Source organism: Streptomyces sp. NBC_01267, assembly GCF_036241575.1.
Classification (GTDB): domain Bacteria; phylum Actinomycetota; class Actinomycetes; order Streptomycetales; family Streptomycetaceae; genus Streptomyces.
In genome coordinates this window covers 6566957-6624413 of sequence record NZ_CP108455.1, presented here as the reverse complement: position 1 = coordinate 6624413, position 57457 = coordinate 6566957, and the positions used below count along the sequence as shown (strand labels likewise).

The window sequence follows — 57457 nt, the reverse complement described above, 5'->3', positions numbered from 1 at the left end:
CGCCCCGGACGTACGGAGTTTCCTCGGCGATCACGGGCTGAAGCCGAAGGACGTGGCCGCCTGGGTCTGCCATCCCGGCGGCCCCAAGGTCCTGGAAGCCGTCAGTGACGCGCTCGAACTGCGGGACGGGGCGCTCGACATCACCTGGCGCCACCTCGCCGACGTGGGCAACCTGTCCTCGTCCTCGGTGCTCCACGTGCTGCGCGACACCCTCGCCGGGGACCGTCCGGCACCGGGCACCCCCGGGCTGCTGCTGGCGATGGGCCCCGGGTTCTCGTGCGAAATGGTTCTGCTGCGCTGGTAGTCCGGAGGACCCCATGATCTGGTACGTGCTGCTGGTGGCCGCGGTCGCCGCCGAACGCGTCGCCGAACTCGCCGTCGCCCGACGCAACGAGCGCTGGAGCACGGCGCGCGGTGCGACCGTCGCGGGGCGCGGCCACTATCCGGCGATGGTCGCCCTGCACACCGGCCTGCTGGCGGGCTGCGTGGCCGAGACCTGGCTCGGCGCCCGGCCGTTCCTGCCCGCGCTGGGCCTGCCGATGCTGGCCGTGCTGGTGGCCGCGCAGGGCCTGCGCTGGTGGTGCATCGGGACGCTGGGGCCGCGCTGGAACACCAAGGTGATCGTCGTTCCGGGACTGCCACTGGTACGGGGCGGGCCCTACCGGTGGATGCGGCACCCGAACTACGTGGCCGTCGTCGCCGAGGGCATCGCGCTGCCGCTGGTACACACCGCGTGGGTGACCGCGCTGGCCTTCACCGCGCTCGACGCCGTACTGCTGTCCGTCCGCATCCGCTGCGAGAACGGGGCGCTGACCGCCGCGGAGGCACCACGGCCCGGTACGGGACAGGACGTCACGGCGTGATCGATGTGCTGGTGGCGGGCGGCGGTCCGGCCGGTCTGGCCACCGCGGTGCGGGCCGCGCTGGCCGGTATGGAGGCGGTCGTCGTGGAGCCGCGGACCACTCCCGTGGACAAGGCCTGCGGGGAAGGCGTCATGCCCGGCGGGGTCGCCGCACTGCGCGACCTGGGCGTCGAGGTGACGGGGCGTGAGCTGCGCGGCATCCGCTATCTGGACGGGGCCTCCCGCGCCGAGGCACCGTTCCGGGGCGCCGCCGGGCTGGGCATCCGCCGGACCGTGCTGCACACCGCGCTCCACCGGCGCGCCCGCGAACTGGGCGTACGGATGGTCACGGGCCGGATCGGCGCGGTCACCCAGACCGGGGACTCCGTCGGCGCGGCCGGTCTCACCGCGCGTTGGCTGGTCGCCGCCGACGGGCTGCACTCGCCGGTGCGCCGCGGCCTCGGCCTGGAGCTGCCCGACCGCTCCCCGGCCAGGTACGGGCTGCGCCGTCACTACCACTGCGCGCCGTGGACCGACTTCGTCGAGGTCCACTGGTCCCCGTACGGCGAGGCCTATGTGACTCCGGTCGGTGAGGACCTGGTGGGGGTCGCCGTACTGAGCCGGATCCGCCGGGGGTACGACGACCATCTGACCCGATTCCCCGCCCTGGCCGCCGCCTTGAGCGGTCCGCACGCGAGCACGGTCCGCGGCGCGGGCCCGCTGCGGCAGCGGGCGAAGCGCCGGTCAGCCGGGCGGGTGCTGCTCGTCGGTGACGCCGCGGGGTACGTCGATGCCCTCACCGGCGAGGGCATCGCCCTGGCGCTGGCCACCGCGGAAGCGGCCGTCCGGTGCCTGGCCGCGGGCCGCCCGGAGGCGTACGAGAGCGCCTGGGCCCGGCTGACCCGGCGCCACCGGCTGCTGACCGGAGCCCTCCTGGCCGCGAGCAGCCGCCCCCGGACCGCGCGCCTCGTCGTGCCCGCGGCAGCCCGCGTACCGGCCGTCTTCGCGGCTGCCGTCCGGGCACTCCAGTAGCCCGCCCCCGACATTCTTTTACGAGTAAAACACCTGTTAAGCTTTTTGCATGCCGAAACACGCCAGCAGCCCGCACGCGGGCGCGCCGCCCCGCCCCCAGCGGGTCCGTCCGCTGCCCCTGCGGACCACCGTGCAGCTGCGACGGCCCGTCGACGGCTGGCACAAGCCCGCCCTGAGCGCGGCGGCGGCGCTCGCCGTGCCCGATGTGACGCTCCTGGCGCTGGGCCGGATGGACCTCGTCCTGTACACCTCGGCCGGTGCGATGTGCGCGCTGTACGCACACGGCCTGCCCTACGCCGCGCGGGCCCGCACCCTGGTGCGGGTGGTGCTGTGCATGGTGGCGAGCCTCGGTGCCGCCCTGCTGGCCGGCTCGCTGATCAGCTCGCCCGCGCTGCTGGTCCTGCTGGCCTCGCTGCTCGCCGCCGTTCACAAGATGGTCTGCGACGCGACGCGTATCGGTCCGCCGGGCAGCCTCATCCTCACCTTCATCGCGGCCTCCGCCTTCTTCGTACCCCAGCACCTGAGCCAGCTGCCCCTGCATCTGGCCCTCGCCGTCGGCGGCGGGGCGGTGGCCTGGCTCGTCTGCATGGCGCCCGCGCTGGTCCGGCCGCAGGGGCCGGAGCGGATCGCGGTCGCCCGCGCCCTGGAAGCGGCGGCCGGACTGTGGCGGGCGGAACGGACGGGCGCGCTCCCCGGCCGGCGGGCCACCGCCACCGCGGTCAACGCCGCCTGGCACACACTCTTCCTCGTTCCCTCCGGCAGCACGGACCGGGCCGGTCTGGAACGGCTGCTCGTCCACGCGGAATCCGCGCTGGCCGCGCCCGCGGCGGAACCGGCCGCCGGCCGTCCGGCCGCAGATCCGGCCGCGGAGGCCCAGCGGTGCGCGGAGCTGGCCCGCTCCCTGCGACGCGACCGGTCCCTGCCTGCGATTTCCCGGACCGCGGCCGGGAGCAACGGGGTCAGCCACCTGCCCAGGCTTCCGGTGCCGGACCGGGCCGGTGGCGTGCGGGCCATCCTGGCGCGGCTGCGGCCCGGATCTCCGCTGCTGCCGATCGGAGCCCGGGTGGCCGTCGGCTGCACGCTCGCGGGATGGGCCTCGCTGGCGGTCGGCGTCGGGCACCCGTACTGGGCCGTCGTCACGGCGGCCTCGGTCTTCCAGGCGAACACCACGCTCACCTGGCAGCGGGCCGTCCAACGGCTCATCGGCAACCTGCTCGGGCTCGCCCTCTTCTTCGCCCTGCTGCCGCTGATCCACACCGGTCACCTGGCGATGGTGCTGCTCGCCCTGACCTTCCAGATCGGCGCGGAGGCGCTGATCACGCGCAACTACTGGCTGGGGTCGATCTGTGTCACCCCGATGGCGCTGCTGCTCACCGAGTTCGGCACCACCGTGCCGGCCCGCACCCTGATCTCCGACCGCGCCCTGGACACCCTGGCGGGGACGCTGGTGGGGCTGGCCTGCTGCCTGCTGGTCACCAACCGCCGGGCCACCGACCGTATCCACCAGGCCCTGGACCGGGTCACCGCAGCGGAGACCACGGCCCGCGGCGTACTCGCCCCGGACGCGGCTCCCGACCACACCGCGGGATGGGCCCGCGACCGCCTGGCGCTGGCGCTCGTGGAGCTGCGCGAGGCCGTCGACGTGGCGTCGGGCGAGTGGTGGCAGCGGGCCCTGCCCTCGGAGCACGTCGCCTCGGCCGAGCTGCACGGTCACCACACGCTGTCGCTCCTGGTCCGCCACACCGCCCCGCCGGTACTGGCTTAGGCCGCCCGGCGAACGGGAGGCAGAATCGTCCCGGACCGAGAGCGAGGAGGGGTACATGGCCGAGGACATCGTCGCGGGGGTGATCCGGCAGTGGGGACAGGTGCTGCCCGGTCTCGACACCGGCCCGATGGCCGTGATCGGACGGCTCAACCGCTGCTCCGCACTGCTGCAGCAGGCCGCCGACGCCCCGCTCCGGCGGGAGGGGCTCTCCCGCCCGGAGTTCGACGTCCTGGGCACCCTGCGCCGCGTCGACCACGAGTTGACGCCCGGCCGGATCGCCCGCGAGACCTTCGCCTCCGGCGCCGCGGTGACCAAGCGCGTACGGCAGCTGGAGGAGCGGGGGCTCGTCGCCCGGCGGCCCGACGACCGCGACCGCCGGGTCTCGCACCTGTCGCTCACCGAGGAGGGACGCACCCTCCTGGACCGGCTGCTCCCCGAACAACTGCGGTACGAGGCGGCCCTGCTGGACGGAATCGACGAGCAGCGCCGGGAGGAGCTGTCCGAGTCGCTGGGCGAACTGCTCGTGCTGCTCGAAGGGCGGCTGGGCAGCCTGCTGGGCTGACCCCGCCATCGGCCGGGCCCGCTCGCGCATGGTCCGTCGCTTTCCGGGCACCAGCGGCTGGAAGGGACCGCCCAAGAGCGAAGGAACGTACGACTGTGGACTCTCTCCCCACCCCCGGTTCGCCGATATACGACCAGTTGGTCCGGGAACACGGCGACGTGCTCGCCGAGGCCCGGAAACTGGCCGACCAGGCGCTGCTGGAGGCGGACCCGGCACAGTTCTGGGGTCGCACGCCGATGCGCCACCGCGTCCCCGAGGAGGTCCGCGCGGGCTGATCGCGGTGCCCGCACCCGGCACCGGACCGTACTGCCACAGGTAGGTTTTCGGCCACGAAGTCCGGCTCACGCCGTTCGGAGCCTTTTCGAGTGGCATGGCCCATTGGTGCAAAGTCTGAATCGGTTTGGTCACGACAGGCAACCACTCCGTCGTCTCACCGTTCTTCATGAGTAGCGATTCCCGAAGAGGGATCGCCGTTCGCACACAGACACGGAGTGAATGACGATGGTGCACCTTTCGGTTGTCGTACCGTGCTTCAACGAAGCGGAGGTGATCGACGCGTTCCACACCGCGTTGGTCGCCGCTCTCGAACCGACCCGGGAGACCTTCGAGATCTGCTACGTCGACGACGGCAGCAGTGACCAGACCCTGCGTCAGCTGCGTCGACTCGCGGCCGACGACCCCCGGGTGCGCTTCACCTCCTTCAGCCGCAACTTCGGCAAGGAGTCGGCCATGCTCGCCGGCCTGCGGATGGCGGGCGGCGACGCGGCCGTTCTGATGGACGCCGACCTCCAGCACCCGCCGGAGTTGCTTCCGCGCATGCTGGATCTGCACCGCCACGGCTACGACCAGGTCGTCGCCCAGCGCGACCGTGCGGGCGAGGGAAAGCTGCGGACCGCGCTCAGCCGTACGTATTACCGGATCGTCCGGCGCTGCATGGACGTCGAGGTCATCGACGGGGCCGGGGACTTCAGGCTGCTCTCGCGCCGGGCGGTGGACAGCGTGCTCTCGCTCCCCGAGAGCAACCGGTTCTCGAAGGGGATCTTCTCCTGGATCGGTTTCGACACGGTCAGCTTCACCTACCGCAATGTCGAGCGGGCGGCGGGCGAGTCGAAGTGGGGTGGCCGCCGACTGCTCAACTACGGCATCGACGGGCTGCTCTCCTTCAACAGCAAGCCCTTGCGGCTGGCCATCCACACCGGGCTCTGCCTCTTCCTCTCCGCTCTCGCCTACGCCCTGTGGATCATCGGGAACGTCGCGTTCGACGGCGTCGACACCCCCGGCTACACGACCCTGCTCACCGCGATCGTCGCGCTCAGCGGCATCCAGCTCGCCACCCTCGGTGTCATCGGTGAGTACGTGGGACGGATCTACCACGAGTCGAAGCGCCGGCCGCACTACGTGGTCCGCGAGACGGACACCGCCCCGAAGGAGTTCTCGCCCCGCTCCGCCCTGGAGTCCGCGGTCCCGGCGCGGCCGGCTTCATGAACCCGCAGCAGTCGCAGGACACCCGGGCGCAGGCCCCGCAGGCCCCGCCCACGAAGACCCGTACGCTCGGGCAGTTCCTCACCTTCGCGGCCATCGGGGTCGCCAACACCGCGGTCTACTACGCCGTCTACGCCACGCTGAACCGCTGGATCCCCTACCTGGAGGCCCATGTACTGGGGTGGGCGGTGAGCATCACGTTCTCGTTCCTGCTGAACTCGTACATCACCTGCCGCACCCGGCCCACCTGGCGCGCCTTCGCGCGGTATCCGCTGTCCGGCGCGGTGAACGTCGTGGGCAGCGGAATCCTGCTCTATCTGGCCGTGAGCCTGCTCGGGATGAACAAGGACATCGCCGCTCTCGCCGCGGGTGTCCTTGTCACTCCGTTCTCGTTCCTGCTGGCCAGGTGGGCCATCGACTCCGGGACGTCCGGCCCGAAGGAACCGGTCAGGGCAACCGCTTCCCGTGGGTGACACGGTCGAGGTGGTAGTACTGGGCGACGCAACTGGCGGGCCAGCCGTTCGGTTTGTGGCTGAACGGCTCCAGCATCTTCCCCACGTGCGTCGGCTTGTACGGGAGGACCTTGGCCCCGCCCGCCGCCTGCTGCCGCAGCCACTCGTCCTGACGGTCCCACTGCTTCGCCCTCACGTGCATCTGGTGCCCGAGGGTGTGCAGCGGACCGGCCAGTGAGAAGCAGACACCGGCGCAGAGCACGGCCGCGGCGGCCGCCACCGTCACCGTCCCGAGCGGTCGCCGCCGCATCGCCCGCCCCAGCAGGGCGCCGATCCCGGCGAGCAGCAGCACGTAGAGCAGCAGGTAGTCGTTCCACGTCCGCTCGGTGAGCTCCACCTTCGCGCCGAACACCGGGTACGTGATGACCGTGCAGAGGTACCCGGAGACGAGGAATGCCAGCACGCCCACCCCGGCCAGCAGGAACGGCCGGACGGGCAGCAGCGGTCCGGACGACCTCTCCCGTACGAGCAGCCCGAGCAGCAGTCCCGCGGCGACCGCGCCCAGGTACTGCCAGGTCGAGAAGACCGTCCCCAGGATGTCCAGGTAGTGCGCCATGGAGGCGGACAGCGAGTGGGGGTCGAGCATCGAGGTGCCCGCGCCGTACCGCTGGCGGCGGTTGCGTGAGCCGGGGGAGGTCACCAGCAGGACGATCCCGATGGCGACCCCGGCCATGGTGGCCAGGGACCAGCGGCGGGCGTAGCCCCGTACCTGCTCGGTGAAGACCTGGCCGGCGAAGAGCACGACGGCGGAGAGGACCACCAGCAGGACGACCGAGGTCTCCTCGGACAGCGTCCCCAGGAAGGTCCCGGCGATCACCGCGAACGCGAGGGCGGCGATCCGGCCGCGCGGCCCGCGCACCAGCAGGACCGGGATGAGCGCCGCGCAGGCGAGCACCGGCGCCAGGGTGTGCGACACGGAGGCGGCGGGCCAGTAGAAGGTCTTGTACGTGTTGGTGGAGGCGAGGAAGAAGACCACCGACACCATGGACGCCACCAGCAGCGGCACTCCGCGGGGCGCCGTACGGCCGGACCTGCGCACCACGAGGGCGATCACCACCCACAGCAGGCCCACCATGACGACGGCGCTGACCGGTGCGTACCACTGGTGGCCCGCGACGCCCGGCTTGGCGTAGAGCCCGACGAGCCAGCCGTTGGCGATGCGGCCGTTGTCCTTGAAGTAGAACTTGCCGGTGAGTCCGGAGATGCCGTGGTCCCGTACGTACGGCAGGAAGCACCACTCGTCCGCGCTGGGGCGCACGTACTGCCCGAACCAGCACGCCACGGCGAGCAGTCCGAGGGGCACCAGGGACAGTACCGCCGCCCAGGAGTTCACCAGTTCCCGGACCAGACCGCGGGGACCCCGCTCTCTCGTCGGCCGGGCTCCGTCGCCCGGTTGTCTGGGGACGGTGACGCTCGATGCGTCGACGGCCATGTGCACCACTGCCTCTCGGGGATTCTTCCGGTCGGTCCCCAAGACGTGATTCTTCGGGTCGGCGTTCCACCACGTGGCGCAACAGGACCGATATGACCCCCGATCGGGTGAACTCAGGTCGATTCCACACACACGCGTCAGGCGACGGACCCTATCCGGCCGACCGGGCCCTGCGAGCCGTTGTGGTGGATCGGGGTGTGCGCGCCGGTGAGCGGGACGCCGGTGCCGCCGCGGCGGTGGGCGACGATCTCCGCGCCGATCGACAGGGCGGTCTCCTCGGGCGTACGGGCACCGAGGTCCAGGCCGATGGGCGAGCGGAGACGGGCCAGTTCCAGCTCGGTGACGCCGACCTCACGGAGACGGGCGTTCCGGTCGAGATGCGTGCGTCTCGACCCCATGGCGCCGACGTAGGCGACCGGCAGGGTCAGCGCCAGTTCGAGCAGCGGGACGTCGAACTTGGCGTCGTGGGTGAGGACGCACAGCACGGTACGGCTGTCGACCTCGGTGGACTTCAGGTAGCGGTGCGGCCAGTCGATGACGATCTCGTCGGCCTCCGGGAAGCGGACGGCGGTCGCGAAGACGGGCCGGGCGTCGCAGACGGTGACCTGGTAGCCGAGCAGCTTTCCCACCCGGACGAGGGCCGAGGCGAAGTCGATCGCCCCGAAGACGATCATCCGGGGTGGCGGGACGCTCGATTCGACCAGCAGGGTGAGCGGCCGGCCGCAGAGTGAGCCGTCCTCGCCGATCTCGACGGTGCCGGTCCGGCCCGCGTCCAGCATGGCGGACGCGTTGCCCACCGCGGTGCGGTCCAGTTCCGGGTGGCCGCCCAGCGTTCCTTCGTACGAGCCGTCGGCCCGGACGAGGAGTGCGCGGCCGAGCAGTTCGTCCGGGCCGTCGGTGATACGGGCCACGGCCGCCGACACCCCCCGTGCGGCGGCGGCCAGCGCGGCCACGTACACCTCCCGCGACGGTGCGTCCGCGCGGAGCGGGGTGACCAGGATGTCGATGACTCCGCCGCAGGTGAGACCCACGGCGAAGGCGTCCTCGTCGCTGTAGCCGAAGCGTTCGAGAACGGTGGAACCCGTTTCGAGCGCCTGCTGGCACAGTTCGTACACCGCCCCCTCCACACACCCGCCGGAGACCGACCCGATCGCCGTGCCCGCACTGTCGACAGCGAGGGCGGCGCCCGGTTGCCGGGGCGCGCTCCCGCCGACCGCCACGACGGTGGCGACGGCGAATTCGCGGCCCTGCTCGACCCACCGGTTGAGTTCCTCGGCGATGTCCAGCATGTCGGTCTCCTTAACGGGTGTGTGAACGGGACAGGGCTACTTGACGCCCAGCCAGCTCTCGATGGGATGAAGCCCGAAGTAGGCCAGGAACAGGGCGGCGAGCACCCACATCAGCCAGCCGATCTCGCGGACCTTGCCCTGCGCCAGCTTGATGACGACGTGGGAGATGACACCGGCCGCGATGCCCACCGTGATGGAGTAGGCGAACGGCATCAGGACGGTGGTCAAGAACACCGGGATGGAGGTGGCCTGGTCGTTCCAGTCGATGTGCTTGGCGTTGGTCAGCATCATCGAGCCGATGACGACGAGGGCCGCCGCCGCGACCTGGGTCGGGATGAGCTGGGCGAGCGGGGTGAACACCAGACAGAGCGCGAAGCCGAGGCCGGTGACGACACTGGCCAGGCCGGTGCGCGCGCCGTCGCCGACGCCCGCGGTGGACTCGACGAAGACGGTCTGGCCCGAGGCCCCGGCGAGACCGCCGACGATGCCGCCGGCCCCGTCGATGGTGAGGGCCTTGTTGAGGCCCGGCATCTTGCCGTCCTGGTCGACCAGGTCGGCCTGCTGGCCCACGCCGATGATGGTGCCGATGGCGTCGAAGAATCCGGCGAGGACCAGGGTGAAGACGATGACACCGACCGTGATGCCGCCGACGTTGCCGAGGCCGTGGAAGGAGACGCTGCCGAGGAGGCCGAAGTCGGGTGCGCTGACGACGGAGCCCTTGAGTGCGGGGGCGTTGAGACCCCAGTCCTTCTGGCTGAGACCCGCGACCTGGTGGACGATCGCTGCGAAGACCGTGCCGCCGACGATGCCGATGAGGATCGCGCCGGGGACCTTGCGGACCTGCAGCACGAAGATCAGCAGGACGGTGACGGCGAAGCAGACCACCGGCCAGCCGGTGAGCATGTCGGCCGTGCCGAGCTGGAGCGGCTTCGCGCCGGTGACACCGCCGGGGCCCTTCATACCGGTGACGAATCCGGCCTGGACGAGGCCGATGAGGCAGACGAAGAGGCCGATTCCCATGGTGATGGCGTGCTTCAGCGCCAGGGGGATGGCGTTCATGATGAGTTCCCGCAGGCCGGTGACGACCAACAGGACGATGATGGCCCCGTAGATGAGGCACATCGCCATCGCGTTGCCCCAGGTCATCTCCGGGGCGACCTGGTAGGCCATGACGGCGGAGACACCGAGTCCGGCGGCGAGGGCCAGCGGCACGTTGCCGACGAAGCCCATCACGATGGTGGTGACGGCCGCCGCGAGCACGGTGGCGGTGGTGATCTGGCCGCCGTTGAGATGGTGGCCCGTGACATCGGCCCCCGAAAGGATCACCGGGTTCAGCAGGACGATGTACGCCATCGCCATGAAGGTGGTGATGCCGCCGCGCACCTCCGTCCCTACGGTCGAACCGCGCTGCGATATATGGAAGTACCGGTCGAGCCACGATCTGCCGGCGGGCTGGCGCGCGCCCTCGCCCGCGTCTTCCGGCACCGTTTCCGGGTCAATCGACTGCTGGGTCATGGTGCTTACTCCCAAGGTTCAAAGGGGCACCCGCGAGAAGGCCGGCTCTGCGGGTTTTGGGATGTGCTGCACGACCCGGGGGACGGCCCGAGACGAACTGGGTACTGCCGTGTGCGTACTGCGTCGTGCGTACTGCGTCGTGCGTACTGCCGTGTGCGTACTGCGATGTTGCGTACTGCGATGTGGGGGCAAGGACCGCGAGCGGGGCGGTACTGCGGTGCTCCGGGCGGCGCGCGCTGGGAAGTGTGACGTTCCCAGGAGGCACACGCCGCCCGGAGAGTTCGGGAATCAGACGCCGGTCAGGTGCTCGGGTCGCACCGGCGTCCTGTCGAGTTCCAGACCGGTCGCGTTGCGGATCGCCGCGAGGACGGCCGGGGTGGAGGAGAGTGTCGGCGCCTCGCCGATGCCGCGCAGCCCGTACGGGGCGTGCTCGTCGGCGAGTTCGAGCACGTCGACCGGGACGGTCGGTGTGTCGAGGATCGTCGGGAGCAGGTAGTCCGTGAAGGACGGGTTGCGTACCTTCGCGGTCTTCGGGTCGACGATGATCTCTTCCATGACCGCGATGCCCAGGCCCTGGATCGTGCCGCCCTGGATCTGGCCCACCACGGAGAGCGGGTTGAGCGCCTTGCCGACGTCCTGGGCCACGGCGAGTTCGATGACCTTGACCAGGCCGAGTTCGGTGTCGACCTCGACGACGGCGCGGTGCGCGGCGAACGAGTACTGGACGTGGCCGTCGCCCTGACCGGTCTTCAGGTCGAAGGCGACCGTGGGCCGGTGGCGCCACTCCAGCTCCAGGTCCACCGCCTCGTCCTCCAGTACGTCGACCAGGTCCGCCAGGATCTCGCCGCCGTCGGTGACGACCTTGCCGCCCTCCAGGAGGAGTTCGGCCGTCGCCCAGGCCGGGTGGTACGTGCCGAGCTTGGCCCGGCCGATCTCCAGTACCTTCTCGCGGACCGCCTCGGCGGCGTTCTTCACCGCGCCGCCGGTCATGTACGTCTGCCGGGAGGCGGACGTCGAACCGGCCGAGCCGACCCTGGTGTCGGCCGGGTGGATGGTGACCTGGTTGACGCCGAGTTCGGTGCGGACGATCTGCGCGTGGACGGTGACGCCGCCCTGGCCGACCTCGGCCATCGCGGTGTGCACGGTCGCGACCGGCTCACCGTTGATGATCTCCATCCGCACCCGTGCGGTGGAGTAGTCGTCGAAGCCCTCGGAGAAGCCGACGTTCTTGATGCCGACCGCGTAGCCGACACCGCGTACGACGCCCTCGCCGTGCGTGGTGTTGGAGAGTCCGCCAGGCAGGGCGCGGACGTCCGCGGCCTCGCCGGCGGCGAGCCACTGCTGCTCGGGCGGCAGCGGACGCGCCTTGACCAGACGCAGCAGTTCGGCGACGGGTGCGGGCGAGTCACAGGCCTGGCCGGTCGGCAGCAGCGTGCCCTGCTCCATGGCGTTGATCTGGCGGAACTCCACCGGGTCCATGTCCAGCTTCGCCGCGAGTTTGTCCATCTGCGCCTCGTACGCGAAGCACGCCTGGACCGCGCCGAAGCCGCGCATGGCGCCGCAGGGCGGGTTGTTGGTGTAGAGCGCGATGGCCTCGATGTCGACGTCCTCGATGACGTACGGGCCCGCGGAGAGGGAGGAGGCGTTCCCGACGACGGCCGGGGAGGCGGAGGCGTAGGCCCCGCCGTCCAGCACGATCCGGCACTTCATGTGGGTGAGCTTGCCGTCCTTGGTGGCCCCGTGCTCGTAGTGCAGCTTCGCCGGGTGGCGGTGGACGTGGCCGAAGAAGGACTCGAACCGGTTGTAGACGATCTTGACCGGCTTGCCGGTGCGGAGCGCCAGGAGACAGGCGTGGATCTGCATCGACAGGTCCTCGCGCCCGCCGAAGGCGCCGCCGACGCCCGACAGCGTCATCCGCACCTTGTCCTCGGGCAGGCCGAGCACCGGGGCGATCTGGCGGAGGTCGGAGTGCAGCCACTGGGTGGCGACGTACAGGTCGACGCCGCCGTCCTCGGCCGGTACGGCGAGACCGGACTCCGGGCCGAGGAACGCCTGGTCCTGCATGCCGAACGTGTAGTCCCCGGAGACGATGACGTCGGCGCGCTTCGCGGCCTCGTCCGCGTTGCCGCGGATGATCGGCTGGCGGTGCACGATGTTCGGGTGCGGGACGTGGCCGATGTGGTGGTCGTCGCGGCCCTCGTGCACGAGCAGCGCGTCCGGCCCGGTGGCCGACGCCTCGTCGGTGATGACGGGCAGCTCGACGTACTCGATCTTGATCTTGGCAGCGGCCCGGCGCGCGGTCTCCGGGTGGTCGGCGGCGACGACGGCCACCGGCTCACCGTGGTGGCGGACCTTTCCGTGGGCGAGAACCGGGGTGTCCTGGATCTCCAGGCCGTAGTTCTTCACGTCGGTGGGCAGGTCGTCGTAGGTGAGCACGGCGTAGACACCGGAGGTGGCGAGCGCCTCCGAGGTGTCGATCGACCTGATCTCGGCGTGCGCGGTGGTGGAGCGGAGCGTGAAGCCCCAGAGCATGTCCTCGTGCCACATGTCCGAGGAGTACGCGAACTCGCCGGTGACCTTGAGGGTCCCGTCGGGGCGGAGTGTGGACTCGCCGATACCGCCCTTGGTCTTCGACCCCTGCTGGATGTTGGTGGGGGAACCAGTGACGCCCATGATCAGACCGTCTCTTCCTGGCGAGCGGCCGCGAGGCGGACCGCGTCGAGGATCTTCTCGTAACCGGTGCAGCGGCAGAGGTTGCCGGAGAGCGCCTCACGGATGTCCGCGTCGGACGGGGAGCTGTTCTGCTCCAGCAGTTCGTCCGCCGCGACCAGCAGACCGGGGGTGCAGAAACCGCACTGCACGGCGCCCGCGTCGATGAACGCCTGCTGGATCGGGGAGAGTTCGTCCGCTTCGCCGGTGCGGCCGTCGGTCGGCTTGGACTGCCAGCGCTTGGCGGCGTCCAGGCCGGTGCCACAGGATCCGGCGGCGCAACCGGTGCCGGGGTGGGCGTCGTCGCGGTGCTTGGCGTAGTCCGCCAGGCCCTCGACCGTGACGACCTCGCGGCCCTCGGCCTGACCGGCGGCGACCAGGCAGGCGCAGACCGGCACGCCGTCGAGGCGGACCGTGCAGGAACCGCATTCGCCCTGCTCGCAGGCGTTCTTGGAACCGGGCAGGCCCATGCGCTCACGGAGCACGTACAGCAGGCTCTCGCCCTCCCAGACGTCGTCGGCCTCCTGCGGGCGGCCGTTGACCGTGAAGTTCACGCGCATGATGCGACTCCCTCTGTGCTGCGGCCGTTGCCGCGGTAGGACTCCCAGGTCCAGCCGAGCGTGCGGCGGGCCATGATGCCGACGGCGTGACGGCGATAGCTCGCGGTGCCGCGGACGTCGTCGATCGGGTTCGCCGCACCGGAGACGAGGTCGGCGAACTGCTTGGCGATCGACGGGGTGATGATCTTGCCGCTGTCCCAGAAGCCGCCCTCGTCGAGTGCCGCGTTCAGGAACTCCTCGGCCGCCTTGGCCCGGATGGGGGTCGGGGCCGCCGAGCCGATGCCGGTGCGGACCGTGCGGGTCTCGGGGTGCAGCGCGATGCCGAAGGCGCACACGGCGATGACCATCGCGTTGCGGGTGCCGACCTTCGAGTACTGCTGCGGGCCGTCGGCCTTCTTGATGTGGACCGACTTGATGAGCTCGTCGGGGGCGAGCGCGTTGCGCTTCACCCCGGTGTAGAAGTCGTCGATGGGGATCAGCCGCGAACCGCGCACCGACTCGGCCTCGACCTGGCAGTCGGCGGAGAGCAGCGCCGGGTGGGCGTCACCGGCGGGGGACGCGGTACCGAGATTGCCGCCGACGCCGCCGCGGTTGCGGATCTGCGGGGACGCCACGGTGTGCGAGGCGAGTGCGAGACCGGGCAGCTCCGTGCGCAGGTGCTCCATGATCTTGGCGTAGGGGACGGAGGCGCCCAGCTGGACGGTCTCCTCGCCGACGTGCCACTCGCTGAGGAGGCCGATGCGGTTCAGGTCCAGGAGGTACTGGGGTCGGCGGTGATCGAAGTTGATCTCGACCATGACATCCGTGCCGCCGGCGATCGGCACAGCCGTGGGGTGCTCGGCCTTGGCGGCGAGCGCCTCCTCCCAGCTGGCGGGGCGAAGGAAGTCCATGAAGCGGCTCTCTTCTTCTCATTCGGGTGTTCGCTGGGGCCCGGGACGGCCGGCCCTCGACTGGACGTTCATCTGCTGTTCATTGCTTGACGGCACAAGTACACAAGCCGTGCGGCGTGCGGTGCAGTCACCGAAACCATGAAGGAGTTGGCTGGTGACCTTGGTCGTCTTGTATGTTCGAACGAAGGACGGGAACGAGATACCTCTTCGGATCCCCCTGAAAACGACAAGCTCCGCCGATCGGCAGTATCGGAACGGCGGACCACACAGATCGGCGGCGACGAGATGCGGCTGCGCGCACTGCTGGACACCGACGCGCTGGGCCTGCGGCTGCTCGGCGGCGAGGACGAGCTGGACCGCACCGTGCGCGGTGTGATGACGACGGATCTACGCGATCCGAGCCGGTATCTGACCGGGGGTGAGCTGGTCCTCACCGGGCTCGCCTGGCGGCACTCCGCAGCGGAGTCGGAGCCGTTCGTTCGAACGCTCGCGAGCGCCGGTGTCGTCGGGCTCGCGGCCGGCGAGGCCGAACTGGGTGATGTACCGGAGGACCTGGTGGCGGCGTGCGCCCGCCACCGGCTGCCGCTGTTCGCGGTGAACGAGTCGGTCGCCTTCGCGACCATCACCGAGTACGTGGTCCGCCAGGTGTCCGGCGAGCGGGCCGGGGACCTCGCCGCGGTCGTCGACCGGCACCGCAGGCTGATGACGTCCGGTCCGGCGGGTGGCGGCCCCGATGTGGTGCTCGACCTGCTCACCACCGACCTGGATCTGCACGCCTGGGTGCTCTCCCCCACCGGCCGTCAGATCGCCGGGGCCGGTGACCCGCTGACGGCCGAGGTCGGCGCCGTACTGGCGGCCGGGCACCTCGCGGCGACCCGCACCGGGCGTCGGGGGCCGCACCGGGTCACCGTCCAGGGCACGGTGTACTCGCTGTTCCCGATCCGCAGCAGTGGCCGCGGCGCGGGCCCCGCCGCCCGTGATGTGCGCGAGACGGTGCTCTCCGACTGGCTGCTCGCGGTCGAGGCGGACGCGGGCGACTGGCCGGCCGCCCGGCTGGATCTGCTCCAGGGGGTGACCCAGCTGATCGCCGTGGAGCGCGACCGCCGGGACGCGGCCCGTACGGTTCGGCGCAGGCTCGCCCAGGAAGTCCTCGAACTGGTCCAGACGGGCGCCGCGCCCGCCGAGATCGCGGCCAGGCTGCGGGTGGCCGCTCCGGTGCTGCTGCCGGGGATCGGGGCCGCGCCGCACTGGCAGGTGGTGGTCGCCCGGGTCGACTGGGACCAGCAGGACGGTCCGGCGATCGACGCGGGACCGGTGGCCCAGTCGCTCCTGGAGGAGATCCTGGTCGATCAGGCGCTGCCGGGTGGCGCGGGCACCGGGTCCTCCGACCGGATCGCGGTGGCGCACACCGGGGACGAGGCCATCGCACTCGTCCCGCTGTCGACGCTCACGACCGGCGCGGGAGAGCCGGATTCCGGCGGCCAGGACGCCGGGCTGCACGCCGACGCGCTGCTCACCGCCGTACGCGAGCCGCTCTCGGCGGGCCTCGCCGACGACGGCAGGCTCACTCTGGGTGTATCGGCGTCGGTGCACTCGGCGGAGGGGCTGCGGGGTGCGCTGGAGGAAGCCAGGCACGCCCGGCGGGTGGCCGCGGCCCGGCCCGGCCGGGTCTGCGCGGCGGGCCATCACGAGCTGGCCTCGCATGTGCTGTTGCTGCCGTTCGTCCCCGACGACGTGCGCAAAGCGTTCACCGCCCGGCTGCTCGACCCGCTGCGCGACTACGACCGCCGGCACCGGGCCGAGCTCATCCCGACGCTCGAAGCGTTCCTCGACTGCGACGGTTCGTGGACCCGCTGCGCGACCCGGCTGCATCTGCACGTCAACACTCTGCGCTACCGGGTGGGCAGGATCGAGCAGCTGACGGGCCGTGATCTGTCGCGGCTGGAGGACAAGCTCGATTTCTTCCTCGCGCTGCGGATGAGCTGACGCGACGGGGGGCGCCCGGGACGGCGGGTAGCTCCAAGATTGTGAATTAATTCACCCAACCCCTTGGCCCGGCATGCGTTTCCGTGCTGAGATGCGCCCGTACTCAACAGCTCAATGGCGCGCTCGGGGAGGGCAATGTGGCCTATACCGCCATGTCTGGTTACGGAACGACAGCTGATGACGATCCTCCGCTCCAGACCGCGGTATGGCGGCTGCGCTCGCGCGGCTGCTGGGCGGACGCGGCCGCCCTGCTCGAACCGCACGCGAAACACGACGCCGAGGCCGCGCTGCACCGGGCCGCGCTGCTGATCGAGCGGTGCCTCTACACGGAGCAGGGCTGGACGGACGCGGAGGACGCGCTGCGTACCGCCGAGGCCCTCGCGCGCGACGACGAGGCACGCGGCGCCGCCGCCTGCGAACGGGGTCAACTGGGCTACGCGTCCACGCTGTTGGGCGTACGGGACCGGGCCGACGAGGCGCGGGCCGCCATGGGCAGGGCCGCCGCACTGATCGCACCGGGCTCGCCGGGCCGTCCGCTGCTGGACTTCCGCCGGGGGCTGATCGCACAGGATCTCGCCGATTCGGCCCAGTCGGCCCGCGCCGCCTTCCGTCGGGCGCACGCCGGCGCGACGGCACACGGCCAGACCTTGCTGCTCTCCTTCACCTGGCGCCATCTGGCGTCGCTGGCGCTGCGGGAGGGCGAGCTGGCGGAGGCCAGGCACGGCTTCGCGGAGTCCCTGCGGATCAGGGAGGAGCTGGGCTATCTCGTGGGTACGGCCCCGGCGTTGGCGGCGCTGGCCGACGCGGAGTCCGAGCCGGAGGCGACCCGGCTGCGGGCCGAGGCCGCCCGGCTGTTCCGGCTGCTGGACGGCGTACCCACCTGGCTGGCGGCGCGGCTCGCACCGCCCGCAGCGGCGGTCTGACGCGGTGACCTGCCGGGGCTGCGGCGCCTGCGGCGTCTGCGCGGGGTGCGGTACGTGGGCCCGGAGCGGACCGGCTCCCGGAGGGCACCCCACAGCCGCTCAGCCGTGGGCGCCGGTGAAGTGCTCCCGTACGAGTGACTGGACGACCGTCAGGTCCTGGGCGATCAGGGCGTCGAGCAGCGCCGTGTGCTCCGCCGCGTCGGCGAGGAGGTCGGCGCGGCGGGTGACGGGGGCGCTCACCAGTGGCCACTGGGCCCTGCGGTGGAGATCGTCGGCGACCCCGACCAACTGCTGGTTGCCGGAGAGTCCGAGGACCGCGCCGTGGAAGGCGCGGTCGGACTCGGCGTAGCGGGCCCGGTCGCCGACCGCGGCGGCCGACACGGTGGCCTCGGCCAGGGGCCGCAGCTCCGTCCAGCGCCGGGCCGGGACGGAACGGGCCAGCCTCAGCATCACCGGAACCTCGATGAGGGCCCGCACCTCGGCCAGTTCGGAGAGTTCCCGCGCGCTGCGCTCGGCCACCCGGAAACCCCGGTTGGGCACGACCTCGACGGCGCCCTCGACGGCGAGCTGCTGCATCGCCTCGCGTACCGGCGTGGCGGAGACACCGAAGCGCATCCCCAGGACCGGTGCCGAGTAGACCTCACCGGGGAGCAGTTCGCCGCCGACCAGGGCGGCGCGCAGCGCGTCGAGGATCTGGCCGCGCACCGAGTGGCGCTGCACCACTTTCGGCCCAGCGAACGGCGGTGTCACCGACGGCTCTCCGTGGGTGTGCTCGCCGCGGACCTGCCCGGCGCCGCCGAGCGGCTCGGGGCTGCGGGCAGGTCCCGGGATACGGGCCTGCTCAGGCGGGTGCGCGGAGACGTGCGGCCGTGCCGCGTCGCGCGCTCTGCCCTGTTCCACCTGGGTCCTCCTCCTGCGTCCTGTTCAGCACGATAGGCGGACCTGGCGTCAGTTCACACATCCGCCGAATCGGATAAGGTAAGGCTTACCTGCCCACGATCGCGATTCGGTGGTCCCTGCATGACTCTCCCCACCATGCTGCGCAGCCCGGTCTCGGCCGCCTACGAGCGACTGGCCGAGGTCTTCCCCGGCCTGTCCGTCACCGAACTGACGGGCGCCGAGCAGCCGCCGGTCACCGGTGGCTGGGTGACCGCCACCGCGCTCGCGGCCGGTGGTCCGGCGCTCGACGCCTTCCTCGACTGGGACCGGGCGCAGGTCCAGCGGGACTACGGGCAGTCGGCCCGGCCCGATGTCATCGCCGGCTTCGGCTTCCACCGCTACGCCTGGCCCGCCTGTCTGCTGATCACGGTCCCCTGGTTCCTGCACCGCAGGGTGCCCCGGCTCCCGGTCGGTTCCGTCGCCTTCCAGCGCACGCTGGGCCGGATGACCGTCCGGACCGGTGAATTCGCCTGCCTTCCCGACGACCCGGCGGCGGCGCTGCCGGGCGCCAGGGCGGTGGCCGATGAGGACGCGCTGCGCGCCGAGGTGCGGGCGGCCGTCGCCGAGCACCTGGATCCGGTGCTCGACGGTTTCGGGCCGCGGATGCGGCGCGGCAGGCGTGCACTGTGGGGCATGGCGACCGACGAGATCGTCGAGGGGCTCTGGTACATCGCGCATCTGCTCGGCGAGGAGCAGCGCGGGGTGACGGAGCTGGAGCGGCTGTTGCCGGGCGCGACCGCCCCGTACGTCGGTGCGGCGGGCTTCCGCGAGCTGACCGGACCGCAGGGCCGGCCACTGCCGACCCGGGACCGGGCGAGCTGCTGCCTCTTCTACACCCTGCGCCCCGAGGACACCTGCGTCACCTGTCCCCGGACGTGCGATGCGGACCGAGTCGCGAGGCTCAGCTCTGACACCGCCCGTTCGGCTGACTGAATTCGCACGCAACAGGACGCGCACGCAAGGCAGTTCGACCAGATCACCCCTATCCGGTGTTCCCCGCCCTCCGTTGGCGTGCTCTTGTCCCGAAACGCCCTGAGGGCCCCGGGATCTGAGCAACCATTGCGCCCGCAAGGCACTGACGCGATGCAAGGGACACCGCATGCGACTGACCGACATATCTCTGGACTGGCTGCTTCCCGGTGGCGTGATGATCGCGGGGGTCCTGGTCGCGGTGGCGGTGCTCGCGCGCGGCAAGCGCGCCGCGGACAAGGCCACGACCGACGACACCTGGGAACGCAGCGAAGAACGCAGACGGCACAAGGAAGCGGTCTACGGGATCGCCTCCTACCTGCTGCTGTTCTGCTGCGCGGCGGTCGCCGCCGCGCTCTCCTTCCACGGCCTGGTCGGCTTCGGCCGGCAGAATCTCGACCTCACAGGGGGCTGGGAGTACCTCGTCCCGTTCGGCCTGGACGGCGCCGCCATGTTCTGTTCGGTCCTCGCCGTACGCGAGGCCAGCCACGGCGACGCGGCGCTCGGCTCCCGGCTGCTGGTGTGGACCTTCGCGGGTGCGGCGGCCTGGTTCAACTGGGTCCACGCACCGCGCGGGCTGGACCACGCGGGCGCTCCGCAGTTCTTCGCGGGGATGTCGCTCTCGGCTGCGGTGCTCTTCGACCGCGCGCTGAAGCAGACGCGGGTGGCCGCGCTGCGCGAGCAGGGGCTGGTGCCCCGTCCGCTGCCGCAGATCCGGATCGTACGGTGGCTCCGCGCCCCCAGGGAGACCTTCGGCGCCTGGTCGCTGATGCTCCTGGAGGGGGTGCGGACGCTGGACGAGGCGGTCGACGAGGTACGCGACGACCGGCGCCGGAAGGAGGAGGACCGGCTCCGCAGGCGGGACCACGAGAAGCTGGAGCGGGCCCATCTCAAGGCCATCAACCGGCAGCACCGTTCCTTCGGACGCGGTCGCGGCGGCCGTCAGGTGGAGGTGGCGGGCACGGCTCCGGCTGTGACCGCCGCGAAGGCCGTCGCGGAGCCCGCCATACCCGAGCCGGGACAGCTGCCCTTACGACCCAGGCCCTCCCTGCAGGCGGTGACCGGCCCTGAGGCCGCGAAAGGCGCGGAGCCCGCGCCGGTCGACCTCACCGCCGAGGACGACACCCAGACCCTTCCGCGACTCGACTCCCTGGAGCAGAAGCTGAAGGATCTGGAACAGCAATTCGGCTGAGCGCGACGTGCCGTGGGCCCTATCCGGGCTCACGGCACAGCACTCGGTTCACAGCTCTCGGTTCACGGCGCTCAGCTCTCGGCTGTACCGGCGGCGGTCAGGCGGCACCTCACAGCTGACCGCCGCCCGGAGCGGCCCCCGGCACAGGGCCCAGTTCGAACCAGACCACCTTCCCCAGCCCGTGGGTCCGTACGCCCCAGGCGTCGGCCAGGGATTCCACCAGGACCAGTCCCCTGCCGTGCGTGCCCGCAGAGGTGGCCCTGGCGCGCCGCTCGGGCCGCCCGGCCGCGAAGTCCCGTACTTCCACCCGGAGTCCGGACGGGCCGATGCCCGCCGTGACCACCGCTCCGCGGTCGGTGTGGATCAGTGCGTTGGTCACCAGCTCGCTCGTGAGCAACTCCGCGACATCGGCAAGATCTGCGACAGCGGCGGGATCAGGCACGCCGATGGCTCCCGAAGCGCCGACGGCCCCTGCGGCATCGGAACTCCCGCACTGCCGGAGCAGTTCCCGGAGGCCGCGCCGGACCTCCCGGACCGCCGCCAGATCCCCGTGCGCGAGTCTGTGCTGCAGCCGTCGGCTCCCCCTGATGTCCTCACCGTCCGCACCGAAATCCTGGCCGCACCGGCCCGGCACGGTGTCCACCCCGCTCTGACACACCGTCATATCCCCCGCCCACGCATCGCCGTACTCGCTCGTGCTCGAACAGCTTCACCGGAATGCATGCCCGGCAGGTGGTCGCTCACGCCTTCGGGGCCCGGAGAACCACAGGTGGGTGCCGCGCGCCCGGCCGGGGAAGTGAAGCGGAGAACGTCACGCCGAGCCGATCCTTGAGGAGCAGCGATGCACGACGACCGATCGCTGGTGGAGGGCCGCCTGGAGCGGGCCCTGCACCAGTTCATCCGGCCCGCGCAGTACGCGGACCGGGCGCCCCTCGCCCTTTCTGTCTGGCATGTCCCGGGCGAACCGGTGCCCGTGGCGGAGGCGCTGCGGGCGACGTACGAGCCGTTCACGACCGGTACTCCATGGGGAAGCCCCTGGTCCACGAGCTGGTTCCGACTGGAGGGCACCGTCCCCGAGAACTGGGCGGGCCGTCGGGTCGAGGCCGTGATCGACCCGGGGTTCACCGGTGACGGGCCCGGCTTCCAGGCCGAGGGCATGGTCCACGACACCGACGGGGTCCCCGTCAAGGGCATCCATCCGCGCAACCGGCATGTACCCGTGGCCGCGCCCGCCGCCGGTGGTGAGCAGGTGCGCCTGCTGCTGGAGGCGGCGGCCAATCCGGCGGTGCTGCACGGATTCGAGCCGACACCGCTGGGCGACGTACTGACCGCGGGCGACGACCCCGTCTACCGCTTCGCCTCCGCGGATCTGGCCGTGCTGGACGAGAACGTCTGGCATCTGGTCCTGGACATCGAGGTGCTCTCCGAGCTGATGCGGGAGCTGCCCGCCGACCGGTCCAGGCACCACGAGATCCTGCGTTCCCTGGAGGACATGCTCGACGCGCTGGATCTGCACGATGTGGCGGGGACCGCGGTCGCGGCGCGCGAAGCGCTCGCGGACGCGCTGTCCCGGCCCGCCGAATCGGGCGCCCACCGCGTCTCGGCCACCGGCCACGCCCATATCGACTCGGCCTGGCTGTGGCCACTGCGCGAGACGGTACGGAAGGCGTCCCGCACCTTCGCCAATGTGACCGCGCTGGCGGCCGACTACCCGGAGCTGGTCTTCGCCTGCTCGCAGGCCCAGCAGTACGCCTGGGTGAAGGAGCACCAGCCGCACATCTGGGAGCGGATCAAGAAGGCCGTGCAGGACGGCAACTGGTCGCCGGTGGGCTCGATGTGGGTCGAGTCGGACGCCAACATGCCGGGCGGCGAGGCGCTGGCCCGGCAGATCGTGCACGGCAGGCGCCTCTTCGCCGAGGAGTTCGGCGTGGACACCGAGGAGATCTGGCTGCCCGACTCCTTCGGCTACACGGCGGCCTTCCCGCAGCTGGCGAAGCTCGCGGGGATCAAGTGGTTTCTCACCCAGAAGCTGTCCTGGAACCAGGCGAACAAGATGCCCCACCACTCCTTCTGGTGGGAGGGCATCGACGGGACCCGCGTCTTCACCCACTTCCCGCCGGTCGACACCTACAACTCGCAGCTGCACGGCGCGGAACTCGCCCACGCGGAACGGAACTTCGCGGAGAAGGGCCGGGCCACCCGCTCCCTGGTGCCGTTCGGCTGGGGTGACGGCGGGGGCGGTCCGACCCGGGAAATGCTGGAGAAGGCGCGCAGGCTCAGTGATCTGGAGGGCTCGCCACGGGTGGAGATCGAGAGGCCGTCGGTGTTCTTCGCGGCGGCCGAGGAGGAGTACGGGCCCCAGGCGCCCGTCTGGTCGGGCGAGCTCTACCTGGAGCTGCACCGGGCCACGTACACCACGCAGGCGAAGACGAAGCAGGGCAACCGGCGCAGTGAACACCTGCTGCGCGAGGCCGAGTTGTGGGCCACGACGGCCGCGCTCAGGTCGCCGCGCTACGCCTATCCGTACGACGATCTGGACCGGATCTGGAAGACGGTACTGCTGCACCAGTTCCACGACATCCTGCCGGGTTCGTCCATCGCCTGGGTGCACCGGGAGGCGCGGGAGACCTATGCGCGGGTACGGGAGGAGCTGGAGGGCATCATCGCCGCAGCAGTGGCGGCGCTCGAACTCGGCCCGGACGTGCGGCCGTTGAGTGGCGGGCCCGGCCGGGCGACGGCGCTCAACGCCTCACCGTACGCGCGCCGCGAGGTGATCGGGACGGCGGACGGGGGCCTCGGCTTCGTCGACGTACCGCCACTGGCGTCCGCCCCGGTCTCGGCCTCGGTCCGGGCCGCCACGACAGCGGCGGGCTCCGACTCGCTCTCCGGCGGCGCGGCGGGAGACGCAACTACCGTGCAGGCGACCCGGGTCGGGCCGGACACGGTGCTCGACAACGGGCTGCTGCGGGTCACCGTCGACAGCGACGGGCTGCTCACCTCGGTACGGGACCTGGTGGCGGACCGCGAGGTGCTCGCCCCGGGCAGCCGGGGCAACCTGCTCCAGCTGCACCCCGACCACCCCAACCAGTGGGACGCCTGGGACATCGACCGGCACTACCGGCGTAGCCACACCGATCTCACGGCGGCCGACTCGGTGGAACTGCTCGGGCAGGGACCACTGCGGGCCGCGGTGCGCGTCGTACGGACCTTCGGGAAGTCCCGTATCACCCAGGAGCTGCGGCTCGACGCGGCGAGCCCGCGCCTCGATGTCGTCACGGAGGTCGACTGGCAGGAGTCGGAGAAGGTCCTGAAGGCGGCGTTCCCCCTCGACGTACACGCCGAACGGTCCACGGCCGAGATCCAGTTCGGGCATGTGCACCGCGCCACGCACACCAACACCAGCTGGGACGCGGCCCGTTTCGAGATCTGCGCGCACCGCTGGCTGCGGGTCGCCGAGCCGGGGTACGGGGTCGCGGTGCTCAACGACTCGACGTACGGCCACGATGTGACGCGTGCGGCGCACGAGCACGGCCTGGGCACCACCGTACGGCTGACCCTCCTGCGCGCCCCGCACAGTCCCGACCCCGGGACGGACCTCGGCACGCATCGGTTCAGCTACGCACTGCTGCCCGGCGCGGGGGTGACGGACGCGGTCCGGGAGGGGCTCGCGCTCAACCTGCCGCTGCGGACGGCCGACGCCCCGGAACTGGCACCGCTGGTCTCCACCGGCCACCCGGCCGTGACGGTCGAGTCGGTGAAGCTCGCCGAGGACCGCAGCGGGGACGTCGTGGTGCGGCTGTACGAGTCGGCCGGTGGCCGCGCCGACACCACGCTCCGTCTCGGCTTCCCCGTGGCCCGCGTCCAGGTCACCGACCTGCTGGAGCAACCGCTCCAGGACGCGGCGGGAGGCACGGAGGCAGATGCGGACGGAGACTCCGAGGAGCTCGCGGTGAGTCTGCGCCCCTTCCAGATCCTGACGCTGCGCATCCGGCCGGCCTGACCGTCGCAGCCCGTCCGTCCGTCTCGGGAATTGCTCCCGGGACGGGCGGTACCGGGGTCGCCTCATCTGGGTGTTCCACTGCTGGGCCATGCGATGTCGTCAACGGCGAGAAACCGCTCGTCGGCCACGGTTCCGGGAGTTACCCCGGTGAAACCCATGACGTCACGATGCAGGTGGGACTGATCGGCGTAGCCGGTGTCAGCCGCGACTTGGGCCGCGTGTTCACCCGAGACCAGACGGTGGGCAGCATGGTCGAACCGGACCAACTTCACAGCTTGCTTGGGTGGCAGGCCGAGCTGCGACCGGAACCGGGACCACAGTCGTTTACGGCTCCATCCGACCTCGGCCGCGAGTTCGTCGACTCTCACCAGGCCACGGCTACCGATGATCCGGTGCCAGGCCCAAGCCACCTCCGCGTCTACCGGCGGCCCCGCCTCGTACCGGCGGGCGAGCAGCACATCCGTAAAGGCGAAGCGATCCTGCCACGACGACACATTGGCCAGTTGCTCGCGGATCCGGGGCGCCTCCCGGCCCCACAGATCGTCCAGGGACACGACGGCGCCGTCGAGGTCGGCGGGGGCAACATCCAGAACCGCGCGTGCGATCACCGGCGACAGGCGCACCTGCACGCACTCGACGTTCTCGCCCCATGCCCGGACCGTGCCTCCGGACCCGAACCCGGGCCCGGCGACGATGCTTCCCCGCTGCTGCTGCCCGACAGCACAGTCGAGAACGGGCGAGCCTGCGCCGAACTCCAGGAGCAGCGTCACGGCCGGGTGCGGGACCATCCGGAGCGCGTCCAGGTCATGGACACGGAACCCGGCCATGGTGAGACCGTCCACTCTGCTGGGACGCTGCGGGCATGCGACATCCCACACAGCCGCACCGTGCATGAAGGTCCGCACAGTCCCATGCTACGTGAGCCGACCGACGGGAACATTTATCCAATCCGCCGGTGGGTACCAGCGGCGACAGTGAACTCATGACTGATTCTGACGGCAGCCCGCACATGGGCAACTACACGGGGACCACCGGGAGTTCGATCCTGACGCTGGACGGCGACGACATCCACGTGTGCCAGGACGGCCCTCGTGACGCCCCCGCGCTCCTGCTCATCCACGGGTCCGCGTCCTCGACCCGCTCGTGGGACCCACTGGTTCCGTTGCTGACCCCATCTCACCGAGTCATCCGCATCGACCTGCTCGGGCACGGCCGGTCTGCCAAACCGGCCGACCGCAGCTATGCGCTCCCGGACCAGGCACGCCGGGCCGGCATGGCCCTGGACCGGCTCCGCGTCGAACACGCCGTGGTCATCGGCCACTCCAGCGGCGGCGTGGTCGCCACCGCCCTCGCCGAACAGCGACCCGACCTGGTGAGCGCGCTCACGCTCATCAACACAGGCCCCGGTCTGGGCGCCTTCATCGCACCGCAGTCCGTCACCATCGGACCCTCGCAGTGGCCTCCGACCGACGAGCAGATCCGCCAGTTCGCGAGCACCGGGTTCAGTCGAGCGGGCTACCAGATCCCACCAGAGCTCCTGGACGAAGTGCGCTGTATGACCCACCACACGCTCACCGCGACGATGCAGGCCACCCGTGACTACCTGGAGCAGCAATCGCTCCCGGACCGGCTGGCGCCCCTCGGCAAGCCGCTACTGGTGATCTTCGGCGAGGACGACCGCAGGTGGCGATCCTCATCCGCCGCTGACTACCGCACCGTTCCGGGCGCGAACGTCGAGTTGCTGCCCGGTCTCGGACACTCCCCCATACGTGAGGATCCCTCCAGTACCGCTACTTTCCTGCTGGCTTTCACCACGACCCACTCCGCACGGGTGGACTGAATGACAAGGAGGGGTGCCATGCGGATTCTTGTCTCTGGCGCCGGCGTCGCCGGTCCGGTGCTGGCGTACTGGCTCACCAGGCACGGCTTCTCCGTCACCGTTGTTGAGCGCGCGCCGGGTCCGCGCAGGACCGGCGGCCACGCGGTCGACCTGTTCCGACCCGCTGTGGACATCTCGGAGAAGATGGGCGTGCTCCCGCACATCGAGGAGCGGGCCACCGGTACCAAGCGGATGACCATCCATCAGGAGAGCACACGGCGTCCCGTCCGGGTGGACCTCTCCAAGATCTTCGGTGCCGCCTCCGACCGGCACGTCGAGATCATGCGCGACGACCTGAGCGAGATCTACTACGGCGCCGCGCGCGACGATGTCGAGTACCTCTTCGGCGACTCGATCACCGCGATCTCGCCCGACGGCGAGGTGCGGTTCGAGAACGCCACGCCACGCCGTTTCGACCTCGTCGTCGGCGCAGACGGGCTGCACTCCCATGTGCGTCGCCTCAGTTTCGGCGACGAGTCCCGCTTCAGTGCCTTCACGGGGGCCTACTTCGGAGTGCTGACCCTGCCGAACGTCTCCGGGCTCGACGGTGAGCTCCACATCCACGTCGGCGTCGGCCGCACTGCCGGCATCTACGGCGCCCGGCACCTCGGGGACGCGCGGGTGTTGTTCCTGTTCCGGAGCGAGCGCGAACTCGACTGCCACCACCACGACGTGGCCCGGCAGAAGGAGCTGCTGCGCAGTGCATTCGACGGCATGCACCCTGATGTGGACCGCTGGCTGGAGGAACTCGGCCGCACCCGGGCGTTCTACTTCGACTCGATCACCCAGGTTCGCATGGACACCTGGTCGCGGGGGAGGGTGACGCTCGTCGGCGATGCGGCCTATTGCCCAGGTCCGGCGGTCGGCGGCAGCACCAGCCTGGCCGTTGTCGGAGCCTACGTCCTCGCCGGGGAACTGGCGCGGGCAGGCGGCGATCACAAGCGCGCCTTCCCCGCCTACGAGCACGCGATGGCGGAACACGTGCACGGCAGCCGCGCGGCAGCACTCGGTGCGGCCAAAACCCTGATCCCCACCTCACGCCTCGGCGTGCGGGGACTGGCCCAGGGCGCCCGCTTGATCTCCGCCCTGCCCGCAGGACCCAGCCGCGCCCTCCTCCGCCTCACCACCAAGAGCGCACGCCTCTACAACTCCATGACTGTCGACGACTACCCGCCGCCGCCCACCGCATCACGAGGCACCCCATAGCGAGCGTGCCGAACAGCATGCCCCTGCCCATCATGTAGCTCAGGGGCAGGTAGTTCAGCGCGGTGGAGGGCCGAACCCCTTGACCGGGTACGAAGTCGACCCAGAACTGCCTGACCAGACGCTCGGTGTACATGGCGCCCTTGGGGAGGCCGGTACTGTCCGAGGTGGATCAGTGCGCTGAGCGCGTCGGCCGCAGACCCGTCGGGGACCTGCGGGAGCGACGGCAGTACCCTTCCCCGGTCGACGACCGACGCCAGCGTGTCCAGCGCCACGCCCCGGTCCCGCGCCAGGAGCCGGTCGCGCGCGAAGTCGAATTTCCCCTGGTGGGTGGTGACTTCGGCGCGATGCCCCATGGCGATGATCCTGCCCAGTGAGGGGGCGCTCGCCGCCAACTCGACCGCGACCTCCAGGTGATCGATGTGCACCACGAGCAGGCGCGGGGCGGCGCGCAGCACGTCCGCCTCGCATCCGGTCAACGGGCTTCTTCAATCCCTGACTTTGAGGAAACGCATCCGGGTCGCCCCGTTGCTGTCGGTACCGCCGGCCTCGGCGTCGGTGACCCTGCCGCCGGTGAGGACGAACATCAGGTGCAGGCGGACCGTCCGGGGGCCCGACGTGACGGTGTACTCGGTCATGATGTGTGTGGTTCCGCCCTGCTCCTCCTGCCCTGCCGCGTTGATCGCCGCGATCTGGGTGAAGCTCGTCAGGAGGGTGTCCGTCGTCTCGTCCCTGAGCCAGCCGATGATGTAGCCGCTGCCGCCGGTGGCGGTACCGAGCGCGTACCGCACATCACTGTCGATGTGGTAGACCCCGGCTTCCGGGAGCACGATGTCGGACTCGGGGATCGGCACATCGGTACCGGTCTTGGCCAGGAGGTTGGCATGCTGCCGCTCGGCGTTGAGGAACCCGCTCACCGGCGTGAGGCGGGCGCCGATCCTCCACTCTTCGGGGCAGCCGGGCATTTCGGCGATGTCGATGTCCACCGACCGTTCGAGGCTGGTGTTGCCGCCCGGTGCGATGCCCATCAGGTCGACCCGCGGTACGAGTAGCCCGCCGGCCGTGTTCCGCGCGGCGTTGCACGGGGACGGGTCCAGAGCGGGCGTGTCGGGCGCGTACAGACACCCGTCGCTGCCCCGGGTGATGGCGTTGCCCAGGTCGGTGGAGATGCACGGGGGCCGGGGGGTGGAGCATCCGTCCTGGCATGTGGAGACCGGGATGACCGGCGGGACCGGGGCGTAGGGGGCTGCGCCGTCGAGGGTGTCGGTCGTGCATGTGACCACGCCGTCGCAGTTGCGACAGGTGGTACGGAGGAACGGCCTGCCGCAGCCCGGGGCGGATGCCTGGACGGTGAGGACGAGGCTGTCGACGGTCCACTGCTTGGGGCCGACCCGGCAGGTGTCGTCGTTGCCTGTTTCGAGGTTGAGCTCGACGACGATCTTTCCCGCGAGGACATCCGCGAGGGACACGGTGGTCGGTGGGATGACGCCGTTGTCGTCACCACCCGCCGGCAGATCGGGTGGGCCCAGGAGATCGGTGCGGATCGGGGTCGTGCCGTTCCACAGGGCGAAGCGACCGTAGAGCTGGCAGGCCGCGTTCGGGCCGTCGTTGTGGACATGGACCGAGGCACTGATCGTGAGGCTGGTGGGGTTGCCACGCAGTGACGCGGGGTCGATGTGCACGACGCCGGCGAGCCAGGTGTGCTGGCCGTTGTGTGTGCCGTCGTCAGCCGGGAACGTGCCCGTACCGCAGTTCAGGATGGTCTGAGCGACGACAGGGTCCAGTGCGGCATGGGTGTTGGCGATGGTGTAGTAGGGCGTCGGGTCGGTGCTGTCGGCGGTCGCTGCGACCCGGTACGGTGCGGAATCGCGCAGCGGGGTCGTCTCGCAGCGCTGGCACGGCTCGGAGCCGGGACAGAGGACGCCGACGGGGCGACAGGCCGCTTCAGTGGGCTGACAGCCGCCGATGACGATCGGGGACTGCCTGCAGCCGCATCCACTCATGGTTCAACTCCTGGTGTGAGGTGGGGTGGTGTGGTGGCAGCGGCGTGTGCGCCATGCCTTTCGGCGCCGTTGCGCCCGGGGTGGTGGTGTGCCGGCTCGCCAACCGCGCGAAGGAAGTCGCGCTGGACGCAGGCACGTTGAGGGATACCGGCGACCCCGGAGCCGGTCGCGACCGGGCAGAGGAAGACGGCCGTCTACCGGACTGTCCACCGGGCCGTGGCTGATATGACGTCGGGCGTCAACCAGCTACGTATTCCCTCAGCTGGTCACGCCCTTGAGGTGGGAAACAGAAGCGGCCATGTCGGCCCCTCTTCGAGAGTCTGCTGCTGGGCAAACCCGCGTGGGGCGCTCGGACATGGGCAAACTCAAGCTCAGTCACTTACCGTCTTCGTTACAAGACTTAATGTACTGTTTCAGCATCTGTATGGCATTACGCCGTTAGGGTGGCTGATTTCACCGTCTGACGGCAGAGCGCTCGCAACCTTCCGCCGGACAGACCCCGGACGCATCCAGTGATCGGTTCCCCACAGCTCGACCCACAGGCCGACCATGCTGCCGGGCTCGTCGCTCACGCTCGTCCTGGACATGCTCGCACCCTGACCAGCAACATGATCGGCCGGACACGTCTTAGCCGTTCACCTCGTACTGACCGGTCAGCCGGAAGTACCGCAGAGCCTCCGGGGAGCCGTCGTCGAGCACCTTGTTGACGGCAGCGCGCAGAGCGTCGCTGATGTTCGGGTCCGTGAGCATGTGAACGATGTAGACGGCGTCGTCCTCGGCCTGGGCGAGCCGGTACCCGGTTTCCCGGAAGGCTCGCGCCGCTTCGGGAGTTCCGGCATCAAGAGCCTCGTTGCACCTCTTGATGACCGCCTTGTCGCCATTCTCCGTCGCCCCGTTGAGAATCCGGGCGATGGCAACCTGGTCATCCTCGAACTGAGCCTTCTGGTAACCGGTTTCGAGGAACGCGCGCATGTCCTCCACGGTCCCGCCGAGAGCCCTGTCGGCTTCTCGGACGACCGCCCTGCCGCTGTTCTTCGCCAGGATGTCGGCTATCGCGGCGCGCAGTTCGGCTTCCGTCATCTCGTCCACCGGCATGTCGGACCTGACCGTCGCGGTAACGGCCGTGGCAGCCGGGGCGGCGGCGAATGCCGGGGTGGTGAAGAGCAGGGCAGGAGTGAGGGCGGTGACAGCGACGACGAGCGCGGCGCGGGTCGGTCTCATGAGTGTGTGCCTCCACGGGCGGGTTATGGGCGGGTTACCGGCGGGCGGACTCTTTCACGGGTATTCACGAGGAAGATACTCATCGATCTCCCCGCCGTGCTCGTCGCACCACCACGCGATGCGGCAGTCCAGACACGTGTACCGCCACCGCAGGCCATCGGCGATGGGGTCCCGCGCCTGCGACATGACGACGTGGATGTCACCGCACTTCAAGCACCGGAGAGCGGGCTTCACCGGCCCTGTGCCGTAGGCGTCGTACACGCAATTAATTCCTCTGCTCGGAACGCGTTTCGGGACGCCCAAGTCTCTCGCAGGTGCAAACGGTGGGAGCGCGGTCGGCCGAACGCACGCCCCCACCGCCCTTCCGTGCGCTGGCTGTTGTGACGAGCGAGCGCGCGGGTCCGGGTGGGCAGGCCACGGACCGTCAGGGCGCGGCCTGCCCGGTCCCACGCGCAGGGGGGAGCATTGCGCGCGTGGGAGCTTCAGCGGTTTCACGCGGGGCTGCCGACGTCCCCGTGTGGATCGGGCACCGGCAGTCCGGCCACGTGGCCCGCTTCGCTTCGCGGTGGATCACCCGAAGCGCTTCACCCGGGGCGCAGTTGACCCCTGCCTGGTGGCAGTCGGCGCACTGGGTGAGGTGGTTGAGGTACTCGCGGTACGTCTGTTCCGCACGCGCCCGAGCTTCCGCCCCCGAGGGCGTATTCAGCACCATCGCGTCACTCGCCGAGTACCAGCAGCGGCAGCCGCAAGCCCCTTTCGAGGGCGGTTACGGCGGCGCGGATGCGTCGTTCCTGGTAGGGCGGGGTGTACTCGCCGAGTTGGGCCAGCGGTACGCACGTGAGGGCGCCGATCTCGTCGGCCGCGTCTTCGGGTACGGCGAGCGCGGATTCCTCTTCGGGGGTCAGGCGTCCCCCGTCGCAGACGATCGTGAACCCCTCGGCCGACCTCTTGCCCTCGGTCGGTGCGGGGACGTGGTCGAGGGCGAGGAAGTGGGTGAGGCGGCGGTAGAGGCCGGTCTCCTCGGCGAGTTCGCGTGATGCGGCGGTGGCGATCCGTTCCCCCTGATGGGATCCACCCCCGGGCAGTTGCCAGCCCTCGCGGTAGGTGGTCTTGACCAGGAGTACGGCCCCTTCGCTGTTGCGCAGGACCGTGACGGCGCCGATGTGTCGGCGGGGCGGATTCACGGAGTCGATGTCGGCGTGGGGCATGGGGAGTGCCTCGTTCCCAGGGGCCGTGGACGGCTCAGCACCCTCGGTGAGTTCGTCGAGTCGGCGGTCGATGCGGTAGGCGAACCGGGTTGCTTCCGCTACCGAGATGGAGCCCAGAGAGATCTTGTGCAGGGGGTGGTTGCAGGCCGCGCAGGGCTCTTCGATGCCGATGTCGTCGAAGTCGACCTGGAGCCGCCGGAGAGCGTTGACGAACGCGGTGGCGGCGTCCTCGGCGTTCTCCCGGTCGTTGTTCGTCCAGTACCCACGGTCAACAGGGCCGAAGTCGTTCATGCGTGGGTCTCCTTGTTCTCCCGGAGCTGTGCGCGAGCCCGGGTCATCGTGGACGACTCCCCGGCGTCGGCCTTCGGGGCATCTGGACAGACCGGGTTGCCGCACCGGCAGGGCGGCCACTTGTGTACGGAGAGATCCGGTTCGGGTTGCTCGCCCATGTGGTTCAACTGCCTTTCCAGCCCGGCGACGCCCTCGCGGAGGACGTCCTTGGTCAGGGGTACGTATCCGGTGCGCGGCACCCGGTCCGGGGCCAGGTGCCAGAACCCGCCAGCCGCTACCAGGGCTGCCAACTGGGCAGCACCGGAAGCGGGCTGGGCAGTGGGGGGAATCCGTTCCCCGCTCAATATTCACTCCCCTCTGTAGTCATTCCGCTACCGAGGGGTTCAGCGTGGCCTACTCTCAAGAGACCTTCAACCTCCACATAGTTGAATGAAAGAGCGGTGAAGTGTGGCTAACCGTAAGGAGCTTGACCCCGATGGGGGGCCGAGGGCTGCGTTCGGGGACCGTCTCCGCAGGCTGCGAGAAGAGCGCGGCTGGACCCAGGACGACTTGGCAGACCGCACGGGATACTCCCCGTCACATATTTCGGGCGTAGAAACCGGGGCCCGAAATCCAACTGCCAAGTTCACTGCGAGTGCGGACAAGGCGCTCGGCACCGGGGAAGCACTCGTCCGACAGGGGGCAGCCGTCCGCGACTCGGCGATACTCGACGGCTTCCCGGAGTTCGTCGGGTTCGAGGGCAAGGCCTCAGAGATCCGCCTGTTCGAGCTGGGGATCATTCCGGGCCTGCTCCAGACGCCGGAGTACGCCGCAGCCATCACCACGGGGGCCGTGCGGCGCGGTGCGATCACGGAGCAGCAGGCAGAAGAACGGCTTGAGCTGCTGGCCCGACGGCAGCAGTCGGTCGGGCGGACACCGCCTCCGCAGATGTATGTCCTGCTCGACGAGAGCTGCATCAGGCAACGCGTAGGCGGGCCAAGGGTCTTGGCCGATCAGCTGGGGCGACTCCTGGATATCGCGGACATGCCCAACACCGTTGTGCAGGTGGCCACGTACGAACTGGGCGAACGCCGTTCCTTTGATTCGCCGGTTACGCTCGTCACCCTCCCCGACGGGTCCTGCATGGCCTACGCGGAGTCCGCGCACTCCGGCCGTTTGGAGCGCGATACGCGGTTGGTCCGGCCGCTTTTCACGGCCTACCATCAGCTACAGGCTGAGGCGCTCTCCCAGACAGAGTCCGTGGCCATGATCAGTCAGGTGAGAAAGGGCATCCTGTGACAACCGATTCGCTCCGCTGGTTCAAGTCCTCCTACAGCTCCAACGGTGGCCAGTGCGTTGAGGTCGCCGCCGACCTGGTCGCCTCACACGGCGTTGTTCCCGTGCGCGACAGCAAGATCCCTACTGGCTCTGTCCTGCTGATCTCCGACAGCACGTGGGGTGTCTTCGTCGACGGCGTGAAGGCCGGCGGCCTCGTCTAGTTCAGCGACGCAACGAGCCCCCTGTCTCTCGGTGAGGCAGGGGGCTCGACGCATCCCGGACGGGGACGTCGCGCCTCCGACAGCCCCTACGGCCTTGGCATCAGAGCAAGCTCTACGCCTCCGGGTCCGGGCGTCGAAGGCCGGGGAAGGCGGCGGGGGTTGCCCAGCCCCGCAGTACGGCATCAACCGTTGACCGGAACGCCGCCTCGACCGCGGCGCCGTTGAGGCCGCCGGCCAGTTCGAGGGTCACGAGCCCGTGCAGGGCGACCCACAACGAGACGGCGATCAGTGTGGTGTCGCCCGCGAGGATCTGGTCCGCCACGGCACGGTCGATCGCCGCGACAAGCGGTCGCACCGGGTCTCGGTCGCCGACCCGGGTCGACGGTACGAAGGACTGAGCGCCACCGAACAACACCGCGTACAGGTGGCGGTGTTCGCGTCCCCAATGGCGATACGCCACGGCCAACGCGTACAGATCCTCCAGGGCGGCCTCCGAGCCGGGAACGGCCGTCAGGTCCTGGAACAGGCCGGCGACCGCCTGGTCGCGCACCTCGCGGATCACTCCGTCCTTCCCCTGGAACAACGTGTACACCGCCGCCGTCGACGTTCCGGCGGCGGTGGCCAGCGCGCGGACTGTGACCGACTCCTGCGGGCGGGTGGCGAACATCTCGGTCGCGCATGCGATGAGCCGCTCTCTGACGTCGGCGTCGTTCGTTCTCGGCCTTCCCATGGAAAGCAGTCTACCCATGCTGATAACATCGTTTCAAAACAGCGTTCCAAAACTCTGGGGAGCTCACCGTGCCACCGTCCGTCATACGTCCCTTGCACCTTGTCGGCCGCCTGCTGGCGGCCACCGCCGCAGTAGTGGGGCTGGCCGCCGTCTTCCTCGCGCTGATCGTCGCCACCGACGGCGCGGGGTCGGGGTTAGCCGCATGGTCCGCGGCTGTGGGCATCGCGGTCATCGCGGCGCTGTGGCGGGGCCGCCGCCGCTCCTGGCGGGGGCGGCTGGTGCCCTTCCTGCCGGTCCTCGTCGCAGCGGCCCTGACCCTGTCGGTGTGCGTCCCCACCGTCCCCACAACGCGCCACCACCCGCCCGCCCTGGCGTTCGTGACCACCGAGCACGTGCGCCTGTCCACCGGCAGCCGGGTCGCGGTCTACCACTACCCGCCCACCGGCAACAGCCCTCGGCAACGCACCCCGCTCGTCTACCTCAACGGCGGCCCGGTGCGCGGCATCTCGGTGCTCGACCACCGCTTCCTGCAGCGGCTCGCGGGACAGGGCTACGACGTGTACGCCTACGAACAGGCCGGTGGCGGACGCAGCGACCTGCTGCCCATGAACCAGTACTCGATCACCCGGTCCGTCCAGGACCTCGGCGCCTTCGTCAGCACACTCGGCAAGGGCCGCGCCGACGTACTGGGTTTCTCCTCGGGCGCGGTCGTGCTCACCCGCGCGTTGGCCGACCCGGCCATCGCCGACCACCTGCACCGGGCGGTCATCGCCGAGCCGGGCCCGATGGACGGCCCCACCGCCCGTATGGCCGGGCAGAAGGGTCGGCCGTCGGCCCGCGACATCGCGCCGGCCATGACCGGACCGCGCTCCACACGCGTCCCGCGGTACGCGGTCGCCTTTGGCCTGATACGGCTCGGACTGCTCAGCCCGGACAACGGGCTGGTAGGGCAGGCGGAGGGCGACAATGCCTTCACCGCTGCCGATCTCGGCAGCGACACCGCGTCCGCCTACTGCGCGCGGGACGCGCACCGCATCCCGGTCGAGGACACTGCGGAGAACTTCTCCTTCAGTGCCGCTGCCAGCCTCCGCATCCAGCAGACAGTCAAGGACTCCCCGTCCATCGCCCCTCAGTTGAGGCGCTCCCGGACGCCCGCGATGCTGATGATCGCCGAATGCTCCTCGCAGGTCCGCCAGTGGGAGACAACCGTCCTCGCGGACAACCCCGCCATCCAGCGCACTCAGTACATGCCCGGTGTCGGCCACCACATGTGGAACGGCCTGGGTGACAACGACCAACGCGCAGCAGCTGTCATCACCGCATTCCTCCAGGACAAGCCCGCACCGCTGCCCGACTACCCGACCCGAGCCGACATCCCGGCCTTCCTCCGTGACCACAAGTAAGAGGGCAGGCCATGGACGTCGCACCCGAGTTGCAGGGACAAGTTGGCACGATCTACGGGACAGGAGCCGATCGGCCTCAGCCGCGGCACCGGACGCAGCAGCGCCGACGGAGAGATCCTTCTCATCGGGTCCTAAGCTTCGCCGATGGCCTACGAAGCGCTGTGCTGGGAACCGATAGCGGCGCTTCCAGAAGGCGAGCCCGAGACGTCCTTCGGCGGGCGTTGGGAGGACCGGCTCTGGTTGAACGTTCCTGGCCCTTTCTACACCGGCATCGCCGACAACTGTTGGACGGGCCGGCTGCACGCACCGCGTCATGTGCTCTACGGCGGCGAGTACTTCGGTGAATATGTGTATCGTCAGCCGGCGACCACGGCCGAGGTCCTGAACCTGGTGACAGCGGCCCAGGAAGATCCGTACCGCGGCTATGCCTGCGACGGCGACAGCCGATGGACACCGGAGGCTGTTCGGGACTGGTGGCGCGACCGTGGGCGGGTCACCGAGTACCTGGAGTCCCTCCTACCCAGATGGTCGTCCAGCGACAGGTCTGACGAGCGGGAAGCCGCGGAGGGACTGAGGGACTTTGCCGCCTACACCGCTGAAGGGCTCGACGCGGACCTCCGGAAGTACCTCTTCCGGCTTGAAGAGGGCTGCTACCCGAAGAGCTCCGGACCACTGCCTGAGCTCCGATAAGCAATGACGGCCATGGGGTGCTCGGTGCGCTCGCACCTGGACACCGATCTCCTGGCTCGCCGGGCCCTTGCCGAGCAGGAGGGCTGGCTCGGAGAGATCGAGGGAATCGACCTCACCCTCACCTTCCTCCGTCAGAAACGCGAAGAGAGCCAGCGGCTGGCTCGCATCGCGCCGGTCAACCTCGCTCCGGGGCTTATCGGGGGGTCAACACACAGAACTCGTGACCGTCGGGGCCGGCCATCACCACCCAGTTGACGTCCCCTTGGCCGATGTCGATGCGCGTTGCCCCAAGGGAGACGAGCCGGTCGGCCTCCGTCTGCTGGTCACTGCCGGCCGGTGGAGCGAGGTCGATGTGCAGCCGTTCCTTCCCCGTCTTCGGCATCAGGGGTGGACCACCCCACGTGGCCTTCGGACCACCGTGCGGTGAGCGGATCGCGGTCTCCTGGTCCTGGTCCCAGACCAATGGCCAGCCCAGCGCTCGGCTCCAGAAGTACCCGGTCTCCTGCGAACCATCGCCCGCCAGCGCTCCCATGAATCCGCACTCGGCGAGGAAGCTGTTGCCCGGCTCGATGACACAGAACTCATTGCCCTAGGATTCCCCGGCCTCCTCGACGTTGGCGACCATCCTGCGCAGCACCTTGAGCGCGGCCACGTACTCTTCATCGCTGATGCCCTCGTGGACCACGGCGCGCAGCTCGGTCACCAGCTCGCGCAGCCGCACCCTGGCGGCCTCCCCGGCATCGGTAAGCTGCAGGCGCTGCCCGGCGTCGGTCCGGAGCCAGCCGCGGTGGAACAGCTGGTCGATGACACGAGCGATCTCATGCGGCCCGTCCGCGAGGGGCGTCAGCTGGATGACGACCTCCTCGCGACTCGGCGCCGCGGGGCCGCCGTTTACCCGGTTGAGCACCCAGTACTGCGGCTGCGTGACGTCGATCCTGGCCATAGCGTCACGCAGATGCCGGGTGACGGCTACGTGGGCGAGGCCACTCCAGTACCCAATGGGCTGGGTGGCCAGCATGTCGTCGGTGGCGGCCGGATCAGCCGGCGCCTGGTCGGTGGTGATGTCAGTCAGCGGTCCCATGATCGCGACGCTATATCCCCCAACGCTCACACGCCCCCATCCGAGGGACGAATAGTCGTACCGGGCAGGGAGGTCAACTGTCCGCGCACAAGGATCTGAGATGTCCGCTCACCCGGACGGCCCGCTGTCCGTTGACACTGGGCCCAGCCAGCCAGGCCGGAGCGTTTCGCGGATCAGCTTCTGGGCGGGATCGGAGCAAGGCCGAGCGTGTCGAGCGGGGGCTCGATCTGCACGCGGTCACCGCTTCGCATTGCGCCGGTCAGGGATGGTCGCTCCGGTCAGGCGGCGGACCATGACGTGAATCATCGCCCCGTGGACGCGCGAGGCCTTGTGGAGCTGGAAGCAGTACTCGCTGTCCGCGAAGGGGACGGGCCCGGGGGCGAAGGCCGTCATGACGCCACGGAGGCCTGTGACGCGGCGGGTTCGCGATCGACCGCGACCTCCGAAGGCTGTGACACCCGGCCGGTGTCGCCGCTCCGGCGCAGCCCCATGACCACGCCCACCGCGACGAGCAGCGCGCCGGCGACGTCTGCGGGGCCCGGCCTGTCCAGGCCGAGGGCGACGGTCGTGAGCAGGGCGCCCACGGGGACGAGGCCGGCGAAGAGGCCCGCGCGGTCGGTGCCGAGGCGGCGCAGGGCGTCGTACCAGAGGAAGAAGGCGGCTGCCGTCACGATCGCCCCGAGGTAGCCGAAGGCTGCCGCCTCGCCGGGCGTGGGGAGACGCAGCGCGGACGTTCCGTCCAGGGCGAGGCTCGCGGCCAGCAGCATGGGGACGGACAGCGCGGCGGGATACGCGGCGACCCGCAGCGGACCCAGCTTGGGCAGGAGCGGGACGGCGAGCAGGGAGAACGCCACCTCGCAGGCGAGCGCGCCCAGTGAGAGGAGCAGGCCCGGCAGGCTGCCCGAGCCGAGGCCGGCGGCGACGGCCGCGCCGACCGCGACCACGAGTGCGGCGCCGACCGTGCGCGGGGACGGTCGGCGGCGTTCGAGGAGCGGCCCGACGAGGGCGAGGACGAGGGGGACGGCCCCGACCACGCTGCCGATCATCGCGGGTCCGGCGTGTCGGGTGGCCTCGACGAGGAAGAGGTTGAAGCCGGCCAGACCGGTGGCGGCCAGCGCCACCAGGAGCAGGAGTTCACGCGGCGTCAGACGGACGCGGGGCAGCCGACGACGGCGCACCACGGCGAGCAGGATCACCGCGGCGAGCGCGTAGCGCAGGGCCTGCCCGGCGAAGACCGGATAGTCGGCGACGGTGGCGGAGACGGCCGTGGACGTGCCGACGAGGAGCATCGCCGAGGCCGCTCCGGCGGGGGCGGATTTCATACGGTGCGCTCCTGAAGGGTCGGGGCGGCGGCGGGTGTGGACAGTACCTTGCGGGTGACGCGTTCGGCGATGGCGGCGACCACGGTGCGGGGACGGCGCGGCGTCAGATGCGCGGCGAGAGCGTTGCCGAACCCGGGAGCGACATAGCCGCGGTCGCGGTCCAGCGCCCGCAGCGCGGCACGTACGACGGGTTCCGGAGTGGTCATCGAGCCCATGACGGCCGCTTCGCGGGTGCCGATGGTGTCGAAGAAGGCGGTCTCCACCGGGCCGGGGCACAAGGTGAGCACCCTGATGCCGCGCCGCCGGTACTCCTGGCGCAGGGCGAGCCCGAAGCTGAGGACGAACGCCTTCGCCGCGCCGTAGACGGCGAAGTACGGGGAGGGCTGGAACGCGGCGTTCGACGCGACGTTGACGACCGCGCCGCGGCCCCGCTCCAGCATGGCGGGCAGCAGTTCATGGGTGAGGTCGACGAGCGCGACGACGTTGACCATCAGCTGGTCGTGGTCGCGGGCCCCGGATATCTCTTCGAAGCGGCCGCAGGTACCGAAGCCGGCGTTGTTGACCAACAGGTCGACGCTCAGCCCGCGGGCCGTCAGCTGTTCGGCGATGCGGCGGGCCGCGTCCGGCTCCGCGAGGTCCTGGACCAGTACGTGCGCGCGGACTCCGTACTCGGCGACCAGACGCTCGGCGAGCGCGGCGAGCCGGTCGCCGGACCGCGCGACCAGGATCACCTCGTGCCCCTGGGCGGCGAGTTGCGCGGCGAACTCCGCGCCGAGACCCGACGATGCCCCGGTGACGAGGGCGGTGCGGTGCATGAGGGCAGTGCCGTGCATGAGTCCTCCTCAGTCAGATACCAACTGAGAGTGGAGAGTACCGGTACGACTCACAAACGCAACAGATCTGATGCAATTAATAAGTGGATTGCATCCCTGCTGTACTGTGTTATGGGTCAAGTGGTCCAGCTGGAGGCGTAATGGGCGAGACAGCGGCACGAACGTTGCGGGCGGACGCGGAGCGCAGCGTGCGCGCGATCCTGGAAGCGGCCGAGCGGGTGCTCGCCGAGGATCCCGGTGCGTCCATGGAACAGATCGCCGCGGCGGCGGGGGTGGCCCGGACGACGATCCACCGGCGGTTCGCCAACCGGCAGTCGCTGATCGAGGCGCTGGCGTCGTCCGCGGCCCGCCAGCTCGCCCAGGCGGTGGACGACGGCAGGCCCGACACCGCACCGCCCCTGGTGGCGATGCACCGGATCACGGCCAACGTGCTCCAGGTGAAGGGTGCTTGGGCTTTCGCCCTGGAGCTTCCGGCCACCCCGGACAGCGAGGCCGCCGCCCTCCACCGGGACATCGACGACCGCTGCACCGCCGTACTGAAGCGGGCGCGGGCCGACCGTCTCATCGACGAAGCGGCCGACCTCGACTGGGTGCGCCGCGTCTACTACGCACTCATCGGCGAATCCCTGCGCGAGAGCGCGGCGGCCACCGACCCGGACACCACCGGCTCCTACCCGGGTAACACCGATCCGGACGCCCTCGCCGCCCGGATCATCGACACCCTGCTGCGCGGCGCCGGCCCGCGCGCCTGACAGCGGTTCCCAACTGGGCGTGTTCCGCAGGTCGGAGCGCGCCACCTGCGGCGGTCGGCGTGTTCAACTCCGGCCGACCGAGGGATGGTTGCGTACGCCGGTTCCCACGCGGGTGAGGCAGCGGGCCCGACGCATCCCGGACGGGGCCGCCACGCCTCCGACAGGCCCTACGGCCTGGGCACGTTCCGCAGGTTGGAGCGTGCCATCTGCACCATGCGGCCCACCCCGCCGTCCAGCACGATCTTGGAGGCGGAGAGCGCGAACCCGGTCACCATCTCGGCGCTGATCCGCGGCGGGATGGAGAGCGCGTTGGGGTCGGTCACCACGTCCACGAGCGCGGGCCCCTTGTGCTTGAAGGCGTCCTTCAGCGCTCCGGCCAGTTGCTTCGGCTTCTCCACCCGTACGCCGTACGCCCCTGCCGCCCGCGCGATCGATGCGAAGTCGGGGTTGTGGTTGGTCGTTCCGTAGGCGGGCAGGCCGGAGACCATCATCTCCAGTTCGACCATGCCCAGCGAGGAGTTGTTGAAGAGGACGATCTTCACCGGCAGGTCGTACTGGACCAGCGTGAGGAAGTCGCCCATCAGCATCGAGAAGCCGCCGTCGCCGGACATCGAGATGACCTGCCGGCCCGGATCGGTGAACTGGGCGCCGATGGCCTGCGGCAGCGCGTTGGCCATCGATCCGTGACTGAACGAACCGATCACCCGGCGGCGGCCGTTGGGCGAGAGGTAGCGCGCGGCCCAGACGTTGCACATCCCGGTGTCGACCGTGAACACCGCGTCCTCGTCGGCCAGTTCGTCCAGGACGGACGCGACGTACTCGGGGTGGATCGGGACGTGCTTGTCGACCTTGCGGGTGTACGCCTTGACCACGCCTTCGAGTGCGTCAGCGTGCTTCTTCAGCATCTTGTCGAGGAACTTGCGGCTGGTCTTGGCCTTCACCCGGGGCATCAGCGCGAGCAGCGTCTCGCGGACGTCACCCCACACCGCCAGATCCAGTGTGGTGCGGCGGCCGAGGTGCTCGGGGCGGACGTCGACCTGGGCGATCTTGACGTCGTCGGGCAGGAAGGCGTTGTACGGGAAGTCCGTGCCCAGCAGGATCAGCAGATCGCACTCGTGCGTGGCCTCGTAGGCGGCGCCGTAGCCGAGCAGCCCGCTCATGCCGACGTCGTACGGGTTGTCGTACTGGATCCATTCCTTGCCGCGCAGGGCGTGCCCGACCGGGGACTTGACGCGCTCCGCGAACTCCATCACCTCGGCGTGCGCGCCCGCGGTGCCGCTGCCGCAGAAGAGCGTGACCCGCTCCGCCTCGTCGACCAGCCGGGCGAGCTTGTCGATCTCGGTGTCACCGGGGCGTACCGAGGGGCGCGAGGTGACCAGTGCGTGTTCGATGCCCTTGTCGGGCGCCTGCGCCGCCGCGATGTCGCCGGGGAGGGTGACCACGCTGACCCCGCTACGGCCGATCGCGTGCTGGATCGCCGTCTGGACCAGCCGTGGCATCTGCTCCGGGTTGGAGATCATCTCGCTGTAGTGGCTGCATTCCTGGAACAGCCGGTCGGGGTGGGTCTCCTGGAAGTACCCGAGGCCGATCTCGCTGGACGGGATGTGCGAGGCGAGGGCGAGGACCGGCGCCATGGAACGGTGGGCGTCGTACAGGCCGTTGATCAGATGGAGGTTGCCGGGACCGCAGGAGCCCGCGCAGGCGGCGAGCTTGCCGCTGATCTGGGCCTCGGCACCGGCCGCGAAGGCGGCGGTCTCCTCGTGCCTGACCTGGATCCAGTCGATGGCCGAGTTGCGCCGGATGGCGTCGACGACCGGGTTCAGGCTGTCGCCGACGACTCCGTACAGGCGCTCCACGCCTGCGCGGACGAGGATGTCGACGAACTGCTCGGCAACGTTCTGTTTGGCCATGGCTCCATCAAGCCATGGCCGGGTCCGTTGCGCCTGCGCTGTTAGGCCCATCTGCGGAACCCGGCCATGCCCCCGGCTTGCCGGTCGGTCTACGCCTCCCAGACGGCGGCGGCCGTACGGTCGTCCGCGTACCCCTTGACCCGGATCTGCGCGTCGGACAGGAACTCCGTCAGGCCCGGCGGTTCGGCGGACGCCCAGCGCTCGGCCAGTTCTCCGGCCAGTTCGGGTTCGCCGCGCAGCGGTTCGGCGAGGCCCGCGCTGCACAGCAGCAGGGTGTCCCCCGGCCGCGCCGTGGACGCGCGGAAGAGGAAGGGTTCGGCGGTGAGCGGCGGCACCGGCCGCTCGGCGGAGGCGTACGGGGAACCAGCCGCGGCCCTGCCGAGGTCCATCGTCAGCCTGTCACCCTCCGGTGTCTCGGCGAGCGCCTGGGGGAAACCCGCGACAGCCGCTCGCGGGTCGGTGACGTACTCGGGCGGTAATGGCTCCAGGTCCTGCCAGGTGCCGTCCCGGAGACGGAAGAGCCCGCCGTCTCCCACGCCGAAGAAGACCCGGGTACGGCATTCTGGGTCGCCGGAGAGCAGCAGACAACGAAGGCTCGTGGTGTACTCGTGCGGCTCCAGGCCGAGTTCGTCGGCGCGGGCACGCAGTTTGCCGAAGCCCCGTCCGGTGAGCCGGTGCAGACCCGATTTGAGGTCACCCCGGCGGTCGGCCCGGATGTCCTCGGAGAGCCGCGCCCGGCTGCGGCCGACGGCCCCGCCGATCCAGCGGCAGGCGTCGGCCGCCGCGAGATGCGCGCCGTCGGCCGGGCGGGCGCCGCCTGCCACGGCCACCAGGACGAGCGCGCTGTCGCCGCTGCCAAAACGGGCGGTGAGCAGGGCGTCGCGGCGGGGTTCTCCGCGGTAGCGGGCGGAGTCTCCCCGTACGGACATGGTGCGCAGGGTGTACGAGCCGTAGCGGGCGCCGTCGAGGACGGTGTCGGCGGTGAGTTCGGCGAGGGCGTCGGGGTGCGCGCCGGGGAGTGCGGTGGGCTCGGCGTCGTAGGTGGGCGGGCCGTCACCGACGTGGACCACGGCGGGACGGGTAACCGGTCCGGCACCCGGCTGCGGAGCCGGCTCGGAGCGGTTGAACTCCTGTGCGGGGAGCTGTGGTTGAGCGGGAAGGGGCCGGGGCGACAGGGGCGGTGCGGCGGGCGGCCCCAGCTGCTGAGCGCCGAATCGCGTGGCGGGGTAGATCAGTTGAGCGGGCGGCGCGGTCTCCAGGGGCGGGGGTGGTGGTGACGGTGGTGAGGGAACAGAAGGGGACGCTGGCGGAGGCGGTGTGGGCGACGGTGCCGGAGGCGGCAGAACGGTGTCGGGCGGACGGTGCGGACCCGGCCGGAACGGGAAGGTGCGCGACGGTAACGCGTCGTCGGCCGGTGGCTCCCAGGGGGCTCTCGCCGGTGGCTCCCAAGGGTCTCTGGTCGTCGGCTCCCACGGGTCTCTGGTCGGTGGCTCCCACGGGACTCCGGCCCGCGGTTCGGCGCCCGGCCACCGAGTGCCCTCCGGTTCGGACACCGGGGCGTCCTCCCGGGCGTCCTCCGGCTCGGACACCGGAGCGGGCGCCGGGGCCGGGTCGCGCGCGAACACCGGCTCGTCGTACGGCTCCGGCTCGGTCTCCGGTTTCGGGTCCGGCTCCGGCTCCGGCTCCGGCTCCGGCTCCGGCTCCGGCTCCGGCTCCGGCTCCGGCTCCATTTTCGGCTCCGGCTCGATCAGCGGCTCCGGTTCCCTCAGCGGCCCCGGCCCGAGCAGCGGCTCCGGCAGCGGCTCGCGCGAACCGCTCACCGTCCCCGCCGCGGAGTCGAATCGGTCGTCGAGGCTCTCGCCCGTGGCGGCGGCCCCCTGGTCCTCGGCGGTCTCGTCGTACAGCCGGCTCCACCAGTCGTCCTCGGCGGCGGTGGGCCTCTCCCCCTGCTGACTCATGCCCCTATTGTCCATCGATGGGGTGGTCCTGGTACAGGGTGCGCCGAAATAGCCGTTGGGCCGTACCGCCCCCCACGGGGGTACGGCCCAACGGAACCGAGGTCCGGGCCGGTTGCCGCCGTCGATGCGGTCGGCTTGGCGCGTGGTCCGATGCGGACTGCCACGCCGGTTCGCTCACCCGTCTCCTCACTCGGCTCGATCACCCTGGCAGAAACAGCACTCCAACGGCGATGATGTGCCGCGGCGGGTATCCGCCGTGGCTCAATCCCGCCATCGGATCGAGGTCCTCTTGCTCGGCGTCATAGGTCTGGACGACCTCCAGGAATCGGCGTACCGCTCACTCGTCGCACTGGGTGCGGCCGAGGTCGCCGATCTCGCGCACCGCCTCGCGCTCTCCGAGACCGATACCGAACGGGCCCTGCGCCGACTGGAACGGCACGGTCTCGCCGCCCAGTCCTCCGCCCGTACGGGCCGATGGGTGGCGGCGCCGCCGGGTGTGGCGCTGGGCGCGCTGCTCACCCAGCACCGCCACGAGCTGGAGCAGGCGGAGATCGCGGCGGCGCTGCTGGTGGAGGAGTTCCGGGCCGAGGCCAGGGAGCCCGCCGTACTCGATCTGGTCGAGGTGGTCACCGGCGCGAACGCCGTCTCCCAGCGCTTCCTGCAGTTGCAGCTCGGCGCGTCCGAGGAGGTCTGCGCCCTGGTGACGGGCGGCAACCCGATCGCGGTGTCCGGCGACGACAACGACGCCGAGGCCCAGGCGGCGACCCGCGGGGTGTCCTACCGGGTGGTACTGGAGCGCGTGGTGCTCGAAGCGCCCGGTGGGATCGCCGGGCTGGCGGCGGCGCTGGGCCGCAAGGAACAGGTACGGGTCACCGACCGGGTGCCCACGAAACTGGTCATCGCCGACCGGAGCCTGGCCATGGTGCCGCTGACCGGCCGGGGCGCGGAGCCCGCCGCGCTCGTCGTCCACGAGAGCGGGCTGCTGGAGTCGTTGCGGGGACTGTTCGAAGCGGTGTGGCGGCAGGCGCTGCCCCTGCGGCTCAGCGATCAGGGGGAGCTCTCGGAGGTGACCGAACCCGGCCCCGACAGCATCGATCTGCAGATCCTGTCGCTGTTGCTCGCCGGGATGACGGACGTGAGTGTCGCCAAACAGCTGGAGCTGGGACTGCGGACGGTGCAGCGGCGCGTGAAGAGACTGATGGAGCTGACGGGGGTCACCACACGGCTCCAGCTCGGCTGGCACGCGTACGAGAAGGGCTGGGTCACCAGGGACCGCTGATCCACTCCGCGGTTCTTCCCGTCCGGACCGGGGCGGTATTCCATGCTGCGGTGTCCGGTCACTTCCTGCACGCTTGGCAGATGAGTGTGTGGCAGCTCGTCGCGGTCGCCCTGGTGATGCTGCTCGGTCTGGTCGGGGTCCTGGTCCCGGGTGTGCCGGGACAGGCGATCGTCTGGGCGGCCCTCGCCTGGTGGGCGCTGACCGACACCACCGGCCTGGCCTGGGGAATCCTGGCCGGGGCCACGGCCGTGCTCCTGCTGAACCAGGCCCTGCGCCCGCTGCTGCCCGCCCGCCGCCCCCGCGAGTCGGGGGCCCCGCGCAAGACCGTGTACATCGGCGGGGCCGCCGGGATCGTGGGCTTCTTCATCGTGCCGGTACTGGGCGGCATCGTCGGGTTCATCGGAGGAATCTACGGGGCCGAGCGCGTACGCCTCGGCGGTCACGGCGCGGGCCGGGCCTCCACCCGTACGGTCATGCGCGCCATCGGCACCTCGATCCTCGTCGAGCTCTCGGCCTGCCTCATGGTCGTGGGCGCCTGGGTGGGCGCACTCATCCGGGGCTGAACACCGGCCGCCGTGTACGGGTCCCGGCCAGATCCTCGCAGCACGCGGGGAGCAGGCCTTGCGGCGCGGGGGAGGCAGGCCCTCGCAGCACAGAGGGCCGGACCGACCAAAAGATGGGATCTCTCCCGACTCATTGACGCACCCGGGCACCGTGCTTACCTTTCTTCAGGGAATAGCTCGGATGAATGTCTGGATACGAGCCGCCGGGAGGCGTCATGGTCGCTGTACCTGAACCACCGAAACGACGAACCGTTCTCGCCACGGGCACCGCCCTCGGCGGAGCGCTGCTGACCGGCGGCCTGGCCGCCGTGCCCGCGCAGGCGGCCCCGGCGCCGGGGAACGCGCACCCGGCCACACCTCGCCCGGCGACGTCGGTGAAGTCATCGGATGACAGCTGGACCACGGTTCTCTCCGACGCCGATCTCGTCTGGCAGAAGATGCCGCAGACCTGGTACGAGGGCCCGTACCTCGGCAACGGCTATCTCGGCTCCGGCATCTACGCCGAACCCGGCAAGAACGCGGTGCGGTTCAACGTCCAGCACTCCGAGGTCACCGACCACCGCCCGGAGTTCGGCTCGCTCTTCGGCCTCGCGCGGCTGCCGATCGGCTACTTCACGCTGGAGCCGGTCGGCACCATCACGGCCGTCGACTGGCGCCTCGGCCTGCGCGACGCCGAACTCACCGGCACGCTGACGACCGACCGCGGCACGCTGACGGTGCGCGCCCTGGTCCACAACTCCCTCTCGGTGCTCGCCGTCGAGATCACCCCGAGCGTGGGCGAGAAGGACTTCCGCTGGGTCTTCCACCCCGCCGAGTCCATCAGCCCGCGCGCCGCTTCGAAGCCCCTTCCCGACGGGTACGCGGCCAACCCGCCGGCCGTGACGGAGCAGCACAGCGGGGTGACGGCCGCCGTACAGCCGCTGCTCGCAGGCGGCCAGCACGTCACCGCCTGGCAGGAGCGCACCCGGGGCGCGCGGCGCACGCTGTATGCCACCGTGGCGCACTCCCACCCGAAGACCACGGCTCGCGACCGCGCGGTCCGGGTGGTGCGCGGCGCGGCCACGGCCTCGTACGACGTGCACGCCCTGACCCACCGCGCCTGGTGGCACCGCTACTACCGCAAGAGCTTCCTCTCCGTGCCCGACGCGCGGATCCAGCGCTTCTACTGGATCCAGCTCTACAAGGTGGCCTCCGCCGCCCGCGCGGACGCCCCGGTGATGGCGACGTCCGGCCCCTGGCTGGAGCCCACGCCGTGGCCCAACACCTGGTGGAATCTGAACGTCCAGCTGGAGTACTGGCTGATCCACGGCTCCAACCACCTCGAACTCGACGCCGTGACACGGGCGTTGAGCGAATTCCGGGACAACCTCTCCAACCAGCTGGCCGGCCCGTACCAGAAGGACTCCGCGGGTATCCCCCGCACCACCGACCCCCAGCTGATGAACGGCGCGGATGTCCCCAACGGCGGTTTCGGCGTGGGCATCCCGGGCCAGGACCCGCCGACCCCCGAGGTCGGCAACCTCACCTGGGCCCTGCACAACGTCTGGCTGAGCTACCGCCACACCATGGACGAGCGCATCCTGCGCGACACCCTCTTCCCGTTGCTGCGCAAGGCGGTCAACTACTACCTGCACTTCCTGACACCGGGCCCGGACGGCAAACTGCACCTCCCGGCCACCTTCTCGCCGGAGTACGGGGTCAACGCGCCGGACACCAACTACGACCTGATGCTGCTGCGCTGGGGCTGCCGCACCCTCGTCGAATCGGCGGGCATCCTCAAGATCAAGGACCCGCTGACGGCCCGCTGGCAGGAAGTGCTGACGAAGCTCACGCCGTACCCGGTCGACGAGAACGGCTTCATGATCGGCGCGGGGGTCCCCTTCGCGATGTCCCACCGCCACTACTCGCACCTCCTGGCGGTCTACCCGCTGTACGAGCTCACCGGCCGCACACCCGACGAACTCGCCCTCATCGAGAAGTCGCTGGCCCACTGGGTCGGCTTCGAGGGCGCCCTCCAGGGCTACACGTTCACGGGTGCCGCCTCCATGTCGGCGCTGCTCGGCAAGGGTGATGACGCGCTCAAGTACCTCGGCGAACTGATGGCCCGCTTCATCCAGCCCAACACCATGTACAAGGAGTCGGGGCCGGTCATCGAGACGCCGCTGTCCGCGGCCCAGTCACTGCACGACATGCTCTGCCAGTCCTGGGGCGGCGTGGTCCGTGTCTTCCCCGCGATACCGGCGGCCTGGCAGGACCTCGCCCTGCACGACTTCCGTACGCAGGGCGCGTTCCTGCTCAGCGCGGTACGGGAGAAGGGTGCGACCCGGTGGGTCAGGGTCACCAGTGAGGCGGGCGCGCCGTGTGCGGTACGCCATGGGATCGCGGGCCGGATCGACGTGCACGACTCTCACGGGCGCCCCCTGCGGTACGAGGACCTGGGCGACGGCACGGTCCGGATCCCGCTGCGCAAGGGCGAGTCGGCGCTGATCACCGCGGCGGGCGACCGCCCGGATCTGACCATCAGGCCCGTCACACCCAACGAACCGGCCGCTCACTGGGGTCTGCCGGCATGAGGGCCTGACACCGGGTGACGATGCGGTGGGGAGCTGGGCGCGCGATGCTGGAGGCATGAGTGAATTCACCGAGGCCGAGCGCGCGTATCTCTCCACCCAGCGCCTGGGGCGGCTGGCCACCGTGGACCGCCGGGGCCAGCCGCAGGCCAATCCGGTCGGCTTCTTCCCGCAGAAGGACGGGACGATCCTGATCGGCGGGTACGCGCTGGGCACCACCAAGAAGTGGCGCAATCTGCAGGCGAATCCGAAGGTCGCGCTGGTGGTCGACGACGTGGTGAGCGTGCAGCCGTGGGAGGTGCGCGGGGTGGACATCAGGGGCGAGGCCGAGCTGTTGACGGGTCCGCACGAGTTGGGCCCGCAGTTCAGCGAGGAACTCATCCGGATCCACCCGAAGAAGATCCACAGCTGGGGCCTGGAGTGACCCGGCGGGGCACCGTCGTCACCTGACGTACCATCAGCTCTCTTGCTGCACAGGGCAATTCGCCGTCCATGGCGCTTCGAGGAACGGCTCACTCCAGCCACAGATGCCGCAGTGCGTACGAGCGCCAGGGCCGCCAGAGTTCCGCGTCCGGTTCGCCGGGCAGCGCCACATCGGGATCACCCAACGCGCGCATCCGGACCAGGGCCGCGGCCCTCGGTGTCATGCCGGGCAGCGCCAGCAGTGCCTGCTCGGTCCCGTCGCGGTCGGCGCCGACGTCCAGCCGTACACCGGCCACGGCGCCCAGCGACGGCTCGTCCGCCATCAGCTCCGCGGGCGCGGGGAAGACGTGGGTGAGCCCGCCGCTGGGCCGGTCGAGCACGGTCCCGTACCGCTCCACCAGCCATGCGGACTTCTCCCGCCCGGCCAGTGCCCGTACCGCGAACTCCTCGGGTTCGGCCGCGCCCGGCGAGCGCAGCCCCGGCCGCCGCGCGACCAGTGGCGCCAGCCGGGGGTCGGCGGCCAGCCGCTCGTCGATGGCGTAGGGATCCGCGTCCAGGTCGAAGAGGCGGCGCAGGCGCTGGACGGTGGTGGTCAGGTCGCGCAGATCGGTGAGGTGGATCCGCGCGTCCAGCCAGCGCCCCGCGGACCGTTCACCGACGGCGACGACGCCGGAGCCGTGCGGCAGCCGCAGGGTACGCCGGTAGGTACGGGATCCCGGCGTGCCGGTCATCTCCTCGATCCGGGGCAGGGCCTCCCGGCCGAGGAGATCGAAGACGTCCTTCGCCGCGTAGGCACCGCGGTACGCGAGCCGCAGCGGGATGCCCGCGGCCGTCGCCGCTGCCGGGGCGGCGGCCTCCGCGCGCAGGTCGCTCGGCGTGCGGGCGTAGATCTGCCGGATCGTGTCGTTGAACTGCCGCACACTCGCGAACCCGGACGCGAACGCGATCTCCGTGACGGGCAGCCGGGTGGTCTGGAGCAGCACACGCGCGGCCTGCGAGCGCTGCGCGCGGGCCAGCGCCACCGGGCCCGCGCCCACCTCGGCGGTGAGCTGCCGCTGGACCTGCCGGGTGCTGTAGCCGAGCCGTTCCGCGAGACCGGGCACGCCTTCGCGGTCCACCACGCCGTCGCCGATCATCCGCATGGCGCGGCCGACGACATCGGCGCGTACGTTCCAGGCGGCCGATCCGGGCACGGCGTCCGGCCGACAGCGGCGGCAGGCCCGGAACCCCTGCCCCTGGGCCGCGGCAGCGGTCGGATAGAAGCGGACGTTCTTACGCTTGGGGGTCACCGCGGGACAGCTCGGCCGGCAGTAGATGCCCGTGGTGCGGACGGCGAAGAAGAACTCGCCGTCGAAGCGCGCGTCGCGGCTGCTCACCGCTTCGTACCTGGTCTCTTCATCCATCACGGGTACCAGTGTGCCCCTGGTCCGGGCACCCGGCTGGCGGGATTCGGACGGCACTGCCTTCACAGTCCGGGTGCCGTCAGCCCGCCCAGCGCCCGGACAGGAAGGCCAGGGAGTAGGCGCCCATCAGGGGAACGGCGAGGCTCAGGTAGACGGTCTTGACCCGCGGGTTCCGCAGGGACCATCCGGCCAGGCCGATCCACAGGGGCCACCACAGGAGCGTGGCGCGCGGGATGGAGGTGTACCAGTAGGAGGTGCCCAGCGCCCACAGGCTGAGGCCGATGTAGAGGGCCTCGGCCCAGCGGCGGCGCCATGCCAGCAGTCCCACCAGGAGCAGCCCGACGACCATGGCGGCGAGTTCGGCCTGGAACATGAAGGCGTACCCGCTGGCCTGGGTGTGGCCGAAGGCGGAGTGCCAGGTGGTCGTCCAGGCGTCCCAGGGGGCGTGGAAATCGCGGTACCAGCCGCGTTCCTCGGCGTGCTTCCAGGCCATCCAGTCGCCGGTGTGCGCGTGCAGGTACCAGCTGTAGATGCCGGCGGACAGGGCGGGCAGGGCCAGCCAGGGCAGCGAGCGCCACTCCTTGCGGGTGCGGGTGGTGAGGAGGAAGTGCAGGGCGATGGCGGCGGCGACGAAGAGGCCGCTGATGCGGACCGACGTGGCCAGTGCGGTCAGGACGGCCGCGAGGGGCCAGTTGCGCCGCTGGGCGGCGAGCCAGGCGGGCAGCGCGAAGGCGAGGAAGAGGGCTTCGGTGTAACCGACTGCGAGGAAGATCGCGCACGGTGAGAGCAGCAGGAACAGCACGGTGCGCGTGCCCGCGTCCGGGTCGGGCAGATACAGCCGGGCGATGCGGGCCAGCGCCAGGACGGCAAAGGCTCCGGCGACGAAGGAGACCAGCAGGCCCGCCGCGGCCCAGCTCGGGACCACGACGTGTACGGCCCGGAGCACGAGCGGGAATCCGGGGAAGAAGGCCTCCCGGTTGTCCCAGCCGCTCTGCCAGGGACCGGCCTGCCCGGGGAAGTAACCCTGCTGCGCTATGTGCAGGTAGTGGTACCAGTCCCACTGTTGGAAGGGCGCGAGGACGGGCTTGACGTCCCGGGAGTCACCGGTGGGGGGAAACACCCATCGGACGCAGTAGGCCGTGGTCCATATGCCTATGCGGGTCCACAGGTACAGCCACAGCACCTCGCGGTCGGCCGGGCACAGCCGGAGGGGCAGGCGCAGGGGGCCGGGGAGGACCGCTCGCTTGCGGGGCCCGGACCCGTCTCCCCCGTGGCCGGACGGTGACGGCTGTTCCCGCGTCCCCGGGGGTTGCGTGGGTACGGGAACGCCGCTCGCACGCAGCTCGGGCGACACAGCGGGCATAGAGAACTCTCCTGGGTGTGCGGGTATGCGCGAACGTCGAGGTGTGCGGTGGCATCCGGACGCGCGGGCCGACGGCGCCCGCCCGGCCGCGGTACGGAAAGGAACGGCCTTGTGAGGGACGGATCCCGCGCGGCGGGGGTTGCGTCGGCCTGCTGCCTCCGCACCCCCGGACGGTCACGCACCACTCGCCACTCCCTGACGTCCGCACTGCCGGATCTCTCGCTTCACCAGGCATACGCACGGCGCGGGGCATCCGGCCGACACCGGCAGCGAGAAACCGACGTGAGGATCGTCACGGAACCGGGCCCGGCCGACACGCGTCGACCGGGCCCGCCACACACACGTACACACACGTACACACACGTACACGCACGTACACGCGCACACACACCGAACGCTCCGCGGACCCGCCCCGCGGGGCAGGCCCTACGGCTTGCGGACCTTACCCCGCTTGGCCTCCATGTTCGCCCGCCCCTCCGCACCCTTCATCTTCCAGTCCCGCCGGATCTGGGCGCGCATCCGGGCATCGGTCTTGGCGACGATGCGCTGGTTCTCCCGCAGCAGCTTGCGGTAGCTCTCCAGCCGGCGGACCGGCAACGAGCCGTCGTCGATCGCCGCGAGCACCGCACACCCCGGCTCCGCCTCATGGGCACAGTCGTGGAACCTGCACTCCCGCGCGAGCGCGTCGATCTCGGAGAAGACCTGGGTGACCCCGCTCGAAGCGTCCCAGAGGCCGACCCCGCGGAGCCCCGGGGTGTCGATGAGGACTCCCCCGCCGGGCAGGGCGAGCAGGTTACGGGTGGTGGTGGTGTGCCGGCCCTTTCCGTCCACGTCCCGGATGGCCTGCACCTCCATGACGTCCTCGCCGATCAGGGCGTTGGCCAGCGTGGACTTGCCCGCACCGGAGACCCCGAGCAGCACGCTCGTGCCGCCGGCGACCACCGCGGCGAGGATGTCGACCCCGGCGCCGGTGGCCGAGCTGACGGCCAGCACCTGCACACCCGGTGCGGTCGTCTCGACGTCCTCGACGAGATACGAGAGCCCGGTGGCGTCCGGCACCAGGTCGGCCTTGGTCAGCACGACCAGCGGTGTGGCGCCGGACTCCCACGCCAGGGCGAGGAACCGTTCGATCCGGCCGAGATCCAGCTCGACGGAGAGCGGCACCGCGATGATCGCGTGATCGACATTGGCCGCGAGGATCTGCCCCTCGGACCGCTGCGAGGAGGTCGACCGTACGAAGGCGGTCCGCCGGGGCAGCAGCGTCCGCACGAACAGCGGATCACCCACGGCGTCGACCGCCGCCCAGTCGCCGGTGCAGACGACCTTCATCGGGTCGCGCGGCACGACGTACTCGGTGTCGGCCCGCACGATGCCGTCCGGGGTGATCACGTCGCACTGCCCACGGTCGACCCGCACGACCCGGCCGGGAACAAGACCGCGTTCGGCGTACGGGGTGAACTCGGCTTCCCAGGCCGCGTCCCACCCGTACGGCGCGAGCGGGTGCGAGGACGCGGAGGAAGCCTGCGGGAAAGAAGAGAAAGACAAGGGGTGACCCTTCACAAGGGCGGCCCCGGCACCACGCTCACTGGCGTGGAGGAAGAGAGATCAGCCGGAGGCCACGGAGGTGGAGTGGATGAGCTTCCGGGTGCGCGCGGCACCCACCATGGCGACAGTCATCGGTCACCCCTCCTGCCTTGCTTCAGCTGATCCCGGCAGCGGTCGGCCGCCGGAGGAACGCTGCAAACCATAACCACAGGCTCCGGTAGCGCACCAGCTCTTTTCTCCCGCCGAACCCGGTCATGCCGCCAGGCGTAAACGAGCCTGCTCCGGCGCCCGGCGTCACCCTCCGAGCCCGCACGGCCTCAGGACGACCGTCACGCTGTCGCGCAAACCGGCGCGGCCTCTGCTCGGACCCGCATGCGGTCAGGGAGAGCACGCAGCGCGTGCCCGCCGATCGCGCTTCCCCTCGGCCAGGCTCTGACCACGTGGCGCAACAGTCAGGGCACCAGGGCAGTCATCGGTATGTCATCGCAATGTCAACAGCCGCTCCTAGCGTCTGATGCGTTCGTTGCCGGACACGTCCACACTCCAGGGGGAGATCAGGCAATGTCGAAATCGAGCAGGATGGCACGGGCTGTTCGCAGCGCGGTCATAACGGCGGCGCTGGCCGCCGGCACCGCTGTCGCGTTCCCCGCCGCCGCGCACGCGGCCGACGCGGAGCACTACTACATCGAGATCGGCGGCACCGGCCCGACGCCGGCCGACGCGGGGCAGGGGCACTGCGACACTTCCTACGACGAGGGGAACAAGGCTCTCCCGCCCGGCTCCACCGCGGTCGATGTGTGCTATCCGCACACCGCCGGCCCGTTCATCGGCTACAGCGGCTCGCTCATCGAGTTGCCGGGCCTGCAGGTGCACCCCGACGCCCTCACCGCACCGAACTACGACTCCAGCGTCCAGCAGGGCTACCAGAAGGGGTTGCAGGCGGCGGAGGACACCCACCGCGCCCACCCCGACGCGCGCATCACGATCACCGGCTACTCCCAGGGCGCGCAGGCCGCCGACCAGGTGCTCCAGACGATCGCGGGTGACACCACCGGCATTCCGCTCTCGCAGGTCGACGGCATGCTCTACGCCGATCCCATGACGCCCGGCACCGGCTTCACAGCCCAGTTCCCGAAAGGATTGGGCGTACCCGGGTTCACCTCCCCCGGCGCCGGCCCGGCGGAGTTCAACGGCATTCCGGTCACGCGGTACTGCATCCACGGCGACCCGGTGTGCGACGTGTCCCTCGTGAACGCGCCCCACTATTTCGATCTGCACCCGAAATACCCGGCGCCCGGGAACGTCATAGCCCAGACCCTCGCCGACGTCGGCCACGCCGACGGGATCCAGTGGAGGAATCCTGACGGGAACGCCGGGTAGGAAATGAGGAAGTCCTGACGGGAGTTCCGCGTAGGACCCCTGGCAGGAGCGAGACAGGGCCCGGCCGACCACGCTTCAGCCGGGCCGACTCGCGACCGGAAATCCCCTGTTCGTCCAAGACGGTCTCTACGTGCCGTCGGCACTCGGCCGGCGCCTGCGGCCGAGGTCGTCCAAAGCGCGGGAGATTCTCGCGTGATTGGCGCCGGTATCGGGGAGGGCGGTGGCCCGTTCGAAGAAGTCGCGTGCCCCGGCCAGGTCCTCCACCGCGGCGCCGTGCCAGATCAGCCGATGGCGTATGGCGATCTCCGACTCGGTGCCGGTCTGCTCGTCCAGGACCGCGCGTGACCGGCGGCGGAGTTCGGCAGCCGCCTCCGGGTTGCCCAGGTTCGCTTCGGCCGTGGACAGTCGGCCGAGGACGGCGGAGTACAGGGGGACATCCCCGAGACGCCTGGCCAGGTCCTCGGCTCTCCCCAGTGTGCGGACGGCCTCGGTGGGTCGGCCGAGGCCGAGTTGGAGACTCCCGAGGCGGAGCAGAGTCTTTCCGAGGAGCCTGGGACTACCGGTCCTGTCGGCGAGGTCGATCGCCTCCGTGTACCGGTCGTATGCCTTGTCGTACTCGCCGAGCTGGTGGTGCATGTCACCGGCACGGCTCATGATCGAACCCGTGAGCCAGTCGTCTCGTTCCAACTTCCCTGCCAGGCGGATGACTTCGGCGAAATGGGTCATGGACTCGGCTATCCGACCCTCCAGATTGGCGAATGTCCCGAGACCGGCCGCGGCTCTGGCCTGCTCATGCGGGTCGCCCGCCCGGCGACTGATGTCCTGCGCTTCTGCGAACCAGAAGCGGGCCTGCTGGTAACGGCCCTGCAGGCCGTACATGATGCCCAGACCCGTGCGCAGTGCGGAGTCCATCTGCCGGTCGGTGGCCTGACCGGCCATGGGCAGCACGATCTCCAGGGCGGTGCGGCACTCGTGAAACCGGCCCTGTCGGGTGAGGTAGTCGACCAGGCCCTCGGCGATCCAACAGGCCTCATCCAGATGGCCCACGGCCGCCGCCTGACCGATCACGTCGACCAGTTCACCGCCCGTCGCGTCCAGCCAGGTCACGGCCTCCTCCCAGTCCGCGAATGGTCCGGTGTCCTGCGGGCCGGTCAGGGAGGACGACGTGCCCCAGTCGCTGGAGCAGCGGGCAGCGGCCACGTACAGCCGGAACACACCGCTCCGGGCTGCCGCGACCTCGTCGGGGAACGCGGCGGCGACACGGCGGGCGTAGACCGCCATCAGGTCGTGCAACCGGTAGCGGTGGGCGGTCACTTGCTGCACCAGATTCGCGTCGGCCAGGCTTTGAAGGGTCTGCTCGGCGTCGGAGGGCGTCCAGCCGAGCATGGCGGCCAGCGCCAGGCGGTCGAGCTGCACCGTGGGCAACAGGCCCAAGGCGCGGAAGGCACGCTGCTCGGCGACCGGAAGCTGACTGTAGGAGATCTGGAACGCAACTTCGACGCTGCGGTCCTCCACAGTGAGCTCGTCGAGTCGACGCTCGTCGTCGGTCAGCCGCGCTGCCAGGGCTTCCACCGCCCACAACGGGCGGTCCTGTATCCGTGCCCCGACGATGCGCAACGCCAGCGGAAGCCGATCGCACAACGTGGCCAGTTCACGTATGGCCACATGCTCGCGGGCGGATCCCTGTCCGCCGACGATACGGGTCAGCAGTCCCGTCGCCTCGTCGATGTCGAGAGGGGACAGCGAGATCCTGCGGTCCGCGTCCACCCCCGTCAGACGCTGACGGCTCGTCATCAGTACCATGCTGCCGGAACCGGCGGGTAGCAACGGTCGCACCTGCTCGGCGCAGGAGGCGTCGTCGAGTACGAGGAGCAGTCGGAGGGGAGCGGTCGCCGCCCGCCAGGATGCGGCCAACTCGTCCCGATCCTCGAAGTCTTCCCCCTCACCGGCGTCCACCGCCCGCAGCAACCGGCGCAGTACTCGTTGCTGCCCCACCGTCTCACGGTCTTCGCGGTGCCCATGCAGTTCCACGAACAGGCAGCCGTCGGGGTACTGGTCCGACAGCTTTCGCGCCGCGCGCACCACAAGCGCGGTCTTCCCGACCCCGGCCATGCCGTCCACCGCCCGGACGGTGACCACCCGCGCCTCGGCGGGCGCGACGAGAAGTTCGAGCTCTCGGTCCCGGCCCGTGAAGTTGCCGATTTCGACGGGGAGTTCATGGCGTACTCGGCGCCTGTGGCGAGCAGGACCCAGATGTCGCGGTTCGGTTGGCTGTTTCGCCGGTTGTGCCATCGTCCGGCCCTGCCGTGCGGTGGTGCCGAGGAAGAACGCGTCGTCGCCACGGAGGACCGCCTCGTGTACTCGTCGCAGT

General features: G+C 70.5%; 50 protein-coding genes and 1 pseudogene (2 of these 51 cut by a window edge). 25 read left to right on the top strand and 26 right to left on the bottom strand.

Translation table 11 applies throughout. The features are described 5' to 3' along the window. The 8 genes from OG709_RS29635 to OG709_RS29600 form a co-directional block, all read left to right on the top strand. Nucleotides 1–304 carry the end of a type III polyketide synthase gene (locus OG709_RS29635; RefSeq protein WP_250305913.1) on the top strand. Its footprint begins 764 nt before the window's first position, so the window shows 304 of its 1068 coding nt (coding positions 765–1068); its start codon lies off the left edge, out of view; it ends in the stop codon at nucleotides 302–304. Nucleotides 305–317: 13 nt separating this feature from the next. Then, a complete protein-coding gene (locus OG709_RS29630) occupies nucleotides 318–863 on the top strand; it encodes an isoprenylcysteine carboxyl methyltransferase family protein (RefSeq protein WP_250305912.1) in 546 nt (181 codons plus the stop codon). Then, a complete protein-coding gene (locus tag OG709_RS29625) occupies nucleotides 860–1873 on the top strand; it encodes an NAD(P)/FAD-dependent oxidoreductase (RefSeq protein ID WP_250305910.1) in 1014 nt (337 codons plus the stop codon). The genes OG709_RS29630 and OG709_RS29625 overlap by 4 nt, the downstream gene beginning before the upstream one ends. Nucleotides 1874–1922: 49 nt before the next feature. Further along, a complete protein-coding gene (locus OG709_RS29620; protein WP_329168248.1) occupies nucleotides 1923–3638 on the top strand; it encodes an FUSC family protein in 1716 nt (571 codons plus the stop codon). Between the two features lie 55 nt (nucleotides 3639–3693). After that, nucleotides 3694–4200, top strand: coding sequence for a MarR family winged helix-turn-helix transcriptional regulator (locus OG709_RS29615; protein WP_250305907.1), 507 nt, complete (start codon nucleotides 3694–3696; stop codon nucleotides 4198–4200). A 95-nt stretch (nucleotides 4201–4295) separates the two neighbouring features. Further along, the gene (locus tag OG709_RS29610) at nucleotides 4296–4475 is read left to right on the top strand and encodes a hypothetical protein (protein WP_250305904.1); all 180 of its coding nucleotides are present in this window, start codon (nucleotides 4296–4298) and stop codon (nucleotides 4473–4475) included. Nucleotides 4476–4701: 226 nt separating this feature from the next. Then, complete coding sequence (locus OG709_RS29605; protein WP_323136600.1) at nucleotides 4702–5685, top strand: glycosyltransferase family 2 protein; 984 nt, start codon at nucleotides 4702–4704, stop codon at nucleotides 5683–5685. After that, nucleotides 5682–6155 (top strand): GtrA family protein, encoded by a 474-nt coding sequence (locus OG709_RS29600; RefSeq protein WP_250305902.1) that lies wholly within the window; start codon nucleotides 5682–5684, stop codon nucleotides 6153–6155. The genes OG709_RS29605 and OG709_RS29600 overlap by 4 nt, the downstream gene beginning before the upstream one ends. On the opposite strand, the gene OG709_RS29595 is transcribed toward OG709_RS29600, so the two are convergent. The 6 genes from OG709_RS29595 to OG709_RS29570 form a co-directional block, all read right to left on the bottom strand. Then, the gene (locus OG709_RS29595) at nucleotides 6130–7626 is read right to left on the bottom strand and encodes a DUF6056 family protein (RefSeq protein ID WP_250305900.1); all 1497 of its coding nucleotides are present in this window, start codon (nucleotides 7624–7626) and stop codon (nucleotides 6130–6132) included. The genes OG709_RS29600 and OG709_RS29595 overlap by 26 nt on opposite strands. A gap of 137 nt (nucleotides 7627–7763) precedes the next feature. After that, nucleotides 7764–8915 (bottom strand): XdhC family protein, encoded by a 1152-nt coding sequence (locus tag OG709_RS29590; RefSeq protein WP_266640057.1) that lies wholly within the window; start codon nucleotides 8913–8915, stop codon nucleotides 7764–7766. A 36-nt stretch (nucleotides 8916–8951) separates the two neighbouring features. Continuing rightward, nucleotides 8952–10430 (bottom strand): NCS2 family permease, encoded by a 1479-nt coding sequence (locus OG709_RS29585; RefSeq protein ID WP_250305898.1) that lies wholly within the window; start codon nucleotides 10428–10430, stop codon nucleotides 8952–8954. A gap of 288 nt (nucleotides 10431–10718) precedes the next feature. Then, nucleotides 10719–13103 carry a xanthine dehydrogenase family protein molybdopterin-binding subunit gene (locus OG709_RS29580; RefSeq protein WP_329168243.1) on the bottom strand — a complete coding sequence of 795 codons (2385 nt, stop codon included), beginning with the start codon at nucleotides 13101–13103 and terminating at the stop codon, nucleotides 10719–10721. Nucleotides 13104–13105: 2 nt separating this feature from the next. Next, on the bottom strand, nucleotides 13106–13699 hold the full coding sequence (locus OG709_RS29575) for a (2Fe-2S)-binding protein (RefSeq protein ID WP_250305894.1): 594 nt from the start codon (nucleotides 13697–13699) through the stop codon (nucleotides 13106–13108). Then, complete coding sequence (locus OG709_RS29570; protein WP_250305893.1) at nucleotides 13690–14589, bottom strand: FAD binding domain-containing protein; 900 nt, start codon at nucleotides 14587–14589, stop codon at nucleotides 13690–13692. Before OG709_RS29570 ends, OG709_RS29575 begins: the two co-directional genes overlap by 10 nt. Nucleotides 14590–14874: 285 nt before the next feature. Here OG709_RS29570 and OG709_RS29565 point away from each other — a divergent pair, with 285 nt between their 5' ends. Further along, entirely contained in the window at nucleotides 14875–16575 is a 1701-nt protein-coding gene (locus OG709_RS29565; RefSeq protein WP_250305891.1) for a PucR family transcriptional regulator, read from the top strand. A gap of 152 nt (nucleotides 16576–16727) precedes the next feature. After that, on the top strand, nucleotides 16728–17498 hold the full coding sequence (locus OG709_RS29560; protein ID WP_266640061.1) for a hypothetical protein: 771 nt from the start codon (nucleotides 16728–16730) through the stop codon (nucleotides 17496–17498). A gap of 99 nt (nucleotides 17499–17597) precedes the next feature. Here OG709_RS29560 and OG709_RS29555 read toward each other — a convergent pair whose 3' ends face one another. Next, the gene (locus OG709_RS29555; RefSeq protein ID WP_250305890.1) at nucleotides 17598–18398 is read right to left on the bottom strand and encodes a GntR family transcriptional regulator; all 801 of its coding nucleotides are present in this window, start codon (nucleotides 18396–18398) and stop codon (nucleotides 17598–17600) included. 120 nt (nucleotides 18399–18518) lie between these two features. Here OG709_RS29555 and OG709_RS29550 point away from each other — a divergent pair, with 120 nt between their 5' ends. Both OG709_RS29550 and OG709_RS29545 read left to right on the top strand, forming a co-directional pair. Beyond that, complete coding sequence (locus tag OG709_RS29550; RefSeq protein ID WP_329168238.1) at nucleotides 18519–19370, top strand: (2Fe-2S)-binding protein; 852 nt, start codon at nucleotides 18519–18521, stop codon at nucleotides 19368–19370. 166 nt (nucleotides 19371–19536) lie between these two features. Next, nucleotides 19537–20598: a DUF2637 domain-containing protein gene (locus OG709_RS29545; RefSeq protein ID WP_250305887.1), complete on the top strand. Its 1062-nt coding sequence runs from the start codon at nucleotides 19537–19539 to the stop codon at nucleotides 20596–20598. 109 nt (nucleotides 20599–20707) lie between these two features. On the opposite strand, the gene OG709_RS29540 is transcribed toward OG709_RS29545, so the two are convergent. Further along, on the bottom strand, nucleotides 20708–21262 hold the full coding sequence (locus OG709_RS29540; RefSeq protein WP_329168236.1) for an ATP-binding protein: 555 nt from the start codon (nucleotides 21260–21262) through the stop codon (nucleotides 20708–20710). Nucleotides 21263–21439: 177 nt separating this feature from the next. On the opposite strand from OG709_RS29540, the gene OG709_RS29535 reads away from it, so the two are divergent. Further along, a complete protein-coding gene (locus OG709_RS29535) occupies nucleotides 21440–24598 on the top strand; it encodes an alpha-mannosidase (RefSeq protein WP_329168235.1) in 3159 nt (1052 codons plus the stop codon). Nucleotides 24599–24660: 62 nt separating this feature from the next. On the opposite strand, the gene OG709_RS29530 is transcribed toward OG709_RS29535, so the two are convergent. Next, nucleotides 24661–25503 (bottom strand): helix-turn-helix domain-containing protein, encoded by an 843-nt coding sequence (locus OG709_RS29530; protein WP_329168233.1) that lies wholly within the window; start codon nucleotides 25501–25503, stop codon nucleotides 24661–24663. 77 nt (nucleotides 25504–25580) lie between these two features. Here OG709_RS29530 and OG709_RS29525 point away from each other — a divergent pair, with 77 nt between their 5' ends. Further along, complete coding sequence (locus OG709_RS29525) at nucleotides 25581–26438, top strand: alpha/beta fold hydrolase (protein WP_329168232.1); 858 nt, start codon at nucleotides 25581–25583, stop codon at nucleotides 26436–26438. Between the two features lie 18 nt (nucleotides 26439–26456). After that, nucleotides 26457–27683 (top strand): FAD-dependent monooxygenase, encoded by a 1227-nt coding sequence (locus tag OG709_RS29520; RefSeq protein WP_329168231.1) that lies wholly within the window; start codon nucleotides 26457–26459, stop codon nucleotides 27681–27683. Between the two features lie 485 nt (nucleotides 27684–28168). Here the strand turns inward: OG709_RS29520 and OG709_RS29515 are convergent, their stop codons facing one another. The 5 genes from OG709_RS29515 to OG709_RS29495 form a co-directional block, all read right to left on the bottom strand. Continuing rightward, a complete protein-coding gene (locus OG709_RS29515; RefSeq protein ID WP_329168230.1) occupies nucleotides 28169–29683 on the bottom strand; it encodes a hypothetical protein in 1515 nt (504 codons plus the stop codon). A gap of 627 nt (nucleotides 29684–30310) precedes the next feature. After that, nucleotides 30311–30904, bottom strand: a complete 594-nt coding sequence (locus OG709_RS29510; protein ID WP_329168228.1) for an ALF repeat-containing protein — start codon at nucleotides 30902–30904, stop codon at nucleotides 30311–30313. 54 nt (nucleotides 30905–30958) lie between these two features. Beyond that, on the bottom strand, nucleotides 30959–31165 hold the full coding sequence (locus OG709_RS29505) for a hypothetical protein (RefSeq protein WP_250305877.1): 207 nt from the start codon (nucleotides 31163–31165) through the stop codon (nucleotides 30959–30961). Nucleotides 31166–31620: 455 nt separating this feature from the next. Continuing rightward, nucleotides 31621–32403: an NUDIX domain-containing protein gene (locus OG709_RS29500; protein ID WP_250305874.1), complete on the bottom strand. Its 783-nt coding sequence runs from the start codon at nucleotides 32401–32403 to the stop codon at nucleotides 31621–31623. Continuing rightward, entirely contained in the window at nucleotides 32400–32693 is a 294-nt protein-coding gene (locus OG709_RS29495) for a hypothetical protein (RefSeq protein ID WP_266640076.1), read from the bottom strand. The genes OG709_RS29500 and OG709_RS29495 overlap by 4 nt, the downstream gene beginning before the upstream one ends. 157 nt (nucleotides 32694–32850) lie before the next feature. Between OG709_RS29495 and OG709_RS29490 the strand changes: the two genes are divergently transcribed. Beyond that, entirely contained in the window at nucleotides 32851–33681 is an 831-nt protein-coding gene (locus OG709_RS29490; protein WP_250305872.1) for a helix-turn-helix domain-containing protein, read from the top strand. Next, nucleotides 33678–33881 carry a DUF397 domain-containing protein gene (locus tag OG709_RS29485; RefSeq protein WP_250305870.1) on the top strand — a complete coding sequence of 68 codons (204 nt, stop codon included), beginning with the start codon at nucleotides 33678–33680 and terminating at the stop codon, nucleotides 33879–33881. The genes OG709_RS29490 and OG709_RS29485 overlap by 4 nt, the downstream gene beginning before the upstream one ends. A gap of 112 nt (nucleotides 33882–33993) precedes the next feature. Here the strand turns inward: OG709_RS29485 and OG709_RS29480 are convergent, their stop codons facing one another. After that, on the bottom strand, nucleotides 33994–34611 hold the full coding sequence (locus tag OG709_RS29480) for a TetR/AcrR family transcriptional regulator (RefSeq protein ID WP_266640079.1): 618 nt from the start codon (nucleotides 34609–34611) through the stop codon (nucleotides 33994–33996). A 68-nt stretch (nucleotides 34612–34679) separates the two neighbouring features. On the opposite strand from OG709_RS29480, the gene OG709_RS29475 reads away from it, so the two are divergent. Next, nucleotides 34680–36014, top strand: a complete 1335-nt coding sequence (locus OG709_RS29475) for an alpha/beta fold hydrolase (protein ID WP_266640081.1) — start codon at nucleotides 34680–34682, stop codon at nucleotides 36012–36014. Nucleotides 36015–36158: 144 nt separating this feature from the next. Continuing rightward, nucleotides 36159–36704 carry a hypothetical protein gene (locus tag OG709_RS29470; protein ID WP_266640083.1) on the top strand — a complete coding sequence of 182 codons (546 nt, stop codon included), beginning with the start codon at nucleotides 36159–36161 and terminating at the stop codon, nucleotides 36702–36704. A gap of 193 nt (nucleotides 36705–36897) precedes the next feature. On the opposite strand, the pseudogene OG709_RS29465 reads toward OG709_RS29470, so the two are convergent. From OG709_RS29465 to OG709_RS29445, 5 genes and pseudogenes are all read right to left on the bottom strand, one after another. Further along, nucleotides 36898–37293, bottom strand: a pseudogene (locus OG709_RS29465) (VOC family protein); the annotation flags it as partial. Continuing rightward, nucleotides 37294–37785 (bottom strand): MarR family winged helix-turn-helix transcriptional regulator, encoded by a 492-nt coding sequence (locus OG709_RS29460; RefSeq protein WP_266904160.1) that lies wholly within the window; start codon nucleotides 37783–37785, stop codon nucleotides 37294–37296. 237 nt (nucleotides 37786–38022) lie between these two features. After that, nucleotides 38023–38178, bottom strand: a complete 156-nt coding sequence (locus OG709_RS29455) for a hypothetical protein (protein WP_329168220.1) — start codon at nucleotides 38176–38178, stop codon at nucleotides 38023–38025. Further along, nucleotides 38175–39107 (bottom strand): DMT family transporter, encoded by a 933-nt coding sequence (locus OG709_RS29450; RefSeq protein ID WP_250305858.1) that lies wholly within the window; start codon nucleotides 39105–39107, stop codon nucleotides 38175–38177. Before OG709_RS29450 ends, OG709_RS29455 begins: the two co-directional genes overlap by 4 nt. Then, entirely contained in the window at nucleotides 39104–39922 is an 819-nt protein-coding gene (locus OG709_RS29445; RefSeq protein WP_401273311.1) for an SDR family NAD(P)-dependent oxidoreductase, read from the bottom strand. Before OG709_RS29445 ends, OG709_RS29450 begins: the two co-directional genes overlap by 4 nt. Before the next feature lie 158 nt (nucleotides 39923–40080). Between OG709_RS29445 and OG709_RS29440 the strand changes: the two genes are divergently transcribed. Continuing rightward, nucleotides 40081–40692: a TetR/AcrR family transcriptional regulator gene (locus OG709_RS29440; protein ID WP_250305855.1), complete on the top strand. Its 612-nt coding sequence runs from the start codon at nucleotides 40081–40083 to the stop codon at nucleotides 40690–40692. A gap of 167 nt (nucleotides 40693–40859) precedes the next feature. Here the strand turns inward: OG709_RS29440 and OG709_RS29435 are convergent, their stop codons facing one another. Beyond that, the gene (locus OG709_RS29435; RefSeq protein WP_266640088.1) at nucleotides 40860–42602 is read right to left on the bottom strand and encodes a pyruvate dehydrogenase; all 1743 of its coding nucleotides are present in this window, start codon (nucleotides 42600–42602) and stop codon (nucleotides 40860–40862) included. Between the two features lie 89 nt (nucleotides 42603–42691). Then, nucleotides 42692–44560 carry a protein phosphatase 2C domain-containing protein gene (locus tag OG709_RS29430; protein WP_329168218.1) on the bottom strand — a complete coding sequence of 623 codons (1869 nt, stop codon included), beginning with the start codon at nucleotides 44558–44560 and terminating at the stop codon, nucleotides 42692–42694. 289 nt (nucleotides 44561–44849) lie between these two features. Between OG709_RS29430 and OG709_RS29425 the strand changes: the two genes are divergently transcribed. From OG709_RS29425 to OG709_RS29410, 4 genes are all read left to right on the top strand, one after another. Further along, nucleotides 44850–45839 (top strand): helix-turn-helix domain-containing protein, encoded by a 990-nt coding sequence (locus OG709_RS29425; RefSeq protein ID WP_250306022.1) that lies wholly within the window; start codon nucleotides 44850–44852, stop codon nucleotides 45837–45839. Nucleotides 45840–45919: 80 nt separating this feature from the next. Next, entirely contained in the window at nucleotides 45920–46402 is a 483-nt protein-coding gene (locus OG709_RS29420; protein ID WP_250305850.1) for a DUF456 domain-containing protein, read from the top strand. Between the two features lie 215 nt (nucleotides 46403–46617). Next, entirely contained in the window at nucleotides 46618–48975 is a 2358-nt protein-coding gene (locus OG709_RS29415) for a glycosyl hydrolase family 95 catalytic domain-containing protein (protein ID WP_329168216.1), read from the top strand. A gap of 55 nt (nucleotides 48976–49030) precedes the next feature. Continuing rightward, nucleotides 49031–49396 carry a PPOX class F420-dependent oxidoreductase gene (locus OG709_RS29410; protein WP_250305846.1) on the top strand — a complete coding sequence of 122 codons (366 nt, stop codon included), beginning with the start codon at nucleotides 49031–49033 and terminating at the stop codon, nucleotides 49394–49396. 88 nt (nucleotides 49397–49484) lie between these two features. Here OG709_RS29410 and OG709_RS29405 read toward each other — a convergent pair whose 3' ends face one another. From OG709_RS29405 to rsgA, 3 genes are all read right to left on the bottom strand, one after another. Then, complete coding sequence (locus tag OG709_RS29405) at nucleotides 49485–50798, bottom strand: DNA-3-methyladenine glycosylase 2 family protein (protein ID WP_250306020.1); 1314 nt, start codon at nucleotides 50796–50798, stop codon at nucleotides 49485–49487. A gap of 79 nt (nucleotides 50799–50877) precedes the next feature. Beyond that, nucleotides 50878–52161 carry a mannosyltransferase family protein gene (locus tag OG709_RS29400; RefSeq protein WP_329168214.1) on the bottom strand — a complete coding sequence of 428 codons (1284 nt, stop codon included), beginning with the start codon at nucleotides 52159–52161 and terminating at the stop codon, nucleotides 50878–50880. 426 nt (nucleotides 52162–52587) lie between these two features. Continuing rightward, nucleotides 52588–53706, bottom strand: coding sequence for a ribosome small subunit-dependent GTPase A (rsgA, locus tag OG709_RS29395; protein ID WP_250305842.1), 1119 nt, complete (start codon nucleotides 53704–53706; stop codon nucleotides 52588–52590). A 561-nt stretch (nucleotides 53707–54267) separates the two neighbouring features. Here rsgA and OG709_RS29390 point away from each other — a divergent pair. Then, on the top strand, nucleotides 54268–55086 hold the full coding sequence (locus tag OG709_RS29390; protein WP_266640098.1) for a cutinase family protein: 819 nt from the start codon (nucleotides 54268–54270) through the stop codon (nucleotides 55084–55086). Nucleotides 55087–55212: 126 nt separating this feature from the next. Here the strand turns inward: OG709_RS29390 and OG709_RS29385 are convergent, their stop codons facing one another. Beyond that, nucleotides 55213–57457, bottom strand: the 3' portion of a protein-coding gene (locus tag OG709_RS29385) for an AfsR/SARP family transcriptional regulator (protein ID WP_329168209.1). The gene runs 749 nt beyond the window's last position; only the last 2245 of its 2994 coding nucleotides appear in the window; its start codon lies off the right edge, out of view — the gene reads right to left on this strand; the stop codon is at nucleotides 55213–55215.

Bases quoted from the DNA above. Each gene is read 5' to 3' on its own strand.
- OG709_RS29605 (WP_323136600.1), top strand. From the start codon at position 4,702: ATGGTGCACCTTTCGGTTGTCGTACCGTGCTTCAACGAAGCGGAGGTG.
- OG709_RS29460 (WP_266904160.1), bottom strand. From the start codon at position 37,785: ATGGGACCGCTGACTGACATCACCACCGACCAGGCGCCGGCTGATCCG.
- OG709_RS29520 (WP_329168231.1), top strand. From the start codon at position 26,457: ATGCGGATTCTTGTCTCTGGCGCCGGCGTCGCCGGTCCGGTGCTGGCG.
- OG709_RS29590 (WP_266640057.1), bottom strand. From the start codon at position 8,915: ATGCTGGACATCGCCGAGGAACTCAACCGGTGGGTCGAGCAGGGCCGC.
- OG709_RS29560 (WP_266640061.1), top strand. From the start codon at position 16,728: ATGTCTGGTTACGGAACGACAGCTGATGACGATCCTCCGCTCCAGACC.
- OG709_RS29430 (WP_329168218.1), bottom strand. From the start codon at position 44,560: ATGAGTCAGCAGGGGGAGAGGCCCACCGCCGCCGAGGACGACTGGTGG.
- OG709_RS29630 (WP_250305912.1), top strand. From the start codon at position 318: ATGATCTGGTACGTGCTGCTGGTGGCCGCGGTCGCCGCCGAACGCGTC.
- OG709_RS29405 (WP_250306020.1), bottom strand. From the start codon at position 50,798: ATGGATGAAGAGACCAGGTACGAAGCGGTGAGCAGCCGCGACGCGCGC.
- OG709_RS29440 (WP_250305855.1), top strand. From the start codon at position 40,081: ATGGGCGAGACAGCGGCACGAACGTTGCGGGCGGACGCGGAGCGCAGC.
- OG709_RS29540 (WP_329168236.1), bottom strand. From the start codon at position 21,262: ATGACGGTGTGTCAGAGCGGGGTGGACACCGTGCCGGGCCGGTGCGGC.
- OG709_RS29615 (WP_250305907.1), top strand. From the start codon at position 3,694: ATGGCCGAGGACATCGTCGCGGGGGTGATCCGGCAGTGGGGACAGGTG.
- OG709_RS29575 (WP_250305894.1), bottom strand. From the start codon at position 13,699: ATGCGCGTGAACTTCACGGTCAACGGCCGCCCGCAGGAGGCCGACGAC.
- OG709_RS29620 (WP_329168248.1), top strand. From the start codon at position 1,923: ATGCCGAAACACGCCAGCAGCCCGCACGCGGGCGCGCCGCCCCGCCCC.
- OG709_RS29420 (WP_250305850.1), top strand. From the start codon at position 45,920: ATGAGTGTGTGGCAGCTCGTCGCGGTCGCCCTGGTGATGCTGCTCGGT.
- OG709_RS29450 (WP_250305858.1), bottom strand. From the start codon at position 39,107: ATGAAATCCGCCCCCGCCGGAGCGGCCTCGGCGATGCTCCTCGTCGGC.
- OG709_RS29510 (WP_329168228.1), bottom strand. From the start codon at position 30,904: ATGAGACCGACCCGCGCCGCGCTCGTCGTCGCTGTCACCGCCCTCACT.
- OG709_RS29600 (WP_250305902.1), top strand. From the start codon at position 5,682: ATGAACCCGCAGCAGTCGCAGGACACCCGGGCGCAGGCCCCGCAGGCC.
- OG709_RS29525 (WP_329168232.1), top strand. From the start codon at position 25,581: ATGACTGATTCTGACGGCAGCCCGCACATGGGCAACTACACGGGGACC.
- OG709_RS29565 (WP_250305891.1), top strand. From the start codon at position 14,875: ATGCGGCTGCGCGCACTGCTGGACACCGACGCGCTGGGCCTGCGGCTG.
- OG709_RS29455 (WP_329168220.1), bottom strand. From the start codon at position 38,178: ATGACGGCCTTCGCCCCCGGGCCCGTCCCCTTCGCGGACAGCGAGTAC.
- OG709_RS29580 (WP_329168243.1), bottom strand. From the start codon at position 13,103: ATGGGCGTCACTGGTTCCCCCACCAACATCCAGCAGGGGTCGAAGACC.
- OG709_RS29435 (WP_266640088.1), bottom strand. From the start codon at position 42,602: ATGGCCAAACAGAACGTTGCCGAGCAGTTCGTCGACATCCTCGTCCGC.
- OG709_RS29545 (WP_250305887.1), top strand. From the start codon at position 19,537: ATGCGACTGACCGACATATCTCTGGACTGGCTGCTTCCCGGTGGCGTG.
- OG709_RS29415 (WP_329168216.1), top strand. From the start codon at position 46,618: ATGGTCGCTGTACCTGAACCACCGAAACGACGAACCGTTCTCGCCACG.
- OG709_RS29470 (WP_266640083.1), top strand. From the start codon at position 36,159: ATGGCCTACGAAGCGCTGTGCTGGGAACCGATAGCGGCGCTTCCAGAA.
- OG709_RS29570 (WP_250305893.1), bottom strand. From the start codon at position 14,589: ATGGACTTCCTTCGCCCCGCCAGCTGGGAGGAGGCGCTCGCCGCCAAG.
- OG709_RS29500 (WP_250305874.1), bottom strand. From the start codon at position 32,403: ATGAACGACTTCGGCCCTGTTGACCGTGGGTACTGGACGAACAACGAC.
- OG709_RS29400 (WP_329168214.1), bottom strand. From the start codon at position 52,161: ATGCCCGCTGTGTCGCCCGAGCTGCGTGCGAGCGGCGTTCCCGTACCC.
- OG709_RS29390 (WP_266640098.1), top strand. From the start codon at position 54,268: ATGTCGAAATCGAGCAGGATGGCACGGGCTGTTCGCAGCGCGGTCATA.
- OG709_RS29585 (WP_250305898.1), bottom strand. From the start codon at position 10,430: ATGACCCAGCAGTCGATTGACCCGGAAACGGTGCCGGAAGACGCGGGC.
- OG709_RS29595 (WP_250305900.1), bottom strand. From the start codon at position 7,626: ATGGCCGTCGACGCATCGAGCGTCACCGTCCCCAGACAACCGGGCGAC.
- OG709_RS29515 (WP_329168230.1), bottom strand. From the start codon at position 29,683: ATGAGTGGATGCGGCTGCAGGCAGTCCCCGATCGTCATCGGCGGCTGT.
- OG709_RS29480 (WP_266640079.1), bottom strand. From the start codon at position 34,611: ATGGGAAGGCCGAGAACGAACGACGCCGACGTCAGAGAGCGGCTCATC.
- OG709_RS29535 (WP_329168235.1), top strand. From the start codon at position 21,440: ATGCACGACGACCGATCGCTGGTGGAGGGCCGCCTGGAGCGGGCCCTG.
- OG709_RS29445 (WP_401273311.1), bottom strand. From the start codon at position 39,922: ATGCACCGCACCGCCCTCGTCACCGGGGCATCGTCGGGTCTCGGCGCG.
- OG709_RS29550 (WP_329168238.1), top strand. From the start codon at position 18,519: ATGACTCTCCCCACCATGCTGCGCAGCCCGGTCTCGGCCGCCTACGAG.
- OG709_RS29410 (WP_250305846.1), top strand. From the start codon at position 49,031: ATGAGTGAATTCACCGAGGCCGAGCGCGCGTATCTCTCCACCCAGCGC.